Genomic DNA, 54925 nt, shown 5'->3' on the forward strand with positions numbered 1-54925 from the left:
GCGTGCCACCGGCCAGCCCGCCAGCCTGCCGACGGCCCTGCAAGGCGCCCTGGTAGCCCTGCAAGGCTGAAACCCGGCGCGGTCAGTCGTTGATGCGGATGATGCCTTCGCGCACCGCAAACAGCACCAGGCCCGGTATGTCGTGTATCTGCAGGCGGTGCATGATCTGCGAGCGGTGCGCCTCCACCGTCTTCACGCTCAGGCCCAGGCCATCGGCAATCGAGCGGGTCGACTCGCCTCGTGCAATCAGGCGCAGGATCTCCAGCTGGCGGGTGGTCAGTTGCATGGTGCTGCTGCCGGCATGGCGCTTGCGGCTGTGCTTGACCGCCTGCCCGATCACCAGCGGCAACACCGCCGACGACAGGTACTGGCCGCCGTTCTTCAACGCCTGCAACGCCAGCTCCAGTTCCAGCACGGTGGCAGTCTTGAGCAGAAAGCCGTGGGCACCCTGCTGCAGGCACTTCATCACGAACTCCAGCTCCGAGCGCGCCGACAGCATCAGCACCATGCTTGCCGGCACGCGCAGGCACAGCTCGCGCAGGATCTCTTCGCTCTCCAGTGCATCCAGCGCCATGTCCAGCATGATGATGTCGGGCTTGAGCTGTTCGGCGAGCTCGACGGCGCTCACGCCGTCACCGGTTTCACCCACCACTGCGTAATCTTGTTTTTGTTCGAGCAGCGCGCGCAGCCCCGCTCTGAACAGGGGCGACTCGTCTGCAAGGAGTATTCGGCAAAGCATAGGTAGGCCTGTGTCGCAAGGTAAGGGGCGGTGTATGGCTCAGCTGGCACGTGGGTTGTCGCTGAACTGGGCGATCAGCGCCGGCAACCGTGTCAGCGGTTCCACCGCCTGGGCCGCACCCAGCCGTATGGCTTCCTTGGGCATGCCGAACACGATGCAACTGGCCTCGTCCTGTGCCACGGTGGCGGCGCCTTGCTCACGCATGCTCAGCAGGCCTCGGGCACCGTCATCGCCCATCCCGGTCATGATGATGCCAAGGGCATTGCCCCCGGCATGCCGGGCGGCGGAGCGAAACAGGACATCGACCGAGGGTTTGTGCCGATTGACGGCGGGACCGTCGAGCACCTCCACCAGGTAGTGCGCACCACTGCGTTTGAGCTGCATGTGCAGGCCCCCCGGGGCCAGCAGTGCCAGGCCGCTGTGGACACGGTCCAGATGCCTGGCCTCGCGCACCTCGATCTGACAGAGGCTGTTCAGGCGCCTGGCGAAGTCGGCAGTGAACCTGGCCGGCATGTGCTGCACGATCACGATGCCCGGGCAATCGCGCGGCAGCTGACGCAGGATGAACTCCAGCGCCTGGGTGCCGCCGGTCGAGCAGCCAAGTGTAACGATTCGCTCGGTGGTTTTGCTTGGGGTTGCAGGCAGTGCACTGGTTTTTTCTTTCGCCTGCGACAGAGGTAACAATACCGGGCGGGTGCGGGCCGCTTCCTCGATGCTGCGGATCAGCCCGCTGGCGAGGTTTTCCAGGCTCTGGCGCAGGCCCAGCCGGGCCTTGGTGAACACGCCGACCGCCCCGGCGGCCAGGGCCTGGAGATTGAGGTCGGTGCCGGCTTCGGTGAGGGTCGAGCAGATGATGGTCGGCGTGGGGCGCTCGGCCATGATCTGGCGCAGAAAGGTCAGGCCGTCCATGCGCGGCATCTCGATGTCCAGCACCAGCACATCGGGCCAGTCCCGGCGCATCTTCTCGATGGCATACAGCGGGTCGGCGGCCATGCCGATCACGCGGATGCGCGGGTGGTCGTTCAGGCACTGGTTGAGCACCTGGCGCACCAGCGCCGAGTCGTCGACGATGAACACCCGCACCGGCGCCGCCGCACGCTCGGTCATACGCGCTCGAACACCGAGGGGTGCACCAGCCTGAGCGGCAGCTCGAAGCCGTGGATGCTTTCGGCGTGCCCGATGAACAGCAGCCCGCCGGGGCGCAGCTGGTTGACCAGGCGCTGCACGATCAGCTGTTTCTGCGGGGTGTCGAAGTAGATCAGGATGTTGCGCAGGAATATCACGTCGAACGGCCCCAGGCCTTCGGGCAGCGGCTGCACCAGGTTGATCTCGCGCAGGCTCACCCGCGCTCGCAGGTGCGCCTGCACGCGCAGGCGCCCGTGCATGTCGCCGACCCCGCACAAGCAGTGGCGCTGCATCCAGCTATCGGGAAAGTAGCGCGCCTGGGCGATGTCGTAGATGCCTTGCTCGGCCAGCGTCAGCATGCTCTGGCTGAGGTCGCTGGCCAGGATCGACCAATCGCTGCCGGTGGCGTGCTCGGCCACGGTCATGGCCAGGCTGTAGGGCTCCTCGCCCGACGAGCAGGCCGCGCTCCACAGCCGCAGCGGCCCCTTGCGCCGGCCCAGCCACTGGCCAAGGAATTCGAAGTGCGGGAACTCGCGAAAGAAGTAGGTCTCGTTGGTGGTCAGCAGGTCGATCACCAGGCGCCGCTCGCGGCTGTGGGTCGGGCGCTCGATCAGGTGCAGGTAGTCGCGGTAGTTGTCCAGGTGGTAGTGACGCAGGCGTTTCATCAGGCGCCCGGCCACCAGCGAGCGCTTGTTGCTGGCCAGGTGGATGCCCGAGGCGCTGCTCATCAGCGTCTGCAGGCGGCTGAACTCCTGTTCGCCCAGCACCGGCAGTTTGAAGGTCGAGGGCATTCAGGAGCCCTTCGCCGCCTGGCTGAGGTAGCGGATATCTTCCAGCGACAGCACCTGGGGCATGTTCAGGATGATCAAAAAGCCCTGCTCCTGCTGGGCCATGCCGGCAATGAAGTCGGCACGGATGCCGGTGCCGAACGGTGGCGCCGGCACCACCCCGTGCGGGTCGATGTCGAGTACCGCGTCCACCGCATCCACAACCAGGCCGATGCGCTGCACACCGTCCTCGAGGGGCAGGGCGATGATCACGATGCAGGTGCGCTTGCCGGCCTCGGTCAGTTCCATGCCGAAGCGTGCTGCCAGGTCCAGTACCGGCACCACGTTGCCGCGCAGGTTGAGCACGCCGTGAATGTAGGCGGGCATCATCGGCACGCGGGTGATCTCGGCGTACTCGATGATCTCGCGCACCAGTTCGATGGGCAGTGCATAGCCGGCCTCGCGCACGCGAAAGGTCAGGTGCTGGACACTGGTGGGCAGGTGCGGCGCGGGCGCCGCAGACTCTAGGGTGTGCATGGGTACGCCTCGGTCAAGTGAAGCTGACGAACTGGCCTTCATCGATCAGCGCCTTGTGGGTGGGCTTGTAGGCGCCGACTTGCGGTTCGCCCACCCGGGGCAGGGCACGCGCAGTGCTGCCGGCCTCGAAGCGGAAGAAGCCGATCAGCTCCTGCAACTGGCCGGCCTGGGCGTTCATCTCTTCGGCGGTGGCGGCCAGCTCTTCGGAAGCCGAGGCGTTCTGCTGGGTGATCTGGTTCATCTGGCCCATGGCGATGTTGATCTGCCCGGCGGCGCTGCTCTGCTCCTGCGAGGCGGCGGTGATTTCCTGCACCAGGTCCGAGGTCTTCTGGATGTTGGGCACGATCTCGCTGAGCAGGCTGCCGGCCTGTTCGGCCAGTTGCACGCTGCTGGAGGCCACCTGGCCGATTTCCTGCGCCGCCACCTGGCTGCGTTCGGCCAGCTTGCGCACCTCGGCGGCCACCACGGCAAAGCCCTTGCCGTGATCGCCGGCACGGGCGGCCTCGATGGCGGCGTTGAGCGCCAGCAGGTTGGTCTGGTAGGCAATGTCGTCGATGATGCCGATCTTCTCGGCGATCTGCTTCATCGCCAGCACCGTGTCGCCCACTGCGCCGCCGCCCTGCACCGCGTCGTTGGCCGCCTTGCCGGCGATGCCGTCGGTGACCTTGGCGCTTTCGGTGTTCTGCGCGATCGAGGCCGACATCTGCTCGACCGAAGCGCTGGTCTGCTCGACGCTGGCGGCTTGCTCGTTGGCCGCCTGGCTCAGCGATTGCGAGGTCGAACTGACCTGTTCGGAGGCCGACGACAGCGCATCGGCGGCGCTGCGTACATCGCCCAGGATGCTGCGCAGGCGCAGGGTCATGTTCTGCATAGAGCCCAGTAACTGCCCGGTCTCGTCCTTGTGGGTCACTACCAGGTCCTGGCTCAGATCGCCGGCGGCCATGCGGTCGGCGGCCTGCACTGCGCCTGCCAGCGGCCGGGTGATGCTGCGGGTGACCAGCACGCCGATCAGCATGCCGATCAGGGTTGCGGCGGCGACCAGGGCGATCATCTGCACCCGCGAGCGTTCGTAGATGACGCTGATCTCGGCGTTCGCCTCGCCGGCGCGCGCCTGCTTGGCAGCGCTGGCCTCACCCAGCAACTGGTCGACCACGTTGGCCGCCGCGACGTTCTGCGGCATCAGCGCCAGCGCTTCGGAAGCAATCTGCAGGTCGCCCGACTGCTGGTGCACCCCCAGCAACTGGTTGGCCACGCTGATGTAGGCCTGCAGCGGCGCGTCGATTCTTTCCACCTGGGCGCGGCCTTCCTTGGTGATGAAGTGCTCGCGCGCCTTGATCAGCAGTTCGCGGGTCTTTTCCATCGCCGCACGGGCGGTGGCGGCCGACTGGTCGCGCTCCTGGGCGGTGGTGGAGAGCAGGCTCTGGCGCACGGCGCGGTTGGCCATCAGCAGCTGGATGTTGGCTTGCTGCAAGGTGCTCAGGCCGGCCACGTCCAGCTCGTACATGCGGTCCGACAGGCCGTTGACCTGCTCCAGGTTGCGCAGGCCGATGACTCCGATGAGCGCGGTCAGCGCCACCACCAGCAGAAAGCCCAGGGTCAGGCGCACGCCTATCTTCATATTGCTGATCAACTGCATGTCTATTCTCCGGAAGGGCTTGGCAACAGGTGCGGCGTCTCGCCTTCGGCGCGTTGCTGCGACTGGCGGAACAGGCTGGGGATATCGAGTATCAGCGCCACCTGGCCAGAGCCGAGGATGGTCGAGCCGCTGATGCCACTGAGGTGTTGGAACAGTTGCCCCAAGGGCTTGATCACGGTCTGCAGCTCGCCGTGCAACTGGTCGACGATCAGCCCGGCATGCTGCCGGCCCTGGCTGACCACCACGATGTTGCGGCGCACGCAGGCGCTGCGCGGCAGGCCGAAATGCGGTTGCAGGTCGATGCACGGCAGCGGCCGCCCGCGCAGGTTCAGGTGGCCCTGCTCGGCCTGGTTGGCGGGCGCCTCCATGCATTCGGTGACCATGTCCAGCGGGATCACGAAGTGCTCCTCGCCCACGCTCACCAGAAACCCGTCGATGATCGCCAGGGTCAGCGGCAGGCGGATGCGGAAGGTGCAGCCATGGCCGGCCCTGGAGTCGATCTCGATGACCCCGCGCAACTGGTCGATGGCGCTGCGCACCACGTCCATGCCCACCCCGCGTCCGGACAGGTTGGACACCTGCTCGGCGGTGGAAAAACCCGCTTCGAAGATCAGCAGGTGGATGTCCTGTTCGCTCATCGGCGAATCGCTGTCGAGCATGCCGCGGGCGATGGCCTTCTCGCGGATCTTCGCGGTGTTCAGGCCGCGCCCGTCATCCTGGATCTCGAGCACGATCATGCCCGAGTCGTGGTAGGCGTTCAGGCGCAGCTGACCCTGCTCGGGCTTGCCGGCGGCGCGGCGCTCGGCAGGGGCCTCGATGCCGTGGTCGATGGCGTTGCGCACCAGGTGCACCAGCGGGTCGGCGATGCGGTCGATCAGGGTCTTGTCCAGCTCGGTGTCGCCGCCGCTGATGGTCAGCGCAATCTGCTTGTCCAGCGCCTGACTCACATCGCGCACCACGCGGTGGAAGCGGTTGAAGGTCTCGCCCACTTCGACCATGCGCAGTTTCAGCGCCCGCTCGCGGATCTGCTCCACATGCTGCTGCACCGCCTGCACGCTTTCGATGCAGGCGGCGTGGGCACTGCGCAGGGCCTGCATCTGGGCGCCGGCGGTGGCGATGACCAGCTCGCCGACCAGGTTGATCAGCTCGTCGAGCTTTTGCGCAGCCACCTTGACCTGGCTGCTGGAGGCAGTGCGCGGCTCGCCGGCGGGCATCGATGGCAAGGGTGTGGCGGTTGCAGGCGCCAACGTTTGCGCCGGTGCGCGGGGTTCGGCCGGCAAGGCGGTATCGGTCGGCTCCTGGGCCTGCAGGCGCAGGGTGCAGAAGTCCTGCACCAGGGCGAACACGTCTTCGAGCTGCTCGCGGCTGGCGTCGCTGTGCAGGCTCACTTCGAAGCCCAGGTAGCAGGCCTCCGGGTCGAGGCTGTCGAGCTCCGGAACGGCCCAGGTGAGGGTCTGCAGGCTGAGGATGTCGCCCAGCCGCGCCAGGTAGCGGATGAACGCCGCCGGGTCGAAGCCGTTGCTCAGCAGCTCGCTGGCAAAGCGGATCGACAGGTGCCAGGTACGCAAGCGGGGCGCACCGGGCGGGGCTGCCAGCGGGTTGTCCACAGACGCGGGCAGCTCGCCCTGATGCGCCTGCAATGCCGCCAGCAGGGCGGCCTGGCGCGGCGTGTGCGCTGGCATGCTGACCTGCTGCGGGTCGATGCTGTCTAGCATCACCCCCAGTTCGTCCATGCACTGCAGCATCAACGAGGTGAGCGGAGCGTCCAGCACCCGCGCACCGTCGCGTACCCCCATCAGCAGGTTTTCCAGCTGGTGCGCCAGCGCCACCAGTGGGTCGAGGGAGAAGATCCCGGCCGAGCCCTTGAGCGTGTGCACGGCGCGAAACAGCGCGTTGATCGCCGCGTCGTCATCGGGGCGGGTTTCCAGGCGCAGCAGGCTGTCTTCGGCTTCCTTGAGCAGGTCGCGGGCCTCTTCGAGAAAGCCCTGCAGCAGCTGGCTCCATTGCTCGGCGTCGAACATGCTCACTCCTCGCACGGCACGGGGCTACCGGCCGGGCACAATGCGGGCAGGCGCAGCAGCTCCAGCAACGCCCGGGCGTTGCCCGGCAGGGCGATCACCTCGGCGTCGTGGCCATTTGCGCAGAGGGTCTTGTGCAGGCTCAGCAGCAGTTGCACGCCGGCACTGTCGAGCTCGTCCAGGCCGCCCAGGTCCAGTTGCCAGGGCACTGGCTGAGCGGGCAACAGGGCCAGCAGCTGCTCGCGTGCGGCGCGCACCTCATAGATGGTCAGGTCGCCGTCCAGGCGTAGCCGTGCGGGGGTGTCGGCGGTGGCTGCGGCGAGTGTGAACATGCGCGTCAGCCAATCAGCTTTTCGACAGCCGCCAGCAACTGCTGGGGCTGGAACGGCTTGACGATCCAGGCCCGCGCTCCGGCGGCCTGGCCCTCGGCCTTCTTGGCCTGCTCGCTTTCGGTGGTGAGCATCATGATCGGGGTGAAGCGGTATTCGTTGCGCGCCTTGAGCGCCTTGACCAGGCCGATGCCGTCCAGGTTGGGCATGTTCACGTCGCTGATCACCAGGTTGATCTTCTGCCCGGTGAGCTTGTTCAGCGCGTCGCGCCCGTCACAGGCTTCGATGACCTGGTGGCCGGCGCTGGCCAGGCTGATTTTCACGAGTTGGCGCATCGAGGCGGAGTCGTCCACGATCAGGATGGTCTTGGCCATGTTCAGGGCTTCCGGAGTTAGAAAAAGGTCACGTCGCTGCTGGATGCCGACTGGCTGTGGCCAGCCCGTTCCTCGCTGGTGGTGAAGCGCTGGCGCAATTGCTGCAGCCAGCCTTGCGGGTCGTGCAGGCGCGGGTCGTCGTGCGCCAGGGCATCGAGCAGTTGCAGCAGGTCGGCCTGCAGGTGGTCGAGCATCTGGTCGGCGCGATCCTGGAACTGCAGGCTGACCATGATCGCGTGGATATCTGCCTGGGTGGCGCGGGCATCCTGTTGCAGCGCCCGCGAGGCGCCGTCGAGGGCGTCGAGGTTACCGCCCAGGTCGCTGATCACCTCGTCGAGCACCTGCTCCAGCTCGCGCAGGTTGGCCTGCTCTTCGCTGCCCAGCGCGGTGGCGGCATCGATGCTGGACTGGATCGACTGGTTGATCTCGCCCACCTTGGCGTCCATCGACTGGCCGGTCTCGGCCGACAGGCTGGAGAGCTTGCGCACCTCGTCGGCGACCACCGAGAAGCCGCGGCCGAACTCGCCGGCGCGGGCAGCCTCGATGGCGGCATTGAGCGCCAGCAGGTTGGTCTGGCTGGCAACTTCCTGCACGCGCTTGGCCATCTGCTGGAGCTGGCCGGCGTAGCTGCCCAGATGATTGATGGTGGTCAGAAATTCATGCTGGCGCTGGCTGCTGGCGGCGAAGCTTTCGGTGACCCGGCGCAGACGCTGGTTGGCCTCGCGCAGGTTCTCGCCCACGCCGCCATTGGCCAGCACGTTGTCGGCGTCGTTGAGGCTGTGTTCCAGGCGCCGGTTGATGGCGCCGAAGCGTTCGAGCAACTGGCTGATGTTGTCGCCCAGCAGGGTTCGGCTCTGTTGGAGGCTGTCGATCCAGCTGGGCGTCACCACCGGCAGCAGGGTGTGCAGTGGCGGCTGTTCGAGCACGATGGGCGCGTCGCTGACCGCAGCCACCTGTGCCACGGGGCGCGGGCGCAGCAAGGTGCTGGCAAGCAGCACCAGCGACAGCCCGGCCAGGCCCAGGGGCAGCAGGTCGAGCAGCAGGCCGCAGGCGCCGAGGGCCGTGCCGATCCATATTCCCAGGTACATCCGCATTCCGTGCGCCCACTGCGTCGCTTAAGGTGGGGCGGATCATAGCGATTGCTATTTGACGTCAAAATCGGGACGCCCCTTAAGCCGACCCGTCAGTCACAAAACAGCCGACGCAAACAGGCCCCTGCCGATGTTGATCGGACAGTCAATATAAAAGGCTGGAAAGCTGGCCGAACAACAGGCTCGAAGGTTTTCGCGCAGGGGCCGGGGCGGGGAAAGGCTTAGGTGAATGGCTTAAGCCAATGGCGTGATGGCACATGGCTTGATTGCTACGTTTGCGGGTACAACTGCGGCGCTGCCGGCGCGGGGCCGGCAGCGTCGATGGAATTCAGCGGTGACGCCAGCGTTTGTCGTGCTTGCGATGGCCGTAGTGGTGGCCGCGATCGCGGTAGTGGCGGCGGTCGTCGTAGCCGCGGCCGCGGTTGTTGTAGCGGCGGTCTTCGTCGTCGCTCTTGTTGCCCATGTAGTTGCCCAGTGCACCGCCCGCACCGCCGCCGGCTGCGGCGCCGATCAGGCTGCCGGTGTTGCCGCCCACGCTGCGGCCCACCACGTTGCCGCCGGCCGCACCCAGTGCGCCACCGATGGCCGCCTCGCCGCGGCTGCGCTTGTCGGCACCTACCGCGCTACCGGCTGCACCGCCCAGGCCGGCGCCGATGGCCGAACCGGTGCTGCCACCGATCGACTGGCCAACCACCGAACCCAATACCCCGCCCAATGCGCCGCCGATACCGGCTTCGGTGGAGCCACCTGCCGAGGCAACGCCACTGAGCAGGCCGAGAGACAACAGCAGAATCGAGGAGTACTTCATAAGGGAGCCTCAAAGGGATGACGAGGCGATCCTGAGGCTCTGCAACACGCGCTGGCAACGCAAATCCGACGATTGGCACGACGTGTATACAATTTTATAAGTTACTGTTTTTACAGTGAAACTTAATGCGTTTTTGCGGGTCTGAGCTTACTTGGGACGAAGGCCCTGGCAGTGATGCCAGGGCCTTTTTCTTGCCTGCAGTTATGCGCTGAACGAACTGGCCTCTTCGCTGGCAAGCCAGCTCCCACAGCGTTCTGCATGCGCCGCAAGACCCTGTGGGAGCCGGCGTTGCCGGCGAAGGGGCCTAGATGATCCTGGCCGTGGCGCTGGCCGCCTCGATCCTGATCGCCACGAACTTCGACGTCGGCGTATGGCTGCCATCGCCCACGCTTTCCAGCGGCACCAGCGGGTTCACCTCGGGGTAGTAGGCTGCCGCCTGCCCCGCCGGAATGTCGAATGCCAGCAAGGTGAAGCCCTTGACCCGGCGCTCGCGGCCATCGCCCCACAACGACACGATATCGGCCTTGTCACCGGGGTTGAAACCCAGCCGGATGATATCCGCCTCGTTGGCGAACAGCACGTCGCGCTGCCCCTTTACCCCACGGTAACGGTCATCCAACCCGTAGATGGTGGTGTTGTACTGATCGTGGGAACGCATCGACTGCATGATCAGGTCCGGCACCTGGCCGCTGGCGCGCACGCTCTCGTGCAGCAGGTCGTCGGGCAACGCATTGGCCTTGAAGTTGGCCCGCCCGCTGGGTGTCTTCCACTGGCGCTGGCCGGCGCTGTTGCCCAGGTAGAAGCCACCGGGGTGCTGCAGGCGCTGGTTGAACCCCTCGAACCCTGGAATGGTGTCGGCGATCAGTTCGCGAATGCGCCCATAGTCGGCCACCAGCCAATGCCAGTCCACCGGTTTGCTGCCCAGGGTGGCGGCAGCGATTCCGGCGATCACCGCCGGCTCCGAGCGCATCTGGCGCGACAGCGGTTTGAGCTGGCCGTTGGAGGCATGCACCATGCTGAACGAGTCCTCCACCGTCACTGCCTGCGGGCCTTCGCCCTGCAGGTCGATATCGGTACGTCCCAGGCACGGCAGAATCAGTGCCTGCTGCCCGTGGATCAGGTGGCTGCGGTTGAGCTTGGTGCTGATCTGCACCGTCAGCTCGCAGTTGCGCAGCGCCTGCGCAGTGCGCTCGGTGTCGGGGGTGGCCTGGGCGAAGTTGCCGCCCAGCCCGATGAACACCCGCGCCTTGCCATCGAGCATGGCGCGAATCGCCTCCACCGTGTTGTGGCCGTTGTGGCGCGGCACGGCAAAGCCGAAGCGGCGCTCCAGTGCATCCAGCAGCGCCACCGGCGGGCGTTCGTTGATGCCCATGGTACGGTCGCCCTGCACGTTGCTGTGGCCGCGCACGGGGCATAGCCCGGCCCCTGGCACCCCAAGGTTGCCGCGCAGCAGCATCAGGTTGGCGATTTCCTGGATGGTCGGCACCGAGTGACGGTGTTGGGTGATGCCCATGGCCCAGCACATGATGACTTTTTCGGCCCGCGCATACATGCGTGCGGCCTGCTCGATATCGGCCAGGCCCAGGCCCGACTGTTGCACGATCTGCTCCCAGCTGCTGGCCTCGACCACTTCAAGGTAGGCCTCCACGGCCGCAGTGTGCTCGGCGATGAAGGCATGGTCGAACACCGCTGGCGCACCTGTTGCCTGCGCCTCGCGCTCCCACTGCAGGAGGAACTTGGCCATGCCGCGCAGCAGCGCCATGTCGCCGCCCAGGGCGGGGCGAAAATAGGCGGTGTTGGTCGGACGATCACCGTTGGTGAGCATCTCCAGCGGGTGCTGCGGGTGCTGGAAGCGCTCCAGGCCGCGCTCCTTGAGCGGGTTCACGCACACCACCTGGGCACCGCGCTTGACCGCTTCGCGCAGCGGTTCAAGCATGCGCGGGTGGTTGGTACCAGGGTTCTGGCCCCACACGAAGATCGCGTCGGCGTGCTCGAAATCGTCGAAGGTCACCGTACCCTTGCCGACCCCGACGCTCTGGCCCAGGGCCACGCCGCTGGCCTCGTGGCACATGTTCGAGCAGTCCGGGAAGTTGTTGGTGCCGTAGGCGCGCACGAACAGCTGGTACAGGTAGGCCGCCTCGTTGCTGGCCCGGCCCGAGGTATAGAACTCCGCCTGGTCGGGGCTGGTCAGGCCGTTGAGGTGGCGCGCGATCAGGGCGAAGGCGTTGTCCCAGCTGATCGGCTGGTAACGGTCGTTGGAGGGGTTGTACACCATCGGCTCGGTGAGCCGGCCCTGGTACTCCAGCCAGTAGTCGCTCTGGCCCAGCAGCGAGGTGACGCTGTGGCGGGCGAAGAAGGCCGCATCGACCCGGCGCTTGGTGGCCTCCCAGTTGACCGCCTTGGCGCCGTTCTCGCAGAACTTGACCATGCCGCTTTCCGGCGAGTCGCCCCAGGCGCAGCCCGGGCAGTCGAAGCCGCCGTTCTGGTTGGTCTTGAGCAGGGTGCGGATGTTCTTCAGCGCGTTGTCGCTGCCGATCCAGGCCTGCGCCACACTGCGCAGCGCGCCCCAGCCGCCGGCGGCGCCGTGGTAGGGCTTGTAGCGGGGGACCGGCTTCTGGTCGGCTTGATGATGCAGGCTCACGGGCGACTCTCCTGCGCCGGGCTGTAGACCCTTGGCGCACTGTGGTGCGGCAGGTGGATAAGGTTGAGCTGGTGGCGGCGCGCCCATTGCAGCGCCAGGCCGGTGGGCGCAGACAGGCTCACCAGGGTCTGGATGCCGGCGCGCAGCACCTTCTGGATCAGCTCCAGGCTGCAGCGGCTGGTGACTACCGCCAGGCCGCCGTCGAGGGCGATGTGCTGACGCACCAGGGCGCCGATCAGCTTGTCCAGGGCGTTGTGCCGGCCGATGTCTTCGCGGCCCAGCAGCAGTTCGCCCTGATCGTTCATGAACAGTGCCGCGTGCACCGCGCCGCAGTGCTGGCCCAGTGGCTGGAAGGCGCTGATGCGCTGGCGCAGGCCGTCCAGCCAGTGCGGCGGCGGCAGGGGCGCGCCGGGCAGCACCTGCAGATCGGGCAGCGCCTGCTCCACCGCCTCGACGCCACACAGGCCGCAGCCGCTGGTACCGGCCAGTTGGCGGCGCTGGTTCTTGAGGTTCCAGAAGGCGCGGCTGGCTATCTGCACCTCGGCATGGATGGCCGAGCCGCTGGCCGTGAAGCTCACGTCATAGATGTCGTCGGGGGAGGCGATGATGCCGCTGCCGATGCTGAAACCGACGATGAAGTCGTGCAGATCGGTAGGGCTCACCAGCATCACCGCCTGGCTGATGCCGTTGTAGGCGATCGCCAGGGCCACCTCTTCGGCGAGGTCGGCGCCACCCTGGCTGTTGTCGTCAAGCTGGCGGTAGTCGTAGCGGTTGCTGGCAGCGGGCGCGGCCAGGGGCGTGGACGCCCCGCAGGCCGGGGGTTTGATGGTCATCGGCAGGTACCGGCAGGCAGGTCAGCCTTAAGCCTAGGCCTGCACTCGGGTATCGTCTAATCGCTACTGCCGATGCATTGATAGAGCGCGTCGATCACGCCGGGTCGAGCGACAGGCGGTACTCGGCGATGCAGGCCTCGGCCAGGGCCGAGCGCGGCGCGCTGCGGCGCATGATCAGCCCCAGGGGCGCCAGCGTGGTGGCCTGGTCTATCGGTTGCAGGCGCAGGTGCCCGGTGAGTGCTTCGAGCCCGGCGTTCAGCGGCATCACCGCGCAGCACAGGCCACCCTCCACCGCTTGCACCAGCTGATGAACGGCGTCGGTCTGCAACAGCAACTGCGGGGCCAGGCCGCGGGTATGGAAGGCGTGGTCGATGGACTGGCGAAAGTGCATGCCGGCGGTCAGCAGGCCCAGCGGCAGCTCGGCCACGGCCTCCCAGCTCAACGGCTGTTCGGCGAATGCGAAGTGACGTGGGTCGAACAGCAGGCCCATGCGTGTGTCGCCCAGGGGCAGGGCCTCGAAGCGCTCGCTGTCGAGACGCTCCAGGTACGACACGCCCAGGTCCAGGCGGTTGCTCGCCAGCTGGTCGAGAATCTGTTCGGAGCTCAACGCGCTCAGCTCGAAACGCAGCTCGGGGTGCTGGCGGTGCAGGCGCTGCAGTAGCGGCAGCGGGTCGAAGCTCGACAGCGGTACCACCCCCAGGCGCAACGTGCCGGCCAGGTGCCCGCGACAGGCGGCGGCCTCGGCGTACAGGCCGTCGTAGGCCGAGAGTACCGAGCGCGCCCAGGCCAGCACGCGCTCGCCCTGGGCGGTGAAGCCCTCGAAACGCTGGCCGCGGTTGACCAGCGGCAGGCCCAGTTCGCGCTCCAGGTTGCGCAGGCGCATCGACAGCGTGGGCTGGGTCACGTGGCAGCGCGCGGCGGCCTGGCCGAAGTGGCGGGTTTCATCCAGGGCGATGAGGAATTTGAGTTGTTTGATATCCATCGTCGTTCCGGGGCATTGGCAGGCGAAGCATTCTATCTTGTCCTAGACTGCCTGCTCCGGTCATTGATACCTAAGGAGCACAGGATGAGCATTTTTAGTTTCGTGAAAGAAGCGGGTGAAAAACTGATCGACCTGCTCACCCCCGGCAACGCCAAGGCTGACGACCAGTTGAAGGAGCACGTGCAGAAGGTCGGCCTGGGCAACCCGAACATCCAGACCACCGTCGACGGCGACAAGGTCACGGTCAAGGGCGAGGTAGGCAGCCAGGAAGAGAAGGAGAAGATCCTGCTGGCGCTGGGCAACATTGCCGGCGTGGCGTCGGTGGACGACCAGCTCACCGTGACCGGCCCGGTCGTGGCGGCGGCGCGTTTCGTGGTGGTGAAGAAGGGCGACACGCTGAGTGCGATTTCGTTGGCGGTGTATGGCAATGCCAACCAGTACAACAAGATCTTCGAGGCCAACAAGCCGTTGCTGAGCCATCCCGACAAGATCTACCCGGGGCAGACGCTGCGTATTCCGGAATAAGGCTCCAGCTTGGTGGTGCGGTCTTCGCCGGCAACGCCGGCTCCTACAGGTAAGGTGCCTTGTGTAGGAGCCGGCGTTGCCGGCGAAGCGGCCTACAGCCCCTGCAACAAGTCCCGATAATCTTCCTGCGCGGCAAACTCCGCCGTATCCCGCGGCCCCTTGCGGCTGTCCGGCTGGCGCACTGCCAGCAGGTGCGCCACGCCAAAGTCGCGCGCGCTGCGCAGTATCGCCAGGGTGTCGTCGATGAACAGGCTGCGTGCCGGGTCGAACCCGGTATCCGCGTGCAATGCGCTCCAGAACTGCTGGTCTTCCTTGGGGAAGCCATAGTCATGGGAGCTGATCAGCCGCTCGAAATAGGGCGCCAGCGCCACCCGCTCCAGCTTCAACGACAACGAATCGCGATGGGCATTGGTGATCAGGATCACCCGTTTGCCGGCCTGGCGGATCGCCTGCAGAAAGGTGTCGGCGTCCGGGCGCAGCGCGATCAGGTCGGCCGTTTCCAGTTTCAGCTCGCGCACCGGCAGCTTCAGCTCGGCACTCCAGAAATCCAGGCAGTACCAGTTCAGCGAGCCGGCGTGGCGTTCGAACAGCGGCTGCATTTCCAGCTCGGCCATCGCACGGCTGATGCCATGCAGCTCGGCGTAGCGTTGGGGCAGGTGCTCCAACCAGAAGTGGTTGTCGTAGTGCAGGTCCAGCAGGGTGCCGTCCATATCCAGCAATACGGTATCGATGTCGTGCCAGGCCAGGGAGGGCATGTGAAATATTCTCGTTCGATCCAGACTCGGTGGACGGTATAGTACCCCGTTACCGCCAAGGAGCCGCCCCCTCATGCGCCAGAAACCCACTGTCCTCAGTCGCGAAATTGTTGCAAGCAGCCGCCTGTTCCGTGTCGAAGCGGTCGAGCTGCGCTTCAGCAACGGCACCGAACGTACCTATGAACGCCTGGTCGGGCGCGGCAACGGCTATGGCGCGGTGATGATCGTGGCGATGCTCGATGCCGAGCACGCGGTGCTGGTGGAGGAATACTGCGGCGGCACCGACGAGTACGAGCTGTCGCTGCCCAAGGGCCTGATCGAGCCCGGTGAAGACGTGCTGGCGGCGGCCAACCGTGAACTCAAGGAAGAGGCCGGCTTCGGCGCCCGGCAGCTGGAACACCTGACCGAGCTGTCGCTGTCGCCCGGCTACATGAGCCAGAAGATCCAGGTGGTGCTGGCCACCGACCTGTTCGAAGAGCGCCTGGAGGGCGACGAGCCCGAGCCGATGCGTGTCGACAAGGTCAACCTGCGCGAGCTCTCGGCCCTGGCCCAGCATCCGCAGTTCTCCGAAGGGCGGGCGCTGGCGGCGCTGTACCTGGTGCGTGACCTGCTGACCCAGCGCGGCGTGTTCGGCGCATGAACGACCGCGAACTGATGCAGCAGGTGGTGCAGCTGACCCGGCAGGCGGGCGCTGCCATCCTGCCGTTCTGGCGTGCGGACGTGGCCGTGCAGACCAAGCTCGATGCCTCGCCGGTGACCGCAGCCGATATCGCCGCCCACGACGTGATCGCCGCTGGCCTGCAGCGGCTGGCGCCCCATATCCCGGTGCTGTCCGAGGAAGACTGCGACATCGGCCTGGCCGAGCGCCAACAGTGGCAGCGCTGGTGGCTGGTGGACCCGCTGGACGGCACCAAGGAGTTCATCGCCGGCAGTGAAGAGTTCACCGTCAACATCGCCCTGGTCGAACAGGGTCGGGTGGTATTCGGCGTGGTCGGGGTGCCCACCACGGGGCGTTGCTACTACGGTGGCCACGGCCTGGGCGCCTGGCACGAAGACCCGCACGCGCCGGCAGCGCCGATCAGCGTGCGTGCGGCGCCGCCTGCCGGCACCCCGTTCACCGTGGTCGCCAGCCGCCGCCACAGCAGCCCCGAGCAGGAGCGCCTGCTGGCCGGCCTGAGTGCGGCGGTGGGTGAGCTGGAGCTGACCTCCGTGGGCAGCTCGCTCAAGTTCTGTCTGCTCGCCGAAGGCGCCGCCGACTGCTACCCGCGCCTGGCGCCGACCTCGCAGTGGGACACCGCCGCCGCCCAGGGCGTGCTCGAAGGCGCCGGCGGCGAAGTGCTGGGCCTGGACGGCCAGCCATTCGCCTACCCATCCCGCGAAAGCCTGCTCAATCCTTTCTTCCTTGCCCTGCCAGCCGCAGCGCCGTGGCGCGCCAGCCTGCTGGCGCTCGCCTCAGCGGTGTAGCACGTACTGCCCGCCGAACTGCACGGCGGGCGTTTCACTGCCTTCGTTGAACACCTGGGTGTGCAGGGTCAGGCGCGCGCGGCCGTAGCGCTGGTAGGTGGCCACGAAGCGCTCCCAGACCTTGGCCTCGGGCGCCGCGCACACCGCCACGCCGGCGCCGGTGACCGGCAGCGGGTAGCTGATCTGGCCTTCCTGGATGACGATATGCCCGTCGCCGATGCCCGCCTCGCGCAGGCGCAGGTGCAGCCAGCCCCAGCCTGCCAGCACGGCCGCGCAATACAGGCTGCCGCCGAACATGGTGCTCTTGTGGTTGACGTTGGCCGCCAGCGGCAATTGCAGGCGCAGCCGCTGGTGCTGCCAGTCGAGCACCTGCAGGCCCATCTCGCGGGTCAGCGGGATGTCGGCGTGCAGCACGTCCTGCAGGTAATGGCTCGGGTTCATCAGCGGTTGTCCTCGGTGTCGTCGGTGCCACTGGCATTGCTGTCGGCAAAGCTCAGGCCGTGTTTGCGCAGCTTGTCGTGCAGGGTCTTGCGCGGCACGCCGAGGGCTTCGGCCAGGCTGCGCATCGAGCTGTGCGGGCGGGTCAGTTCGGCGGCGATCAGCGAGCGTTCGAACTGCTCGACCTGGTCGCTGAGGTTGCCGCTGCCCGGCGCTGCCTGCGCCTGATCGACCGGGCCAGGGCTGTCGCCGTCCAGGGCCAGCTCCAGGCCCAGGGCGAAGCGCTCGGCGGCGTTCTGCAGCTCGCGCACGTTGCCCGGCCACGCATGGCGCAGCAGCGTCGCACGTTGCGCCGGTTGCAGCACGTGGGGGGGCAGGCCGTGGCGTTCGCTGGCGGCGTCGGCAAAGTGCTGGAACAGCATCAGCACATCGTCGCCGCGCTCGCGCAGGGGGGGGATGCGCAGCGGCGCGACGTTGAGGCGGTAATACAGGTCGGCGCGAAAACGCCCCTGGTCGGCAGCCTGGCGCAGGTCTTCCTTGGTGGCGGCGATGATGCGGATATCCAGCGGGATCAGCTGGTTGCCGCCCAGGCGCTCGACCACCCGCTCCTGCAGCAGGCGCAGCAGCTTGACCTGTACATCCAGGCTCATGCTCTCGATTTCATCGAGAAACAGCGTGCCGCCATTGGCGAATTCGAACTTGCCGATGCGCCGCTTCTGCGCCCCGGTAAAGGCGCCGGGCTCGTGGCCGAACAGCTCGCTCTCGACTACCGATTCGGCCAGGGCACCGGCGTTGATCGCCACGAACGGGCCGTCGCGCCGGCTCGACAGGTCGTGCAGCGCGCGCGCCACCACCTCTTTGCCGGCGCCGGTCTCGCCCAGTATCAGCACATCGGCGCGGGTGCCGGCCAGCGCGCCGATCTGCTCGCGCAGCCGGGCCATCGGGGTCGACTGGCCCACCAGGCGCGTGCTCAGTTGCTGGCGATCGCTCAGGGCCAGGCGCAGGCTGCGGTTGTCCAGCACCAGGCGGCGCAGCGCCAGGCCGCGGCGCACGCTGTCGAGCAGGGCGTCGCTGGCGAAGGGCTTTTCGAGAAAGTCGTAGGCCCCGGCGCGCATCGCCTGCACCGCCAGCGGCACGTCGCCGTGGCCGGTGATCAGCAGCACCGGCAGGTCCGGGTCCTGGGCATGCAGTTGTTCGAGCAGTTGCAGGCCGTCGATGCCGGGCATGCGGATATCGCTCACCACCACCCCGGGCCAGTCGCTTTCCAGGCGCGCGGCCAGGCCCTGAGCGTCGCTCAGGGGCAGCACGCGCAGGCCGGCGAGGTCCAGGGTCTGGCTCAGGGCCTGACGCAGGTGCGGGTCGTCATCGACCAGGACGACCTGGGTGCGGCTGTCGATCAGTGTGTCGGTCGTCATGCCGAGGAGTCCTCCGAGGTTTGAAGCGCGGCGCCGGGGGTGGCCACGCGCAGTTGCAGGGTCAGCAGCGCACCGCCTTCCGGGTGGTTGGCCAGCACCAGCTCACCGCCCAGCGCGTTGATCAGCGTATCGCAGATCGCCAGGCCCAGGCCCAGGCCCTGGGTGCGCGTCTTGGTGGTGAAGAACGGCTCGCGTGCGCGCAGCAGGGCCTGGCTGCTGAAGCCCGGGCCGTTGTCGCGAATGGTCAGGTAGACGCTGCCTTCGCGGCGTTCGGCACTTAGCCAGAGCTTGCGCGGGTTGGCCTTTTCGGTCAGCGCGTCGAGGGCGTTGGCCAGCAGGTTGCCCAGTACCTGGCGCAGGCGGGTTTCGCCGGCCTGCACCCACAGGGTGGCCTCGGGCAGGTCGCGCACCAGTTCCACCGCCATCGCCCGGCGCCGCTTGGCCAGCAGGGCCAGGGCGTCGTCCAGTGCCGGCTGCAGCGCCACGCTTTCCGGCGCATGCCGGTCACGCCGGGCGAAGGCGCGCAGGTGGGCGATGATCGAGGCCATGCGCCCGGTCAGTTCGCTGATCAGCTTGAGGTTGCTGCGCGCATCGTCGGTGCGCTGGTGGTCGAGCAGGATCTCGGCGTTCTCGGCGTAGCTGCGGATCGCCGCCAGCGGCTGGTTGAGCTCATGGCTGATGCTTGCCGACATGGTGCCCAGCACCGACAGCTTGCCGGCCTGCACCAGCTCGTCCTGGGCGCGCACCAGTTCCTGCTGGGCCTGCTCGCGCTCAAGCACTTCGGTCTTGAGGCGGCTGTTGAGGCCTTCGAGGGCGGCGGTGCGTTCGGCTACGCGCAGCTCCAGCTCCTGGCGGGCGCGGGCCTCGAAGTCGAGGCGGTCCATGTAGTTGCGCCGGCGCTGCATCACCAGCCCGAGCAGCAGCATCACCACCAGCAGGGTGGCGGCACCGATGAACAGCACCGTGCTCACCGAGCGGTCGACCAGGGTGCGCGGGGCCAGGATGCTGACCTGCCAGCCGGTCTCGGGGATGGCCTGGGTCTGGGTCAGCCAGGCATCGGGGTTGAGCCTGAGGGGCTTGGGCGTGGTGGTGGGGTAGGGCTGGATCGCCACGATCGCGTCGCGCTCGGCCTCGCTGAGCGGGCGCGTGGCGCGAAAGCGCCAGTCGGGGCGCGAGGTGAGGATCACCACGCCGTTGTGGTCGGTCACCAGCAGTTGCTCGGGGGTCTTGCCCCACAGGGTTTCGGTGTGGTCCAGGTCGATCTTGGCCACCAGTACGCCGATCACCTGGTCGCCGTCGCGCACTGCTGCGGCGAAGAAGTAGCCGCGCTTGGCCGAGGTGGTGCCCTGGCCGAAGAAACGCCCCAGCCGGCCCTGCATGGCTTCGCTGAAGTAGGGGCGGAACGAGAAGTTGCGCCCGGCAAAGTTGTCGTGCTTGTTCCAGTTGGAGGCCGCCAGGGTGTTGCCGTTGACGTCCATCAGGTACATCACCTCGGCGCCGGTCTGCGCGCAGATGTCGTCGAGCAGGCGGTTGGCGTTGGTCAGGGTCTCGAGGCGTATCGGGTCGGCCAGCACCGCGCGCAATGCCGGCAGGTCACCGAGGATCTGCGGCAGGGTCTCGTAGCGGTGCAGGGTGCCCAGCAGGTTGGCCACGTACAGGTCCAGGGTCTGGCGGTTCTGGCTGGCCAGTTCCTCCTGGTAGTAGTGCTCGGCCAGGCGTTGCAGCGGCCACAGCAGCGGCGCCAGGCACAGCGCCAGGAGGGCCAGGCTGCGCCAGCGCGGACGGCGGGGGAGGGTCGGGGTCATGGTCATCGCAAACCGGGCTTTGGTGGGGGGCCTGCGTTGCAGCCCATCGCAGGTCAAGCCCGCTCCCACAAGGCCACTGATTATCCCGTGGGAGCGGGCTTGACCCGCGATGGCGTCGCAAAGGGCGCAGAAACGTTGGGCGCATTATGCGCTACTTCAGGCACTCGATCAGCGCTTGACGCCAGTCTGGCTGCTCCACCTGCCACTGCTGGCGCAGGCGGCTGCAGTCCAGGCGCGAGTTCAGTGGGCGCTGCGCCGGGGTCGGGTACTCGCTGGACGGGATCGGCAGCAGCTGCGCGCAGGGCCTGCCCTGAGCCTTCAGATGCTCGCCGATGGCCTGGGCGAAACCGAACCAGGAGGTCTGGCCCTGCGCGGTCATGTGGTAGGTGCCCCACGCACCCGCCTGCCCGGCCTGCCAGCGCTGGATCAACGCCAGGGTGCTGGCGGCCAGGCTACCGGCCCAGGTCGGTGCACCGATCTGGTCGGCGACCACGCGCAGCTGCGGTTTTTCCTGCAGCAGACGCTGCATGGTCAGCAGAAAATTGCGCCCGTGCAACGAGTACACCCAGCTGGTGCGCAGTGTCAGGTGCGCGCCGCCCACGGCATGGATGGCCTGCTCGCCAGCCAGCTTGCTGCGTCCGTACACGCTCAGGGGGTTGGGCGCGTCGTCTTCGGTGTAGGGCGTGGCCTTGCTGCCGTCGAACACGTAGTCGGTGGAGTAGTGCAGCAGCGGTACGCCCAGCCGTGCGGCCTCCTCGGCAAGTACGCCGGGTGCAGTGGCGTTGATGGCGAAGGCCAGCGCAGGTTCGTTTTCGGCCTGGTCGACTGCGGTATAGGCGGCGGCGTTCACCAGCAGGTCGGGGCTCAGCTCGCGTACTACCTGGCGGATGCGTTCGGGCTCGGCCAGGTCGAGCTGTTCGCGGCCCAGTACATGCACCTGGCCCAACCCGGCCAGGCGCTGCTGTAGGGCCTGGGCGAGCTGGCCATTGCGCCCGGTGATGAGGATTTTCATGGGAACAGGTCGGCGTCCTTGAGCAACTGGCCGACCTGATCCTTGGCCGACAGCTGCGGCGGTGCGTCCAGTTGCCAGTCGATGGCCAGCTGCGGGTCGTCCCAGCGAATGCAGCGCTCGGCGCTCGGGTTGTAGTAGTCGGTGGTCTTGTACAGGAACTCGGCGCTGTCGCTGAGCACCCGGAAACCGTGGGCAAACCCCTGGGGGATCCACACCTGCCGGTGGTTGGCGGCCGACAGGTGTACCGCCACCCATTGCCCGAAGGTCGGCGAGCTGCGGCGGATATCCACCGCCACGTCCAGCACCTCGCCCTGGGTCACGCGCACCAGCTTGCCCTGGGGGTTGTGCACCTGATAGTGCAGGCCGCGCAGCACGCCGCGCAGCGAGCGCGAATGATTGTCCTGCACGAACTGTGCATCGATGCCGGTTGCGGCCCTGAAGGCCTGGGCGTTGAAGCTCTCGTAGAAGAACCCGCGGTCATCGCCGAACACCCTGGGTTCGAGGATCAGCACGTCCGGTAGCGCGGTGGCGATCACTTCCATTGCTGGTCTCCGGTCAGGCCGTACAGGTACTGGCCGTAGCCGGTCTTGCCGAAGGCCTTGGCCCGCTCCAGCAGACGCTCCTGGCAGATCCAGCCCTGCTGGAAGGCGATCTCTTCAAGGCAGGCGACCTTCAGGCCCTGGCGATGCTCGATGGTCTGCACGTACTGCGAGGCCTCCAGCAGGCTGTCGTGGGTGCCGGTGTCGAGCCAGGCGAAGCCACGCCCGAAGCGCTCCACGCGCAGGTCGCCACGGCGCAGGTAGGCATTGTTGACATCGGTGATCTCAAGCTCCCCACGCGGCGAAGGCTTGATGTCGCGGGCGATGCGCACCACGTCGTTGTCGTAGAAGTACAGGCCGGTGACCGCGTAGCTGGACCTGGGCTGCGCGGGCTTTTCTTCGATCGACAGGGCGTTGCCTGCCGCGTCGAACTCGATCACGCCGAAACGCTCCGGGTCCTTGACCCAGTAGCCGAACACCGTTGCGCCGCTGGAGTGGGCGGCGGCGCGCAGCAGTTGCTCGGTGAAACGCTGGCCGTGGAATACGTTGTCGCCCAGGATCAGGCACACCGAGTCGTCACCGATGAACGATTCGCCGATCAGGAACGCCTGGGCCAGGCCGTCGGGCGAGGGCTGCTCTGCATACTCGAAGTGCACCCCGAACTGGCTGCCGTCGCCCAGCAGCTGGCGAAAGTGTGGCAGGTCGTGAGGGGTGGAGATGATCAGGATCTCGCGGATGCCGGCCAGCATCAGCACCGAGATCGGGTAGTAGATCATCGGCTTGTCGTATACCGGCAGCAGCTGTTTGGAAATGCCCAGGGTGATGGGGTGCAGGCGCGTGCCGGAGCCGCCTGCCAGTACGATGCCTTTGGTCATGCAATCAGGTCCTTGAAATCGCTGTTGCCCAGGCGCTGGCCCTGGTAGCTGCCGTCCTGCACATGGCGGCACCACTCCAGGTTGTCCAGGTACCACTGCACGGTCTTGCGCAGGCCGGTGGCGAAGGTTTCTTCAGGGCGCCAGCCCAGCTCGCGCTCGATCTTGCCGGCGTCGATGGCGTAGCGCAGGTCGTGGCCGGGGCGGTCCTGCACGAAGGTGATCAGGTCGGCATAGCGCGCCACGCCCGCCGGGTGTGCGGGGGCCAGCTCTTCGAGCAGTGCGCAGATGGCGTGCACCACCTCGAGGTTGGTCTGCTCGTTGTGCCCGCCGATGTTGTAGGTCTGGCCCACCTCACCTGCGGTGACCACCTTGAGCAGGGCGCGGGCATGGTCCTCGACGAACAGCCAGTCGCGCACCTGCTGGCCATTGCCGTACACCGGCAGCGGCTTGCCCGCCAGGGCGTTGAGGATCACCAGCGGGATGAGTTTTTCCGGGAAGTGGTACGGCCCGTAGTTGTTCGAGCAGTTGGTCAGCAGCACCGGCAGCCCGTAGGTGCGCTGCCAGGCGCGCACCAGGTGGTCGGACGCGGCCTTGCTCGCCGAGTAGGGCGAACTGGGTGCGTAGGGAGTGGTTTCGGTGAACAGGTCGTCGACCCCATGCAGGTCGCCATACACCTCGTCGGTGGACACGTGATGGAAGCGAAACGCCTCGCGCTCGGCGGCCGGCAGCGTGCCCCAGTAGGCGCGAGTGGCTTCGAGCAGGCTGTAGGTGCCGACGATGTTGGTCTGGATGAACGCCGCCGGCCCGTCGATGGAGCGGTCGACATGCGACTCGGCTGCCAGGTGCATGATCGCCTGGGGCCGGAAGCGCTCCAGCACCGCGCTCACCGTGGCCTGGTCGACGATATCGGCCTGCACGAACTCGTAGCGGGTGTTGCTGGCGATGCTGTGCAGCGACTCCAGGTTGCCGGCGTAGGTCAGCTTGTCCAGGTTGAGCACGTGGTGGTCGGTGTGCTCGATCAGGTGGCGGACCAGCGCCGAACCGATGAAGCCGGCACCGCCGGTGATGAGTATGCGCATGTCGAATGGCCTTTGGTGCAGCGGGTGGTGTTCAGGTGGCTCGTAGCTTGTCGCCAGGCGCCAGCCGGTGCAAGGGCAACGCAGCGCTGGCCGACGTCAGGCTATCGGCCGGATGCCCGCGTAGTTAATAGTGGCTGATCCTGCCGCCGATCTGCGCGCCGAGGGGCAGGTTGTCGGAAAAGTACGCGGTGAACCCGGCGTCGCTCATCGCCTGCTGCATGCGCGGGAGCAAGATTGGAGGATGGCAACCTGCTTCAAGCGTCTGTCCCGGGGTTGGAGGGCGAAATCGACGGCGGGTCAGAATACGTTCAATTCTTTCTCTTCGTCACTCCCCTTGCTTATCGGCAGCAGCGGTGGCGATATAAGCGACAAAAAAAATCGAGGCCTTCTCCATGTCGCTGAACACCCTCATTCACCGCGCCAGCCTGCCATGCCCCGATCTCGACCCGGCCCAGGCGGCGCAGCTGCTGCAGGCGCATTACGGGCTTCAAGGCACGCTGCAGCCGCTGGGCAGCCAGCAGGACCTGAACTTTCGCGTCGATACGCCCCACGGGCGCTTCGTGCTCAAGGTCTGCCATGGCGACTATGCGCAGCAGGAGCTTGAAGCCCAGCATGCGGCGCTGGAGCACCTGCACCGTCAGGGTGTGCCGGTACCGGCCGTTCGTCGTGCCAACGGTGGCGAGCCGTTGCTGGCACTGACGATCGACGGCCAGCCGGTGCGCGCCCGGGTGCTCACCTACATCGAGGGCCAGACCCTGACCCGCCTGCCGTACATGGCGCCGCGCCTGATGCACGAGCTGGGGGCGCTGTGTGCACGGGTCGACCTGGCGCTGGCGGACTTCACCCACCCCGGGCTGGAGCGCACCCTGCAATGGGACCCGCGCCATGCCCAGGCGGTGATCGCCCACCTGCTCCCGGTGCTGGCCGACGGGCCGCGCAAGGTGCGGGTGCAGGCCATTGCCGAGCAGGCCCGCGTGGCGCTAGAGCCGTTGCTGGCGCAGCTGCCGATGCAGGCGGTGCACCTGGACATTACCGATGACAACGCCGTGTGGCAGCGCGATGGCGCACGCGAGTGGCAGTTGCAGGGGGTGATCGATTTCGGCGACCTGCTGCACACCTGGCGCATCGCCGACCTGTCGGTGACCTGCGCGGCGCTGCTGCATCATGTCGACGGCGACCCGCTGCGCATCCTGCCGGCCATCGCTGCCTACCATGCGCTCAACCCGCTGCACGAGGCCGAGCTGCGAGCGCTATGGCCGATGATCGTGGCGCGCGCGGCGGTGCTGGTGCTCAGTGGCGAGCAGCAGGTGGGCGTCGACCCCGGCAACACCTACAGCCGCGACAACCTGGCCCATGAGTGGCAGATCTTCGAGGTGGCAGCCGGTGTGCCGTTTGCATTGATGGAGGCGGCGATCATGCAACTGGCCGGCCTTGCGCCCGCGCCGCTGCCGGCCACGGGCATGCTGCTGCCGGGGTTGCGCGACCAGGCTGTGGCGCGGGTCGATCTTGGCGTGCTGAGCGAGCACTTCAGCGCCGGCAACTGGCAGCAGCCCGGCATCGACCAGCACCTGCTGCGTACCCATGCGGCCCCGGCCAGCACGTTGTATGCCCAGTACCGCCTGTCGCAGACCCATATCGACAACCCGCTGGAACCGCACACCTGTGCGCTGCACGTGGAGCTGCACCTGCCCGTGGACAGTGCGCTGGTGGCGCCGTTTGCCGGCACCTGGCGCCACGGCGAGCAGGGCTGGGCGTGCCTTGAAGGTGACGCCTCCAGCCTGTGGCTGCGCGGGGTGGTGCAAAGCCCCGCATCGGGCGCGGTCATCGCCCAGGGCGAGCCGCTGGGGCACGCCACCGAGCTCGAGGTGCAGCTGTGCCGCGTGGCCGGCCTGCAACCGCCGAACTTCGTCGCGCCTTCGCGTGCGCTGGCGTGGCAGGCGCTGTGCCCTTCGCCGGCTGCGCTGCTGGGCTTTGACTGCGACGCCGCGCCACTGCCCGACCCGCATGCCCTGCTGGCGCGTCGCGACGCCAGCTTCGCGCGCTCGCAGAAGCACTACTACCAGCAGCCGCCACATATCGAGCGCGGCTGGCGCAACTACCTGATCGACATGCAGGGGCGCTCGTACCTGGACATGCTCAACAACGTCGCGGTGCTGGGCCATGGGCACCCGCGCATGGTGAGCGAGTCGGCGCGCCAGTGGTCGCTGCTCAACACCAACTCGCGCTTTCACTATGCGGCCATCGCCGAGTTTTCCGAGCGCCTGCTGGCGCTGGCGCCGCCGGGGATGGACCGGGTGTTCCTGGTCAACAGCGGCACCGAGGCCAACGACCTGGCGATCCGCCTGGCGTGGGCGGCCAGCGGCGGGCGCGACATGCTCAGCGTGCTGGAGGCGTACCACGGCTGGTCGGTGGCCACCGATGCCATCTCGACCTCCATCGCCGACAACCCGCAGGCATTGAGCACCCGGCCCGACTGGGTGCACCCGGTGACCGCACCGAACACCTACCGCGGCAAGTACCGTGGGCAGGACACCACCGCCGACTATGTGCGCGATGTCGACGAACGCCTGGCCGAGATCGGCGAGCGTCAGCTGGCGGGGTTCATCTGCGAGCCGGTGTACGGCAATGCCGGTGGCATCCCGTTGCCGGCGGGGTATCTGCAGCAGGTGTATGCCAGGGTGCGCGCGCGGGGCGGGGTATGCATCGCCGACGAGGTGCAGGTGGGCTACGGGCGGCTGGGCGAGTACTTCTGGGGCTTCGAGCAGCAGGGTGTGGTGCCGGACATCATCACCATGGCCAAGGGCATGGGCAACGGCCAGCCGCTGGGCGCGGTGATCACCCGGCGCGAGATCGCCGAGGCGCTGGAGGCCGAGGGTTACTTCTTCTCGTCGGCCGGTGGCAGCCCGGTGAGCTGCCGTATCGGCATGGCAGTGCTGGACGTGATGGAGGAGGAGGGCCTGTGGGACAACGCGCGCGAGGTGGGTGGGTACTTCAAGGCGCGTCTGCAGGCGCTTGTCGATAAGTATCCGCTGGCGGGTGCGGTGCATGGGTCGGGGTTCTACCTGGGCCTGGAGCTGGTGCGTGATGCCGCCAGCCTGGAACCGGCCACCGAAGAGACGGCGGCGCTGTGCGAGCGTCTGCGCGAGCTGGGCATCTTCATGCAGCCGACCGGTGACTACCTGAACATCCTCAAGATCAAGCCGCCCATGTGCACTACGCGAGCGAGCGTGGATTTCTTTGTGGACAGTGTGGAGCGGGTGTTGATGCAGGGGGTGTAGCGGCGGAGTCGGGAGGGCGCTGTCCTGCATTCGCTGGCTTGCCAGCGAAGCAGTCAACGAACCCTCCCTTGCGCCGATTAATATCGATTAATAATCGGACGAACCTGAGTGGTTTAATTATTTTTGGCTTTTAAAGCCGATATTTATCGGCTATAAAGTGCTCATCGTCTTCCCTTGTAACTTCCCAAGGAGGTTCCCATGAGCCGTACCGTCACCGTCGCCGCCACCCAGATGGCTTGTTCCTGGGACCGCCAGGCAAATCTCGCCACCGCCGAAAAACTGGTGCGCGAAGCCGCCGCCAAGGGCGCGCAGATCATCCTGATCCAGGAACTGTTCGAAACCCCGTACTTCTGCCAGAAGCCCAACGCCGACTACCTGCAACTGGCTACGCCCACCGAAACCAACGCCGCCATCGCGCACTTCCAGACGCTCGCCAGGGAGCTGCAGGTGGTGCTGCCCATCAGCTACTACGAGCTGGCCGGCCGCGCCCGCTTCAACAGCATCGCGATCATCGACGCCGACGGCAGCAACCTGGGCGTGTACCGCAAGAGCCACATCCCCGACGGCCCCGGCTACCACGAGAAGTACTACTTCAACCCCGGCGACACCGGCTTCAAGGTGTGGCAGACCCGCTACGCCAAGATCGGCGTGGGCATCTGCTGGGACCAGTGGTTCCCCGAGTGCGCCCGCAGCATGGCGCTGCTGGGCGCGGAGATTTTGTTCTACCCCACCGCCATCGGCAGCGAACCGCACGATGCCAATATCCTCTCCCGCGAGCACTGGCAGCGTGTGCAGCAGGGGCACGCCGGCGCCAACCTGATGCCGCTGGTGGCCAGCAACCGCATCGGCCGCGAAGAACAGGACGGCTACGCCATCACCTTCTACGGCTCGTCGTTCATCGCCAACCAGTTCGGCGAAAAGGTCGAGGAACTGGACCAGACCGAAGAGGGCGTGCTGGTGCACAGCTTCGACCTGGACAAACTGGAACACGTGCGCAGCGCCTGGGGCACCTTCCGTGACCGCCGTCCGAACCTGTATGGTGCGATCAAAACCCTCGACGGTTCACTGGAATCCTGACCATGAAGACCCTGAACACTACCCCGCGCGCCGACGGCTTCCACATGCCTGCCGAGTGGGCACCGCAAACCCAGGTATGGATGCTGTGGCCCGAGCGCCCGGACAACTGGCGCCTGGGCGGCAAGCCGGCCCAGGCCGCCCACGTGGCGGTGGCCAAGGCCATCGCGCGTTTCGAGCCGGTCACCGTGGGTGTGTCGGCCGGCCAGTACGAAAACGCCAGTGCGCAACTGGACATGCCCAACATCCGTGTGGTGGAAATCAGCAACGACGACGCCTGGGTGCGTGACACCGGCCCGACCTTCGTGATCAACGACAGCGGCGAAGTGCGCGGCGTGCACTGGGGCTTCAACAGCTGGGGCGGCTTCGAGGGCGGCCTGTACGCGCCGTGGAACCGCGACGAACAGGTGGCGGCCAAGGTGCTGGAAATGGAGCGCTGCCAGCGTTACCGCACCGAGGGCTTCGTGCTCGAAGGCGGCTCGATTCACGTGGATGGGGAAGGCACCCTGATCACCACCGAGGAGTGTCTGCTCAACCACAACCGCAACCCGCACCTGAATCGCGAGCAGATCGAGGCGATCCTGCGCGATCAACTGGCGGTGGACACCATCGTGTGGCTGCCCGAGGGCCTGTACAACGACGAAACCGACGGGCATGTGGACAACTTCTGTTGTTACGTTCGCCCGGGCGAAGTGTTACTGGCCTGGACCGATGATTCGCAAGACCCCAACTACGCACGCTGCCGCGCCGCCCTGGCGGTGCTGCAAAGCCAGCGCGATGCCAAGGGCCGTGAATTCGTGGTGCACAAGATGCCGATCCCGGGCCCGTTGTACGCTACCGAAGAGGAGTGCGCCGGGGTCGATCTGGTGGCCGGCAGCCAGGAGCGCAACCCGTCGGTACGCCTGGCCGGTTCCTACGTGAACTTCCTGATCGTCAACGGCGGGATCATCGCGCCGAGCTTCGACGACCCCGCCGATGCCGAGGCCAGAGCGGTCCTGGCACGTCTGTTCCCCGATCACGAAGTGGTCATGGTGCCGGGCCGCGAGCTGTTGCTGGGCGGTGGCAACATCCATTGCCTGACCCAGCAGCAACCCGCCCCTGCCAAGCGCTGAGAGCGGCCTGGCAAATCAAGCCCGTCATCGACGGGCTTTTTTTTGCCTGCGCGATGGCCGGCGACGCAACTGGCACACCTCTTGTATTCGTTTTGCCTTGTATTTCAAGCAAGTACGACGGCGCAGTTCTGTCACAAAGTTTGATTAAGGTAGCCGCTCACACTTCTGGGGAGTACGTGTGGAAATGAATGCGACAAGTGAACCGGTTTCGCACCCGTCGGTGGTGAACCTCGAGGCGCTTGAGGCAGTGGCGCAGTGGTTGAAACACCATGGAACCCTCCGGGTCAGGAAGACCGATCCACGACGTGCACTGGTGGAACGTTATCCACAGGGGTTGATCACCGAGGCAGAGCTCGATGCGCTGCTGGGGGTGTGCTACCGCTGAACTGGAAAGGGCGCCACCGATTGCGGTGGTGCCCTTTTTTGTGGAGGCTGTACTGGCCTCATCGCGGGTCAAGCCCGCTCCCACAGGGGGGGGCGCGGTCTTTGTGAGAGCGGGCTTGACCCGCGATGGCAGCACCGCAGTTCTAGAAGTTGTAGGTACCCGTCACCACCAGGCTGCGCGGATCACCGAACTGGATCTGCCCGGCACTGGTCGCCGAACTGTAGTAGGTCTTGTCGGCAATGTTGCTCAGCGCCGCGCGCACATCCCAATCCTGCGTGCGCCAGCCGACCAGCGCGTCCCAGCTGCCATACCCCGGCAGCACGATGGTGTTCCTGGTATCGGCATAACGCTGCCCCACCAGTGTCACACCCGTTTCGGCGTACCAGCCCATTTCCGGTTTCCAGGTGACGAACAGGCTGGCGTTGCGCCGCGCCACGTCGTTGATGCGGTTGCCGGCATTGCCTTTGGTGTCCTCGACGATGGTGGCGTCCTGCAGGCCGATGCCCCCGCGCACATACCAGTTGCCTCCCAGCTTGCCGGTGGCGGTCAGTTCGACCCCGCGCGAGCGCTGCAGGCCGGTGAGGATGTAGCGGTCGGCGTTGTCCGGGTCGCGGCTGCGGCGGTCGTACAGCTCCAGCTCGTACACCGCCAGGGTGGTGCTCAGGCGCTCGTCCAGCCACTCGCTCTTGACCCCGATCTCCTTCTGCCGTGTATGTTCAGGCCCGGTTTCGTTGGCGTTGCCCGCCGCCCCCGGGGTGATGCCGATCAGGCCGCCGCCCACCGGCGAAAAGGTCTTGCTCCACGAGGCATAGAAAGCGTGGTCCCTGAGCGGCGTCCACACCACGCCCAGGCGCGGGCTGGTGCTGTTGCTCTGCTGCTTTTCGCTCAGGCCGCTGACCTTGCTGGTGGTGTCCACCTCGAACCGGTCATGGCGCAGGCCCACGAGCAGTTGCCACTGATCGTTCAGGCGGACCTGGTCCTGCACATACAGGCCACGGCTGTGCACGTCTGTATGGTTGTTGCTGGACACCGCCAGCACGCCATTGTGTTGCTGGCCGCGGTCCGGGTTGAACAGGTCGACGCCCGGCACGCCCTTGCCGCTGCGCAGCAGCGAGTGACGGCGCTGCTCGCCCAGTTCGAGCCCCGTGAGCAGGGTGTGCTCCAGGCCGAAGGTCGACACGTTGCCTTCGATTTCCACGGTGTTGAACAGGTTGCGCGTGTTCAGGTCCTGCTGCCAGCGCTGGCGCCCGACCAGGCCGGTGCTGGCGTTGTAGCCGGTGAGGTAGGTGTTGTCGAAGTCGCTGTCGAGCTGGAACAGGCCCAGGGTATGGCGCAGTTGCCAGGCATCGTTTAGCTGGTAGTTCAGGCGCGAGCGCAGCGACTGCGCGGTGTCGTCGATGTAGTCGCGCTGCGGGTCGCCATAGGTGGTGCTGCGCCTGACATCCACCGGGCGACCGGTGCGCGGATCGCCGGGGATACCGCGGTCGGGCGTGCGGTTGTAGCGGCTGTATTCGTACTGCACCAGCCAGTTCAGGTCCGGGCTGAGCTGCCAGCTCATCGAAGGCGCGAACAGCTGGCGGCTGCCGTCGATGCCGTGGCGGAAGCTGTTGTTGTCACGGTTGCCCATGTTCAGGCGCAGGCTGAGGGTGTCGCTGGGGTCGGCACTGAGGTCGGCATACAGGCTGCGCAGGTCGTCGCTGCCGCCCTGGGCCTCGATGCTGGAGTGTCGGCCGGCTTCGGGCGCCTTGCTCACGCGGTTGATGATACCGCCCTGGCTGCCGCGGCCGTACAGCACCGCCGCCGGCCCCTTGAGCACCTCGATCCGTTCGATGTTGTACAGGTCGCGCACGTACTGACTGTCGTCGCGGATGCCGTCCAGGTAGAAGTCGTTGCTGGCGTCGAAGCCTCGGATGCGCAGGCTGTCGAAGCGGGTGTCGGCGCTGTTGCTGACGTTGGGGATGCCGCTCAGGGCCTTGCCCAGGTCATGGGTGCCGTAGTCGTGCACGCTGGCGGTCTTGATCGAATCGATGGCCTGGGGCACGTAGCGCGCCGGGGTGGAGGTGCGGGTGGCGGTGGTCACTTCCTTGACCCGGGGGTCATCCCGGTCGCTGTCGGCGGTTACCGACAGCTCGGGCAACGTGGTGCTGGCAGCACACGCCAGGCTGGAGCTGAACAGGGCGCAAAGCCCCAGAGACACAGGGGAAAGACGGCAAGGGACAGGCGTGGCACGCATCGGCAAAGTTACTTGGTGATGAAAAGGGTGCGAATGGTAATGCTTTGCATTCCCAAATGTTAGCGCTATTTACGCACCTTTGTGGTGCGGTCGTATCCAGGTATTTCCACCCGGGCGCAACCGATTGCGGGCTGCCTTGTCTGCGCCGCTGAAGACGGCGTAATGGCCATATGACTTGTCGTTTTCACGAATTTTTGACATGGCCTTGTACGCACGGCTAGGATCGGACCCAACGCCTGTAGGCCCATCGGCCAAGAGTCCCAAGAAAAGGCCCGCTGCACCCTTGTTGCAGGCGGGCTTTTTGTTTGCAGACCCGTGAGCGTCAACCCACGCAGGGGGCGTGGTTCCTGGCGTTGGTCGCAGAGCGTAAAACACTCCGAAATAAGGAAAATAACATGTTGAAAACACGGATCAGTCTGATCGCGCTGGGGCTTATGGCGGCGACTCAGGCAATGGCCAACGACCAGGCCGCGTCGAACGGTTTCCAGGAAGACAGCAAGGCCAGCGTTCTGCTGCGCAACGCGTTCATCAATCGTGACAAGAAGCATGGCAGCAGTGACCAGTCCGAGTGGGGCCAGGCCTTCATCGGCAAGTTCTCGTCGGGCTTCACCCAGGGCACCGTGGGCGTGGGCGTCGATGCCTTCGGCCTGTACGCCATCCGTCTGGACGGCGGCAAGGGTCGTAACGGCGGCGCCGGTATCGACTTCTTCAAGCCAAGCGATACCGAACCGAGCAACTCCCCGCACAACCTGGCGCGTGCCGGTGCTGCGATCAAGTTCCGCGTCTCCAATACCGTACTGGCATACGGCGACCAGATGCCGACCCTGCCAGTGCTGAACTATGACGACGGCCGCCTGCTGCCAGAGAGCTTCACTGGCACATCGATCACCTCCAAGGAGATCAAGGGCCTGGAACTGAACGCCGGTCGCTACACCCAGGAAGCGCGCAAGAGCGCCGAAGGTCGCGATAGCGGTGGTCTGAAGTCGATCAACGTGTTCGGCGGCAAGTACCAGTTCACCGAGAATTTCACCGGTGCGCTGTACACCTCCGACGTCGAAGACGTACTGAAGAAGCACTACCTGGGCCTGAACTACGTCCACGCCATCTCCGACGACCAGTCGCTGACCCTGGATTTCAACGGCTACAAGTCGGACATCGACAAGAAGTACGTCAACCGTGCAGGCCTGACCGGTGACCGCAACACCATCTGGAGCCTGGCGGCCACCTACGCCTTCGGCCCGCACTCGATCACCCTGGCGCACCAGCGCAACACCGGCGACACCGGCTACCAGTACGGCTGGTACCAGAACCGCCGCGGCGTGGGTGACGGTGGTTCGACCATCTTCCTGGCCAACTCCTACTGGTCCGACTTCAACGCCGAAGACGAGCGTTCGTGGCAGATCGGCTACGGCCTGGACTTCAGCGCCTTCGGCGTACCGGGTCTGACCTACAACTTTGCATACGTAGCGGGTGACAACATCAACACCCACGGCTTCGGCGAAGGCAAAGAGCGCGAAATCTTCAACCAGTTCAAGTACGTGGTTCAGGAAGGCCCTGCCAAGGACCTGTCCGTCAAACTGCGTAGCTCGTTCCTGCGTGGCACCAACAACCTCAACGCTATCGACTACACCGCAGACGGCAACGAAGTCCGCGTATTCGTCGAGTACCCGATCAGCATCCTCTGATCGATTCGACCTTCAAACAACCCCGGCCTAGGCCGGGGTTGTTTGTTTTCGGCGTACCGCATTCGCCGGCGCCACGGGCGCATCCTGCAATTGCGGCGCGAAGCTGTCGCTGCGGGCCATCCGCCACATCCGTGCATAGAATTCGCTGTCGATCGAGCCGCTGAGCAATTCGCCGGGCTTGAGGAACACGTGCAACTGCGAAAACAGCCGGATCTCGCTGGCGCTGACGCGGCGCACCAGGTGCTTGGGCTTGAGTTCGCTGGGGTGCTCGAGGCCGGCGGCCGCGAGCATCTCGGCCAGCGCATGCAGGGTGTTGCGATGAAAGCTGAACACCCGTTCGGCCTTGTCGGGCACCACCAGTGCACGCTGGCGCAACGGGTCCTGGGTGGCCACACCGGTGGGGCACTGGTTGGTGTGGCAGCTTTGCGACTGGATGCAGCCGATGGCGAACATGAAGCCGCGCGCCGAGTTCACCCAGTCGGCGCCCAGGGCCAGCACGCCGGCGATGTCGAACGCGCTGACGATCTTGCCGGCGGCGCCGATGCGCACCTTGTGGCGCAGGTTCAGGCCCACCAGGGTGTTGTGCACGAACATCAGGCCCTCGCGCATGGGCACGCCGATGTTGTCGCTGAATTCGCGTGGCGCAGCGCCGGTGCCCCCTTCCTTGCCGTCGACCACGATGAAGTCGGGCACGATCTGGGTGGCCAGCATGGCCTTGGCGATGCCCATGAACTCCCAGGGGTGGCCCAGGCAGAACTTGAAGCCCACCGGTTTGCCGCCGGACAGCTCGCGCAACTGCGCCACGAACTCGAGCAACCCCACCGGCGTGCTGAAGGCGCTGTGGGCGGCGGGCGAGATGCAGTCTTCGCCGGGCGCTACACCGCGCGTGGCGGCGATCTCGGCGCTCACCTTGTGCCCCGGCAGGATGCCGCCGTGGCCGGGCTTGGCGCCCTGGCTGAGCTTGATCTCGATCATCTTCACCTGCGGGTCGCGGGCCTGTTCGGCGAAGCGCTGCGGGTTGAAGCGGCCGTGGGCGTCGCGGCAGCCGAAATAGCCGCTGCCGATTTCCCAGATCAGGTCGCCGCCATGTTCGCGGTGGTAGGGGCTGATGCTGCCCTCGCCGGTGTCGTGGGCAAAACGGCCTAGGCTGGCGCCCTTGTTCAGCGCGCCGATGGCGTTGGCGCTGAGGGCGCCGAAGCTCATGGCCGAAATGTTGAAGATCGATGCCGAGTAAGGCTGGCGGCATTGCGGGCCGCCGATGGCGATGCGAAACGAGGCCGGGTCGGGGGTGTTGACCGGCAGCATCGAATGGCTGATGAACTCGAAGCCTGGGCGGTACACGTCATTGAGCGTGCCGAAGGCTTTCTCGGCGCTTTCGTTCTTGGCCCGTGCATACACCAGCGAGCGCTGCGCGCGGGAGAAGGGCAGCTTGTCGTCGTCGCCTTCGAGCAGGTACTGGCGGATCTCGGGTCGGATGGTCTCGATCAGGTAGCGCAGGTTGCCCAGGATCGGGTAGTTGCGCCGCACTGCGTGCTGGCGCTGGCGCAGGTCGTTCAGGCCCACCAGCGAGAGCAGCGTGCCGATCAGGGTCAATGGCCAGAGCCAGGCGTGAGTGGCAAGAAACGGCAGGCTGGCCAGGCTGAACGTGAGGCACGCCGCCAGGCAGGCATAACGGCTGGGAAACGAGAGGCGCATGAATCTTCCGCTGATGGTGTTTGTCGCGCCTAGGATAGGCAAAGCACTGCGGCGGAAAACCCGTGGTTTCGGTAAAACAGTTTTATCCGCGCCGTGCTTGCCAGGCGCTGGGGCTCATGGGCCCGGCTGGTTGATGATCGCCAGGAACGCCTCGGCCGCCCGCGAACGGCCGTGCCGGCGGCTGATGGCATGCAGCGCGATGTGTGCATCGACATCGCTCAGCGGGCGGTAGCACACGCCCTTGCGTTCCAGCGCGCTGGTGCAGGCCGGCACCACCGCCACGCCCTGGCCGGCGGCGACCAGGGCGATGATGGTGGTGGTCTGCTGGCCGCTGGGGCCGCGGTGCAACGGCAGGCCGGCGTTGGCGAACAGGGTCTCGATGGCCAGGTTGAGCCCGGTGCCGTGCTGCTCGGGGTAGAGGATCACCGGGCGCTGCTGCAACTGCGCCAGGCTGACCTGTGCCTGTTCACTGAGCGGGTCGCTGACCGGCAGCGCCAGCAGCAGGGGTTCGTGCTCCAGGGTGTCGGTGTGCAGGTTGTGCTCGGCGGGGGGCGGCAGGCGGCTCAGGCCGATGTCCAGGGTGCCGTCGCGCAGCTGCGCCCACTGGTTCATCGACGCCTGTTCGATCAGGTTCAACTGCACCTCGGGGAAGGCCTGGGCGAAGCGCTGGATGGCCTGGGTAAAGCGGTCGCTCAGGGCTACGGAGCTGGCATAGCCCAGGCTCAGGTGGCCGGCCATGCCGCTGGCGAGCCTGGCGGCCATGGTTTCGGCCAGCGCCAGTTGCTCGATCACGTTGCGTGCATAGGGTACGAAGGCCTGGCCCTGCACGGTGAGGCTGACGTTGCGGCTGCTGCGCTCGAACAGGCTGAACCCCAGCTGGGCTTCCAGCGCCGAGATCTGCCGGGTCAGCGCGGGCTGGGCCAGGTGCAGGGCCTGGGCGGCGCGGCCGAAATGCAGGGCCTGGGCCACGGCCAGGAAATAGCGCAGTTTGCGGAGGTCGAGCATGGTGCACCTTGAGGTATCGATCGGTCCGAAATCGGTATTGGCCCGGGGCGAGTGGGGCGCCGTATAAAGGGCGCCACACACTTTAACGAGTTTTGCCATGCAGGCGCCTTCTTCGGCTGCGCGGGTCGCGATGTTGTTGTGCGGCTGCGCGGCGTTCCTCCCCTTGTACGCCACCCAGGGCATCCTCGCGCAACTGGCCCGGCAGTTTGCCGTGGACATTGGCCAGGTGAGCTGGAGCCTGACCATCACCACTCTGATGGTGGCGTTGACTGCGCCCTGGGTCGGCTGGCTGGCGCGGCGCTGGTCGCCGGTGACGCTGATCGTGATGGCGGCGTTGCTGCTGGCCACCCCGGTGCTGCTGATGGCCACGGTGGGCAGCTTTGCCGAGCTGCTGCTGTGGCGGGCGGTGCAGGGCTTGCTGATACCGGTGATCTTCGCCTGCAGCGTGGCGCTGATTGGTGAGCGATGGCAGGGCGCGAGCGTGACCGAGGTCACCAGCCTGTACGTGACCGGCACTATCCTGGGCGGCTTTGCCGGGCGCTTCGTGGTGGCGTGGGTGACCGAGTACTGGGGCTGGCGCGAAGCGTTCGAGGTGCTGGCGCTGGTGGTGCTGCTGATGGGGCTGGGGATTCGCTGGCTGCTGGTGCTCGAACCGATGCCGGCGAGCACGCGCAGGGCCAGTGCGCCACCACGGTTTGGCTGGCCATTGTGGTCGGCGTGCGCGGTGGGGTTCTGCGTGCTGTTTTCACAGGTGGCGTCGTTCACCTATGTGGGGCTGCACCTGAGCCGGGCGCCGTTCGGGCTGGGGGCGGCGGCGCTGGGGTCGATCTATGCGGTGTTTCTGCTGGCGCTGGTGGTCACGCCGATTGCCGGCCGCCTGGCCAGGGCTCGCCCGCCGTTGCACCTGCTGATGGTGGCGGGCGTTGTCGGCGCGGTGGGCATCGGCCTGACGCTTGTGCCCACGCTGTGGGTTATCGTGCTGGGGCTGGCGTTGAGTTCGACCGGGGTGTTCCTGGCGCAGGCGGCGGCCAACACCTTCATTGCGACCACGGCCGGCGCGAACAAGGCCGGGGCGATCGGGCGCTACCTGACCTGCTATTACCTGGGCGGGAGTGCCGGCGCGCTGTTGCCGGCGGTGCTGTGGCAGCAGTGGGGTTGGACCGGGTGCGTGGTGCTGATTCTGGGGTTTCAGGCGGTGTTCATGTTGATCGGGCGGGTGGGCTGGCGCTGAACCCTTCGGCCCCTTCGCGGGTCAAGCCCGCTCCCACAAGGACAGCGGGGATCCTTGTGGGAGCGGGCTTGACCCGCGATGCGTTAGTCCGGTCGGCACAGATCCCAACTCCGGTACATCCACAACTGCCACCGCCAATCCCCATGCTAAAACAGCCATACCCATCGGCGGACCCACCATGACAAAAACAACCACCCCGCATTTCGGCCTGCTGTGCCTGGCCAGCTACCTGCTGTCGCTGTCCTACGGCTCGACCTTTCTGCTCTCGCTGCTGGTCACTTCCCGAGGTGGCAACGAACAGGACGCCGGCAGCATCATCGCCATCGCCATGCTCAGCACCGTGATCGCCGTGCTCGGCAGCGGCCATCTCGCCGACTGGCTCGGCACCGCCCGCGCCATCGCGCAGTCGGCGCTGTGCCTGATCGGCGCCTGCCTGGGCTTTGCCCTGGTACCTGGCGTCGACTTCAGCCTGTGGCTGTGCGGCCTGCTGCTGGGCCTGGGCTGGGGTGCGTTCTACACCCTGGGCCCGATCCTGGTTGCCGCGCTGGTCGAGCCGGCCCGACGCACCCACTGCTTCGCGCTGCTGTCAGGCAGCATGATGAGTGGCATCGGCTCCGGCCCGCTGGCCGGCAAGCTCGCCTCGCTGCTGCACCTGCCACTGGAAACCGCGTTCTACACCGCCGCCCTGGCCGCCGCTGTGGGGATGCTGGTCTTCGCCTGGCTGGCCCGCCAGCACCCGGCACAGGCGGCCAGCGCCCGCATCAGCCGCCACGCCGGCATCCAGGTGCTGCGCTCGTCGGCGCGCTGGCCGATCCTGATGGTGGGCCTGGGCGGCGCGGTGTTCGGCGGGCTGGGCAGCTTCCAGACCACCTACGCGGCCAGTCGCGGGCTGGACTATTCGCTGTTCTTCGTCGGCTTCATGCTCGCCGCCATCGGCTGCCGGCTGCTGATCGCCGGCTGGGTGGTGCGGCATGACGCCTACCGCACCTCGTGCCTGCTGACCGGGCTGATGGTGCTGGCCGTCATCGCACTGGGCTGGTGGGTGCAGGACGCCCTCAGCTACCTGCTGGCGGCGGCGTTGCTGGGGGTGGGTTACGGGCTCAACTATTCGGTGATCAACGGCCTGGCGGCCAACGAAGCGCCCACCGGCTATACGCCGCAGGCACTGCTGCTGTTCAGCCTGGGGTACTTCATCGGCGTGTTCGGCTTCCCGCTGCTGGCCGGCACCCTGATCGTGCAGGGCGGCCCGCATGCACTGCTGCTCAGCGTGCTGTGCGTGGCGCTGCTCAACTGGCTGGTGAGCGTGGGCCGGCTGCTCGGGCGCTGGCGGGCCCGAGCGTTGCCACAGGGTTACTGATCCGGGGCGATGGCGAACATCAGCTGGTTCTCCTGCACATACACCAGCGCTTCGCGGCCATTGATGTCCACCGGGCGGGCCGACACCGCCTCGTGCTCGGGCACGATCTTGGACAGCACCTTGTTCACCAGGTCGACCCGCCAGACGCAGGCCATGCCGCCACTGTTGTCGAAGTACAGCACCGGGCGGTGTTCGCTCCAGATCGGGTTGACCAGGCTCCAGCCACTGGAGTCGGGCGCCATCACGCTCTCGTAGCCGCGCGAGTTGCCGTCGCTTTCGTAGGCCAGGCGCAACTGGTCGTTGGCCACGTTGAGGTCTTCGAGCACACGCGCCTTGGCAAAGCGCACGGTGTTGGAGCCGGCGTGATAGCCCTGGGTGGTCGGTTGCGGCGGCTGCTGGCTGCCCACGGCATACACCATCGACTGCTCCAGCTCGCCGTTGCTGCGCTGGCGGTAGTAGAACGCGCCGTCCTGCACCCCGGCGTAGCGCTCGCGCTGGTCGTTGAAGCCGCTGTGGGACCAGCCGGCAAAGCGCACGTTGCGCGCGATCACATGCCAGCCGGGGTGATCGTCGGCGTATTCGAGCAGGGTACCGGAGGTGGCCAGCGTCAGGTGTTTGTCCTGCACGTAGGTGGGCCCGTCAGGGTCGCCGGAGACGTACACGAACGCGTGCAGCACGCCGTCCTTGACGGTCACATCGATCAGTTGCGCCACCGAGTCCTCGCTCATGCCGATGAACGGGGCCAGGGCAAAGCGCTGCCACGGCGCGTCCTCGACCTTTGCGTACACCTCGCCCTTGGGCAGCGGTGCGAGGCTGTCGGAGGCAACCGGCGCCGGTGCCGGCACGGCGGTCAGCCGGCGGATCTGGCGGTCGTAGGCGCTCTCCAGGCACTCGGGGGTCTTGCACTGGTTGCGCACGTTCTTCAGCCAGTCGGTTTCCAGCTCGCGGAATATCTTCTGCGCCTTGAGCGGGGTGTACAGCGCATTCAGCTGGTCGTCCTTGGCCGACAGCGAGGGCGTGTTGCAAATCGCGGTTTCCAGAATCGTGTTGGCCCTGCTGCAATCGAAACCGGCGGCCGAGGCCACCGGCGCGTGCAGGGCCAGGGCCAGCAAGGCGGGCAGGGTGAGCAGGCGGGTCACGGTATGCATGGGGGTGTCCTTACAGGTCGGGCGACAGGGCGAACATCAACTGGTCGTGTTCGACGTACACGATCGCTTCACGGCCGTCGAGCTCCACCGCCAGCGGTTGCCCGGCCGTGTGTTCGGGCACGATCTTGGACAGCACCTTGCCGCTCAGGTCGACCCGCCAGATGCAGGCCATGGCGCCGCTGTTCTCGAAGTACAGCACCTGGCGGCGCTCGCTCCAGGCCAGGTTGGACAGGCTCCAGCCGCCGCTCTCGGGGTCGAGCACGGTTTCGCTGGCGGGGCGCGGCAGGGCGTGTTCGTAGTTCAGGCGCAGGTCGCTGTTCTCGTCGTTCATGTTGCCCAGCACCCTTGCCTTGGCAAAGCGCAGCGTGCGCGACTGGGCGTGGAACACCGTGGTGGTGGCCTGCGGCGGCTGGCGGCTGCCCAGGGTGTAGACCATGGCCTGCTGCAGCTCGCCCTCGGTGCGCTGGCGGTAGTAGAACGCGCCGTCCTGGATGCCGGCATAGCGTTCACCCTGGTCCATCAGCTCGCTGATGCGCCAGCCGGCAAAGCGCACGTCGCGGTCGATCACATGCAGGCCGGGGCGGTTGTCGGCGTATTCGAGCAGCACGCCCGAAGACGGCTGCACCGACCAGTTGTCCTGGTTGTAGCCGGGGCCGTCGGACGAATTTGCCACGTAGAGCAGCGCGTACAGCACGCCGTCCTTGATGCCCACATCGATCAGCTGGGCCAGCGAATCGGGGTACATGTCCGGGATAGCCGCCAGCGCAAAGCGCGGCCACGGCTCGTCCTGCAGGGTACGGTAGGCGCTGCCCTGGGGCAGCGGCACCGCGTCGCGCAGGCCGGGCACGGGCGGTGGCGGCAGCGCGGTCAGTTTGCGGATCTGCAGGTCGTAGGCGCGCTCAAGGCAGGTGGCGGTCTGGCAGCGGTCGCGCACCTCGTTTACCCAACGGGTTTCCAGTTCGCGATAGATGCGCCGGGTCATCAGTGGCTTGTACAGCGCGTTGAGCTGGTCGTCCTTGGCCGACAGCGTTGGCGTGTCGCACACCGACTTTTCAATGAGGGTGCGTGCCTTGCTGCAATCGAAGCCGGCGGCGACGGCGGCCGGAGTGTGCAGGGCAAGGGCAAGCAGGGTGCTGGAAGCCAGCAGGGTGAACAGGCGGGCGGCGGGGGTCATCGGACGTCCATGTGGGCCGGGGCAGGGGGCGGATGATACGTGAGCGCCACGGGCGACGGAAAGGCACCTGCGTGTCGATCTCGACGCTTCTGCACAAATCCGGTCGCGCAAGTAGACTGCCGTGTTTCAGGCCTTGCAGGAGCTTGCCATGACAGTCCGATTTCGCTGGTGGAGGTACACCGCTTTGCCCGCGCTGTTGCTGCTGCAAGGCTGCATGCCGCGCTCGGTGATCGTGCACGACGGGCTCGACACCACGGTCGTCGATCAGCACACCCGGCAGCCACTGGCCGGGGTGAGCATTATTGATGCAGGGGTGGTGGTGGCCCGCAGCGACGCGCAGGGGAGGGTACAACTGGCGCCCAGGCGCACCCTCAAGCTGGAGCCGCTGATGGGCGAGGCGAACGTGATGCTCCACCTGCTGGCCTGCAAGGACGGCTATGCGCCGCAGCCGGTGGCCGAACGCCGTGGCTGGAATGCCGACTACGGGCCCAGCCAGGTGCATCGCGAGGTCATCGGCCTGCAGCGGGGGCAAACCGGTTACCAGTGCCCGCAGTAGAGGCCGCGCCGGCAAGGGCCGGTCTTGTGGGGGCACCGGTTTCGGGCGTCGGCGAGGCTACCCGCGCAGCGCCTTCACTTCGCCCTTCTTGCCGTCCGTTTCGCGCAGGTACTCCTCCAGCGAGTCGTCCATCGCCTTCAGCCACCGCGTATGGTGCGGCACCGCTGCCGTGCCGGTGATCACCGAACGGTACGACTTGTCGCGATAGCCCATGATGTCGCTCTTCTTGTCGCTCTTCCACTTGAGGAAGATGCGGTTCACGGCATCGATATCGAAGCTGGGGTAGTCGGTCTGCGCGATCAGGTGCTTGATGTAGCGGCCCTGGAATTCGTACATCGAGGCGGTGGTGTCCAGGGCCTCTTCATCGGCGCGCCAGCGGGCACTGTCGGCCTGCATGTCGGCCTTGGCCGGCAACTTGATGCGCCCCAGCATGTAGTCGCGGGCGAACCAGGCCTGGGCGTCGAACAGGTTGAAGCTGTACCACAGGTCCTGCATACCCAGGTAGATCAGCTGCGGGTTCTGCTCCCACACCACGCCCTGGTACAGGCCGGTTGGCCACAGGCGGTTGTTGGTCTTGAGGGTCAGTTCGTCGGGCAGGAACGGGAAGTGATGCTGGTAGCCGGTGCACAGGATGATCGCATCCACGCGCTTGTTCGAGCCGTCGGCGAAGAACGCCAGGTTGCCCTCGACACGCACCAGCTGCGGGCGCTCCTCCCAGCCCTTGGGCCATTTGTAGCCCATCGGCTGGGTGCGGTAGGCCGTGGTGATCGAGCGCGCGCCGTACTTGTAGCACTGCGAGCCGATGTCTTCGGCCGAGTAGCTGCTGCCGACGATGAGCAGGTCCTGGCCCTTGAACTCCATCGCCTCGCGAAAGTCGTGGGCGTGCAGGATGCGCCCGGCGAAGCGCTCGAACCCTTCGAATTCCGGCACGTGCGGCGTAGAGAAGTGCCCGCTGGCGACCACCACGTAATCGAACACCTGCTCGATGCCCTGCCCGGCGCTGTAGTCGTAGGCGCTGACGGTGAACTCGCGGGTGGTTTCATCGAAGCTGACGTTCTTGACCGCGGTGTTGAAGCGGATGTAGTCGCGCACCCCGGCCTTTTTCACGCGGCCCTGGATGTAGTCCCACAGCACTTCGCGCGGCGGGTACGAGGAGATCGGCCGGCCGAAGTGTTCGTCGAAGCTGTAGTCGGCGAATTCAAGGCATTCCTTGGGGCCGTTGGACCACAGGTAGCGGTACATGCTGCCGTGCACCGGTTCGCCGTGCTGGTCGAGGCCGGTGCGCCAGGTGTAGTTCCACATGCCGCCCCAGTCGGCCTGCTTTTCGAAGCAGACGATTTCGGGCATGGGGGCGCCCTGGGCATGGGCGGATTGGAAGGCACGCAGTTGCGCAAGGCCGGACGGGCCGGCACCGATGATGGCTACACGAAGAGTCATAGAGATTCCTGAACAGTTGAACGCTGAAAAAAATGCAAAGGCTCCCCAACCCCGAGCGGCAAAAGCCGAGGGTGGTGGAATTCAGGCGCTACGGTGCAGGTGGAGGGACGGGGCGCTTGCGCATCTGGGCCAGCAGGATGTTGCCTGGCGGAATCGACAGTGCGTGGAACAGGGTCGAGAGCGGGGAAGGGGTGACTGTGTTCGGCCCGTAGCCATCAGCGCAGGGCGCAAAATGGGGGCCTGAAGGGCGAAAGATGCGTGTGATCTCGTTCATGGGGGGCTGGAATGGCCTCTTTTCGTTATGGTTTCCTTTTTATCTATAACGGATGGGGGTGGGGATATCAAGGTCGGCGACCCCACCACCCGCCAGCGCGCAAACTCAATCAAGGCGCCCGAGCAGGGGTTTGCACCAGCGCGAGGGGGTGATGCCGTAGGCGTTCTTGAAGTGCCTGGACATATGGCTCTGGTCGAAGAAACCGGCCTCTACGGCTGCGTCCGCCAGGCACTGACCGGCGAACACCGAGGCCTTGAAACGGTCGAGGCGGCGCAGGGTCAGGTAGCGGTGGGGGCTGGTGCCGAAGTAGGCGCGAAAGTCCTTGGACAGGCTCCAGCGGTCGCGGTTGGCGCAGGCGGCCAGGTCATCCAGGGTGATGGGCTGCTCCAGGCTGTCATCCATGTACTCGCGGGCACGCCGGGCGGCGGCGTAGTCGTGGGCCTGCCTTGATGCCGGGCGCCCGCACACGGCCTGCAGCGCGCTTACCAGGCCCAGCAGCGCGTCGTCCTCTTCGAGCGGGTCTAGCCTGTCGTCCATGCTCGCGAGCATCGCGTGGGTGGCGGCCGCCAGGCGCGGGTCGCGGGAGATCCCGCCCTTGAGAAACGGCAACGGCTGGCCCCCGAGCACCTCCTGCACCAGCGCCGGGGTGAGGTAGAGCATGCGATAGCGAAACCCCGACGCCGAGCCCGCATGCCCGTCGTGCACCTCGTCCGGGTGCAGCACCAGGATCTCCCCCGGCAGGCTGTGCCGGCTGGCGCCGCGGTAGCTGAAGCTCTGCACCCCGGCCAGGGTGCGGCCGATGGCATAGGTATCGTGGCGGTGCGGGTCGAAACCGTGGGCGCTGAAGAAGGCCTCCAGGCGTTCGACCCTGGGGGACGGTGGGGCGTGTTTCACCCAGTCTTGCGGTGACGGTAGATCGAGCATTCTGCTCACCTTTCGAGCGATAGAGTCAGGCCGGCGACAACACAGGTTACAGCGTGCCGGCGTTTGCCTGAATGTGAATGTAGAAATCGTGGAACATGAAGGCGGCGCACACGGCCAGGGCGATGCCCATCAGGCGGTTGAACAGGTTGAAGTACACCTCTTTGCTGATGCGCTTGCCCAGCACGGCGCCCAGCAAGGCGTAGAGGCCCGGCGCGCCGGCAGCGCCCAGGGCGATCAGCGCCGACACCGCGGCGATGCTGGCGCCGCTGAGGTGCGCGGCGGGGAACATCACGCTGGTGATCGGCAGCACCACCATCATGCCTTTGGGGTTGAGGGCCTGGATCAGAAAGCCGTTCCAGAAGGTCAGCGCCTTGGCGGGGGCATCGGACGATTGGGTGAGCTGGACCCTGGCGGTGTAGACCTTGAAGGCCAGGTAGCTGGTGTAGAGCCCGCCGGCCAGGGCGAGGTAGGGCAGCGCGGCCTTGGAGATGATGGCTTCGCCGGTGTAGCCGAACAGGATGAACAGCACGAACATTGCGCCGCCCACGCCGACGAAGAAGCCTGCGGTGCGGCGAAACTGGCCTGTAAGGCCGGCGTTCAGGCCCATCACGTTCACCGGGCCGGGGCTGTACATCACGCTGAAGGCGTAGAGAAAGATTTCCATTGTGTCCCCTGCGAGTGTGGGTAGGTGGTGTGCAGGTGACGTTAAACGGCCAGCCTTTGGCTGGCTTGTACGTTTGTGGGTGCCACCCTGCAGGAGCCGGCATTGCCGGCGAAGAGGCCGTCCACTGCGGCGTAGGGCTGCGTTTACACACGTTTGGCCAGACACGTCTGAAGGACTGTAATATGCGGACAGATTTTGCGTGGGCGGTGCGCCTTGCTGGGGTTCAGGCAGGCCGTTAGGCTCCTGCGGTCGCTGAGCATCAGCGATCGGGTTTGGTCGCCCGTTGACAAAAAATCACGCTTCGGCGCCGCCTATGGCGGTTGTACGCGGGAGGCCTCGTGCCTGCCGGGTTTTGATCTTTTTGTCCCGGTCGACCAACTCGCGTACAGCTGCCACCCAACTTGCTTGGTCGCGAGCAGTGGCAGCTTCACTCTACAAAAAGTGATCGCCATGAAAAAAATCGTTCCTGATCCGCCGGCTGCTCTGATGTGTGAGCCCAGCATTGATCCTTGTATCGGCCACTCGCCATTCTTCCTGGTACGCGCAGACATACCCGAAGAAGACGCCCTGATGCATGCCTCGCTGTTGCTCAGAGGCATCTTCGACACCCTCCAGAAAGCCTGTTTGCACCCCGAGGACTCCACCAGCAAAGTTTTGCTGTGGGTCTCGTTGCATTCGACGGAATTAGCCAAGGTGCTGGTGGATGCGGTGCTCGACGGCATGGGCAATCGCAAGGCCACTGCGTAGAGGAAGCGACAGGGGCCGACCTGTTCAGCCCCTGTTGTGACAGACTTTCCGATCATGCACGGAGCACGATGCCGATGACCCAATTTGAAACCCAATCCACCTCACCCGACGGCCGCTATCGCATCGAGGCTGCGCCGTGGGAAGCCGGCAACTCGCACTGGGTGTATCCGCCGCGGATTATCGATGCCGTGTCGGGTGCCTGCCTGTTCGAGTTCCAGGACCCGCGCTGGTCCCTGGACCGCGCGGCATGGTTGAGTGATACGCAGGTCGAGCTGATGTTGCGCAAGTATCCAGGGCAACTTACAGGGCAAGGGATAATGGTGTGGTTTGATTGCGCGGAGCGTGTCGCGAGGTGCGGTGAGGGTGCAGGTGTTGAGCTGGCTGACCTTGAGCGTGCGCTCGAGGGCCGTGCTTGTGGGTAACTGAAAAACCATCGGCTACCAGCGATTCGAAGTGCAGGGCCCGGTCAAGCCAAGGCCGGACGTTGGGTCTTGCTGGATGACGACCGGGATTTCATTGTTCGGGCGAATACCCGGCGTGGGTGCGCCTGGGTATTCGTTTCATGTCAGGGCTGTACACGGCTGTCGAACGGTTCGAAGTCTCGCTCGGTGAACGCTTCGGTCAGCACATTCGAACTGCACAGCCATTCGATCGCTTCCACCAGCCCGTTACCCGCGACGAGGGCGGCTTCACTGTGGCGTGGCAGCACATAGATGCGCTCCGGGTCGCTGGGGTGAATGATGAGTTCGTCGCCGTCGTAGGTGTCGCCAATGATGATGCACTGCAGGGCCTTTTCCTTGGGCATCAGCTCCTTGTCGTCGTCCCAGAACCAGTACTGGTTGATGCGCTCAACCCACTGGGCCTGGCTGTTTTCGCCGTGCAGCAGTTGATGGGGCGGGTAGATGCGCACGTACACGCCGCCAAGAATGCCTTCGCCGAACTGCGTGACGTACTCGCGGTAGCCTGTGGGGAAGCGGGTACCCAACACAGCTTGTGCCTGGTCCACTTCGGCGTCTGTGGACAGCACCAGCGGGCTGCCGGTAACAGTGATGTTTTCAAACATTGGGCCTGTCCTTTTGCGTGGTATCCAAGGGTGCAGGTTTTTAGCGTAACGGGGGCTTGGGGGCAAGACTGTCACGTTCGCTGGATCAGGTTATCCTGCTCCCGTTTTTCAAGTGGCGGCACAGGCCGCAAGTGCTCTGGCTTGAGCATTTCAGTGAACCAGGCGATGGAACGATTTACCTATGACCGAACAGATCATCTACGGTGTTGAAGGCGAAAGCGACGAGTTCAAGGCCGCCGTGGCCAGTGCTCAGGCGACGTTCAAGTATTTCTGGCGAGAGCTGTCGTGGGAGGCGCGCAGGATCGTGAAGGGCCTGGACATGGCGGCTGTGAAAATGTCCTTCCCCATCGAGAGCGACGACCCCGAGGTACCCAGCGTCGAGAACATGTGGGTGAGCGAGATCGAGTTCGATGGGCAGTCCATCACCGGCGTGCTGATGAATGAACCAAGCTGGGCCACCTCGTTCAAGGCGTGGGAGCCTGTGACGCTGCCGTTGGCCTTGCTGAACGACTGGATGTATGTGCGCCAGGGCCATGTGTACGGCGGCTTCACCGTCGATGCGATACGCGCGGCCATGCACGAAGACGAGCGCCTGGAGCACGATGAGGCCTGGGGTATGGATTTCGGTGAGCCGGGTTTGGTCGAAGTCGTCCCGGCTGCAGAAGGTCAGCAGCCTTGGCTGCTCTCCCGTACGTTGAGCCGTGCTGAAGACCAGCAGACGCTGGCGGTGCTGGAATGCACCGAGCACCCGATGGCCTTGAACATGCGCGACAAGATCGAGGAGGGCGTGAGCGCACAGCCGCAGGTGGCCCGAGACCCGGATGACGAGGGATGGCTGATGCTGCACCGCGAGGTGCTGGCGGGCAATTACACGGTGGTGGATGCGCTGTTGCGTCATGGCGCTGACCCGTTGCTGCCCAACGGCAACGGCCAGACTTCGCTGGCGTTGGCAGGCATTGCCGGTTGGCCGCGGATTCTGGCGTTGCTTGAAGGGCAGAGCGCCCACTAGCGTGGGGTGCCATTCGCCAGCAAGGCTGGCTCCAACCGACGGCGTGGTCCTTTGTAGGAGCCGGCCTTGCCGGCGAAGAGGCCCGCCAACTCGCGTACAGCTGCCACCCCATGAGCGATACGTAGGTCGAGCTGATGTTGGGCAAGTATCCAGGGCATCTGACAGGGGAAGGGTTACGGGTGAGGGTTGATTGCGCGGGGCGTGTCGCGAGGTGCGGCGAGGGACAGGTGTTGAGTTGGCTGACCTTGAGCGTGCGCTCGAGCGCCATGCTTGTGGATAACTGAAAAACCATCGGCGTAGGCTTTTTCAGTATCACGCGATAGACGCAAAGCGCTCGATCACAGGTTGCTCTCGATGCTCGGCCTGCCACAGATCCCAGTCAGCCTGAATGGCCAGCCAGGTTCGAGCCTTGCCGATGCCGGCTCGTTCAAGCCGGACGGCGAGGTCCGGGCTGACAGGTGCATGGCCGTGAAGGATTCAAGACAGTGTTTCTCTGGCGTAACCGAGCCGACGTGCAAACTCGGCCACCTTTATATCCAGGGCGGGCAACACATCTTCGCGCAAGGTTTCGCCTGGGTGCGGGGGGTTGAACATGGCCATTTGGGGAACTCCTCAGTGGTAGTCGAGGTAATCAATGTAGTGGTCTAATGATTCCGGACACCCATTTAGGCGAGAATGCTTGCCATAGAGAGGTGTCTGATGACCAAGCAACGTCGTACCTTTACGCCCGAGTTCAAGCGCGAAGCTGCCAGCCTGGTGCTCGACCAAGGCTACAGCCACATCGAAGCAGCCTGTTCGCTCGGCTTGGTGGAGTCGGCCCTGCGTCGATGGGTCAATCAGCTCCAGCAAGAGCGAGGCGGTGTCACTCCGACCAGCAAGGCGCTGACGCCCGAGCAGCAAAAAATCCAGGAATTAGAAGCCCGAATCAATCGGCTGGAACGGGAAAAATCGATCCTAAAAAAGGCCACCGCGCTCTTGATGGCCGAGGAACACGAGCGTTCGCGTTAATCGATTAGCTCCGCTCTGAAGAGCCTGTTGATCTGTTGTGCTCGGTATTTGAAGTCACCCGATCTTGCTACTACGCGCACTGCCGAAAACGTCGAATTCCCGACGTTGAGCGGCTGGTTTTACGCAGCCGAGTGAACGAACTGTTCACCCAAAGCCGCAGCGCGGCGGGCAGCCGAAGCATCATGTTCATGATGCGGGAGGAAGGCATAGAAATTGGGCGCTTCAAGGTGCGTAAGCTGATGAGCGAAATGAAGCTAATCAGTAAGCAACCCGGTTCACATGCCTACAAAAAAGCGACGGTCGAGCGACCAGATATCCCGAACGTGCTGGATCGAGCGTTCACCGTATCGGCACCAAACGAAGTTTGGTGCGGTGACATCACTTATGTCTGGGCTCAAGGTTGCTGGCACTATTTGGCTGCCGTCATCGATCTATTCGCCCGCCGCGTGGTGGGCTGGGCATTTTCAGCGAAGCCCGATGCCGACCTGGTGATCAAGGCATTGGACATGGCCTATGAACAGCGTGGTCGGCCACAGAGCGTGCTGTTTCACAGCGACCAAGGCAGCCAATACGGCAGCCGAAGCTTCCGTCAGCGGCTGTGGCGTTATCGGTTCAAACAGAGCATGAGTCGACGGGGAAACTGCCACGACAACGCGCCGATGGAGCGGTTGTTTCGCAGTTTGAAAACAGAATGGGTGCCAACAGTGGGATACATGAGTGCTTCCCTGGCACAGCAGGATATTGGTCGGTTTTTGATGCAGCGCTACAACTGGCAACGGCCACACCAATTCAACGGCGGACTAGCGCCCGCCGTGGTTGAAGAAAAACTTAACGCAGTGTCCGGTATTAGTTGACCACTACAGTCACGGTGTACATCGACCAGAACGAACGTCGTGCCGGTGTTGGTCGCAGGTTTTACGCAGCGCTGTTGCCCATCTTGGCTCAGCAAGGCTTTCGCTCCGTCTATGCCGGCATCTCACTGCCGAATGCCGGGAGCGTGGAGCTACATGAAAGTCTAGGATTCAATCACGTTGGCACATTCCCCGAGGTTGGCTACACGCTTGGCAAATGGCATGAGGTTGGTTATTGGCTCTTCGAGCTGTCAGGGGACTCGAAGCCCCCAAGCAAACACGCCGATTTTCAGAGCTCGCCGAATGACGTTCGCGGCGGCCCAGATCGGTTTTCGCAATGCGCTTTATGTTGATAGTGGCCGTCGATGGATGTCTGCTTCTGGCCGTTCTGTTCCGGTCGCGAGAGGCAGAAAAACGACCCTAAGCTGACGGTGGCGACAAGCAAAAATCGGCCCCAAGCAGTCGATTAGCCCCAAGTGGCTCTCGTTCAAAACTAATCGCTCGAATGCTTTTAGGGAATTAGACTCTATTCAATCGATCTAGTATAGGATGATAGAAGCCGGTAGAGCAAAGAACTGACAGAAGTAGCTTCGCCATCCCAACCGGCTAACTTTCTGTTCCCGTGGTAAAAAACTTGAGCGGAGGGTTTAACCCTTCCGCTCAATAAACAATGCATGCAGTGCTTCCTTTTTTGTTTGTACGTTTCTGCAAGCTAACCACGTAATTGGTGTCATAAGTCGGACGGGAGTCTTAAGTTATGCCTCGCCTTGACTCACTATCGAGTTATTCGACAATTTCTTCGCGCACAAAACGAGCATTGTATTCAAAAACATACTCGCCAACAGGGAGGAGTTCGTTTTGGTTGTCAGATTTAATATGAATATTAAAGTCGTAGTTTGTCCCTGTTCCTGCCCTAATACTACAGTTTGGCAATTCGGTCGGTGCCGAAATCAATGCTACGCTTACTTCTGGGGGGCCATCCATTACAGGGTCAAAATGACCGCTGCTAGTGAAGTTTTTTACTGGCCTTCTAAGATGGACAATCAGCTCTCCGCTATGATGATCTTCTGAATAGGAAATTACATCCTGTGACAAGACTTCTACAGCATGTTCCTTTTCGGATCTCAAATTATCTACAGCTCTAATTTCCTCAACGGCATCAGTGTCAACAGTTTGCCCCTTACGTTGTGATGAAAACTCTAAGAATCTGTCTGTTTGATAGATGAGTACGCGCTGCCCCGTATACTCACTGGCCTCTCTTAACAATTCAATCCTAGGTCCCGTAGTTTTTCCGGAGAGCTTTTCCCACCAATCCTCTTTGCGTTCAGATGTAACAAGCAAGATTGGTTTTGAATTATTTTTGGAGTAGTCAAGAATTTGTCTCCAGAGGAAAAAATCACCGTAGGGCCTGTCGCCATCCTTACCATCATCCAAATAGCCGGGAGGGATTTTGTTGGTCTTTCTCTCCTCTGCTTCAGCGGTGATTTTTGCTAAATCTGCATCTGGGAATTTATCCCCGATCGCACCTTCAAAAAGAGCAGCGACCTTTTCGAGCACGTCGTCTTCGTTAAGGAAGTTCGGGTGGGTTCTTTTTGCTTCTTCAATTCTTTCTTGCGCGTTATGTATGCTGGGTGAAATCTCTTCCAACATTTTGTCTGCTACATCCGCAGGTATTATTCGATTACCTTTAAGCTGGCTGACTGTCGATTCGATTGAGTTGCGTAGTTTTTCGATTTCATCCTTGGCTTCTTTGAAAGTTTTGCTAGAGGAAACAATTACTTTATTCCTATTGCGAAAAAATTCCTCTGAAGCTTGCCTGGACAGCCACAGCTCACCCTCAAAATTCTGCATGCTTTCGAGCAAACTATTTCTTGTTCTCTCGTGGTATCTATACAGGTCGAGCAAAACATTTGCGTCAACTGTCAATATTCCATCTTTCCAGATCCGCTCAATCTCGTCAGCATCAGGCTTGAAATACCACTTAAATTCACTTTTCATTGTTTTCCTTAACATTGTTGGTAATGTTATTTATTTGCAATTCTTTCATGGGGTTTCTATTTGTAAAGGAGAAATCGGTCGGTCATTCCAAAATTCTCTGTCTGACTGGAGGCAGACATCTTCGCCAGTTTTAAGCCTTTTTAATAGACCTCTCTGCCGCTGAATGTGGCTTTGTGCCTTCAACAAGTTCGGCTGAGAGCTGGGTGCCTGAACGCCCGTTTTGTCAACCTCTGTCCCCCACCACAGGCAGCAATTGGCCGTTTTCTGCCGGTGGTGACCGGTTGAATCCACAACCCATTGTAGAGGTTCGCGACAGACCTCTTCTCGCCGATGGCTGTCACTCTGGAGCCATCATCACTGCAATCGTCAGCTTGATGAACTCTTCATTTTTGTCGATGGCTTCTAGTGCGCCACGTACGTTTTCGGCAACCTCAGCCGAGCCCCGCTGCTCGACCCAGTTTGAAAGCTCCAAGATGGCAGCTTCGAGGGCGAGTTGGTTTTCGTTGATTTTGAAGAGTAAGGACGGGAGTAGGTCTGAGTTCAACATTGTGTTTCCTCCGTGGAGAGGAAAGCGTAGCAGTGTGGTGTATCACCTGAGTGAGCAAATCGCCCCTGCGATTTCTTCCGCGCGCGTATTGGTTAAGAAAGTCCAAGTGTCTGGGTTTTCCATCCCTTTGGCCCTAATGTGGAGAGGCGTTAGATAGCGCGCGGCGAAACTCTTTGCAGCGGGCTCGTCAGATCGTTCAACGCGAAAGACAGATAGATAGAGCGCTGTTCATCCAATCCAACTGGAATCGTAGTTTCGCGACCGGTACGCGCGTGTAGTGCGACCTTCGCGGCTCTGAAGGCCGAAAACGACTGGTGGATATCGCTGAAGATTTACCGAAAACGTAACCCCGGCGTAACCCCGAATCAAAAACGAAAAAGGCCCGCATCGCTGCGAGCCTTATTCTATATGGTGCCGGCACCAGGAGTCGAACCCGGGACCTACTGATTACAAGTCAGTTGCTCTACCAACTGAGCTATACCGGCATAGGGGCGCTATTATAGCGATCGGTTTGGTTCTGTAAACTACTTCCGTTCAATCTGGCCGCAGGCTGCGTTTCACGTGGCCTGCAGCCCTTCTACTACCACCCGCGATGCAGGCTTTCGGCCGTCGGTTCGGCCTTGGCCGGGTCGAACAGCATCGGCTTCTGTTCATGGCAGCCACGCTTGCCGCATTTCACGTAGCGATGCGGCTGCGCCGGCAGGCCGTTGTCGCCCAGCACCTGCATCTGCGGCATGTCCCAGCCCGCAAGGCTGTCGCCGCGGCTGGCGTGCCCACCGGCACAGCCACCCAGCAGCAGGGCAAAGGCCACCAGGGCGATGGTGTTGAAGGTGTTCATGGTCATGTGTGTTTTCCCGATTGCATCATGCGGCCCGCAAGCCGTCAGTCCTTGTTCAATATCCGGTGAATCGTGCCGCCACAACCCTGGTAGCACTGGTCGTACTCGCGCCCGCAATCACTCGACAGGCCCGCGCTGTAGGGGTAGCTCGGGTAGTAGCAACTGCGCCGCGCATCCTTCTTGCTCTTGCCCTGCTGGCAGTACTGGTAACTGCGCATCTCGGACTGGTACAGGGCCTGGTTGGCGTTGTCCTGCATGCGTGCCAGTTGCCCGCAGTAGTTGCGCTGCTGCGAGCACGCGCTGATGCACTGCATGCCGTGCTGGCTCGGCGGTGGCGAATAGCGATAGGTGTAGCTCGGCCCACAGCCGCCCAGCAGGCCGGCGGCCAGCAGCAGCGCTGCGCGCCAGTGAAAGGTGATGCTCACGAGAGGGTGTTCCTTGTTCAGTCCTCGTTGAATTCCAGCAGGTCTCCCGGCTGGCACTTCAGCGCGCGACACAGCTTCTCCAGGGTCTCGATCTTGAAACCCTTGATCTTGCCGTTCTTCAGCAACGATAAGTTAGCTTCGGTAATGCCAATAATCTCGGCCAGGTCCTTGGAACGGATCTTGTTCCGGGCCATCACGACGTCGAGCCTGATGATTATCGGCATGGGGCTAGGCTAGACATAACAGTTGTGTTCATCGCTGATGGTCTTGGCGTCACGCATGAGGAGGGAGAAGGCACACAGCAATATGCCCTTCATGATCTCGTAAACCGCCGCGGATGATACACCGATCCCCACGCTGAAGCTCCTTTCGCCTGGCGGCAGGTCGATGCAGAAGGCCAGGCCCTGCAAGGTGGCGATCACCGGCCACAGCAACGGCAGGCCGATGCACAGCAGGCCCACCCACCACAGCAGCTTGATGTTGGAGGCCGTCCACGTCTGGCCGCGTGACAGGCGGATGAAGAACAGGCCGGTGAGGTACAGGGCCAGTACCGACAGGCTGGCCGGGATCATGTCCAGGGTGATGACCAGTGCCTGGGCCAGGGCACTGGGCTGGAAGCCCGGCGCCACCAGCAGGGGCATCTGGTCGGCGAAGCTTTGCAGGTAGGCGGCCAGCACGTCGTGCCGGTCGAAAAGCCAGAACCAGGCATTGCAGCCAAATTCGGCCAGCGCCGTACCCCACGCCAGCAACGCCGCAAAGGCACCGATTGCACGCAGACGCGAGCGTGCGTAGGCCACTGTTTTGCTGTTCATGGTTTTTCCTTGGTCTGGTTTGAACGGGGCGGATTATTGAGCAAAAATTATTGCAGTACAATAATTAATTGATGTGATATGAGGTGGTGTGGCGATTTGACTCGCAGGGGGGGCGGGGTCAGCGTTGCGGCCTTCGCGGGTCAGGCCCGCTCCCACAGGGGTCGCCGCCAACCTTGTGGGAGCGGGCTTGACCCGCGATTGGGCCTTACAGGCTACGCCGGATTTGGTAATTATAATTTACGCGCCTTGCAGCCACCTTTCAGGGGCTTTCACCAAATAACGAATGATCCGCAGCAAAATTCATTAGGCATTCTCTATCGATTTGACTTATACAATGCCCTCAGCTAATTTGTTGTGCATTATGTTGAACACTCAAGCGTTGCCGCTCCTCACCTCCCGCCTGGTTTCCCGTGAACGTCACTGGACCGGCGACCTCTAGCGCCACCCTCCCAAACCCCGGCTTTTTCGCTGACGCCCCCGTCAGCCCCTCGCGTTTTTCGTAATGCCCATGGGAGGGCACCATGCGTTCCTGGATCTATCTGTTCATCGCCATCGTGGCCGAAGTGATCGGCACCACGTCGATGAAATTCGCCGCCGATCATTCGCCG

General features: G+C 64.6%; 53 protein-coding genes, 1 tRNA gene and 2 pseudogenes (2 of these 56 only partly in view). 18 read left to right on the top strand and 38 right to left on the bottom strand.

Going from position 1 to position 54925, the window contains the following annotated elements; genetic code table 11:
* On the top strand, positions 1-70 hold the 3' portion of the coding sequence (locus tag FW760_RS13815) for an acyl-CoA thioesterase (protein WP_088514113.1). The gene continues 359 nt to the left of window position 1, outside the view; the window shows 70 of its 429 coding nt (coding positions 360-429); its start codon lies beyond the left edge, outside the window; it ends in the stop codon at positions 68-70.
* A 12-nt stretch (positions 71-82) separates the two neighbouring features.
* On the opposite strand, the gene FW760_RS13820 is transcribed toward FW760_RS13815, so the two are convergent.
* The 13 genes from FW760_RS13820 to FW760_RS13880 all read right to left on the bottom strand — a co-directional run bounded on the left by FW760_RS13820 (position 83) and on the right by FW760_RS13880 (position 13880).
* The gene (locus FW760_RS13820; RefSeq protein ID WP_043861630.1) at positions 83-739 is read right to left on the bottom strand and encodes a response regulator; all 657 of its coding nucleotides are present in this window, start codon (positions 737-739) and stop codon (positions 83-85) included.
* 39 nt (positions 740-778) lie between these two features.
* On the bottom strand, positions 779-1846 hold the full coding sequence (locus FW760_RS13825) for a protein-glutamate methylesterase/protein-glutamine glutaminase (RefSeq protein ID WP_054915916.1): 1068 nt from the start codon (positions 1844-1846) through the stop codon (positions 779-781).
* Positions 1843-2655 (bottom strand): CheR family methyltransferase, encoded by an 813-nt coding sequence (locus FW760_RS13830; protein ID WP_116052487.1) that lies wholly within the window; start codon positions 2653-2655, stop codon positions 1843-1845. Before FW760_RS13830 ends, FW760_RS13825 begins: the two co-directional genes overlap by 4 nt.
* On the bottom strand, positions 2656-3168 hold the full coding sequence (locus FW760_RS13835) for a chemotaxis protein CheW (RefSeq protein WP_043861633.1): 513 nt from the start codon (positions 3166-3168) through the stop codon (positions 2656-2658).
* A 13-nt stretch (positions 3169-3181) separates the two neighbouring features.
* Positions 3182-4804: a methyl-accepting chemotaxis protein gene (locus FW760_RS13840; RefSeq protein ID WP_043861634.1), complete on the bottom strand. Its 1623-nt coding sequence runs from the start codon at positions 4802-4804 to the stop codon at positions 3182-3184.
* 2 nt (positions 4805-4806) lie between these two features.
* Positions 4807-6825: a chemotaxis protein CheA gene (locus tag FW760_RS13845; RefSeq protein WP_116052488.1), complete on the bottom strand. Its 2019-nt coding sequence runs from the start codon at positions 6823-6825 to the stop codon at positions 4807-4809.
* A gap of 2 nt (positions 6826-6827) precedes the next feature.
* Positions 6828-7154, bottom strand: a complete 327-nt coding sequence (locus FW760_RS13850; protein WP_043861636.1) for an STAS domain-containing protein — start codon at positions 7152-7154, stop codon at positions 6828-6830.
* Positions 7155-7159: 5 nt separating this feature from the next.
* Positions 7160-7525, bottom strand: coding sequence for a response regulator (locus FW760_RS13855; protein ID WP_043861637.1), 366 nt, complete (start codon positions 7523-7525; stop codon positions 7160-7162).
* 17 nt (positions 7526-7542) lie between these two features.
* The gene (locus tag FW760_RS13860) at positions 7543-8619 is read right to left on the bottom strand and encodes a methyl-accepting chemotaxis protein (RefSeq protein ID WP_116052489.1); all 1077 of its coding nucleotides are present in this window, start codon (positions 8617-8619) and stop codon (positions 7543-7545) included.
* A gap of 325 nt (positions 8620-8944) precedes the next feature.
* Positions 8945-9424: a glycine zipper domain-containing protein gene (locus FW760_RS13865; protein WP_043861639.1), complete on the bottom strand. Its 480-nt coding sequence runs from the start codon at positions 9422-9424 to the stop codon at positions 8945-8947.
* A gap of 304 nt (positions 9425-9728) precedes the next feature.
* Positions 9729-12065: an FdhF/YdeP family oxidoreductase gene (locus FW760_RS13870; protein WP_116052490.1), complete on the bottom strand. Its 2337-nt coding sequence runs from the start codon at positions 12063-12065 to the stop codon at positions 9729-9731.
* Positions 12062-12898 (bottom strand): formate dehydrogenase accessory sulfurtransferase FdhD, encoded by an 837-nt coding sequence (gene fdhD, locus FW760_RS13875; protein WP_054915920.1) that lies wholly within the window; start codon positions 12896-12898, stop codon positions 12062-12064. Before fdhD ends, FW760_RS13870 begins: the two co-directional genes overlap by 4 nt.
* Positions 12899-12992: 94 nt before the next feature.
* Positions 12993-13880, bottom strand: coding sequence for a LysR family transcriptional regulator (locus tag FW760_RS13880; RefSeq protein ID WP_054915921.1), 888 nt, complete (start codon positions 13878-13880; stop codon positions 12993-12995).
* Positions 13881-13964: 84 nt separating this feature from the next.
* Between FW760_RS13880 and lysM the strand changes: the two genes are divergently transcribed.
* Positions 13965-14405, top strand: a complete 441-nt coding sequence (lysM, locus tag FW760_RS13885) for a peptidoglycan-binding protein LysM (RefSeq protein WP_058541679.1) — start codon at positions 13965-13967, stop codon at positions 14403-14405.
* Positions 14406-14497: 92 nt separating this feature from the next.
* Here lysM and yrfG read toward each other — a convergent pair whose 3' ends face one another.
* Positions 14498-15160 carry a GMP/IMP nucleotidase gene (yrfG, locus tag FW760_RS13890; RefSeq protein ID WP_043861644.1) on the bottom strand — a complete coding sequence of 221 codons (663 nt, stop codon included), beginning with the start codon at positions 15158-15160 and terminating at the stop codon, positions 14498-14500.
* 73 nt (positions 15161-15233) lie between these two features.
* On the opposite strand from yrfG, the gene nudE reads away from it, so the two are divergent.
* Both nudE and cysQ read left to right on the top strand, forming a co-directional pair.
* Positions 15234-15800, top strand: a complete 567-nt coding sequence (gene nudE / locus FW760_RS13895) for an ADP compounds hydrolase NudE (protein ID WP_043861645.1) — start codon at positions 15234-15236, stop codon at positions 15798-15800.
* The gene (gene cysQ / locus FW760_RS13900; protein ID WP_446443825.1) at positions 15797-16624 is read left to right on the top strand and encodes a 3'(2'),5'-bisphosphate nucleotidase CysQ; all 828 of its coding nucleotides are present in this window, start codon (positions 15797-15799) and stop codon (positions 16622-16624) included. Before nudE ends, cysQ begins: the two co-directional genes overlap by 4 nt.
* On the opposite strand, the gene FW760_RS13905 is transcribed toward cysQ, so the two are convergent.
* The 7 genes from FW760_RS13905 to rfbB form a co-directional block, all read right to left on the bottom strand.
* On the bottom strand, positions 16613-17065 hold the full coding sequence (locus FW760_RS13905; protein ID WP_043861647.1) for a YiiD C-terminal domain-containing protein: 453 nt from the start codon (positions 17063-17065) through the stop codon (positions 16613-16615). The two genes, cysQ and FW760_RS13905, sit on opposite strands and share 12 nt — an antisense overlap.
* Positions 17065-18477 carry a sigma-54-dependent transcriptional regulator gene (locus FW760_RS13910; RefSeq protein WP_043861648.1) on the bottom strand — a complete coding sequence of 471 codons (1413 nt, stop codon included), beginning with the start codon at positions 18475-18477 and terminating at the stop codon, positions 17065-17067. Before FW760_RS13910 ends, FW760_RS13905 begins: the two co-directional genes overlap by 1 nt.
* The gene (locus tag FW760_RS13915) at positions 18474-20288 is read right to left on the bottom strand and encodes a sensor histidine kinase (RefSeq protein ID WP_081315192.1); all 1815 of its coding nucleotides are present in this window, start codon (positions 20286-20288) and stop codon (positions 18474-18476) included. The genes FW760_RS13910 and FW760_RS13915 overlap by 4 nt, the downstream gene beginning before the upstream one ends.
* Before the next feature lie 145 nt (positions 20289-20433).
* Positions 20434-21294 (bottom strand): dTDP-4-dehydrorhamnose reductase, encoded by an 861-nt coding sequence (gene rfbD / locus FW760_RS13920; RefSeq protein WP_054915923.1) that lies wholly within the window; start codon positions 21292-21294, stop codon positions 20434-20436.
* Positions 21291-21836: a dTDP-4-dehydrorhamnose 3,5-epimerase gene (gene rfbC / locus FW760_RS13925; RefSeq protein ID WP_043861650.1), complete on the bottom strand. Its 546-nt coding sequence runs from the start codon at positions 21834-21836 to the stop codon at positions 21291-21293. The genes rfbD and rfbC overlap by 4 nt, the downstream gene beginning before the upstream one ends.
* Positions 21827-22708: a glucose-1-phosphate thymidylyltransferase RfbA gene (gene rfbA / locus FW760_RS13930; protein WP_054915924.1), complete on the bottom strand. Its 882-nt coding sequence runs from the start codon at positions 22706-22708 to the stop codon at positions 21827-21829. The genes rfbC and rfbA overlap by 10 nt, the downstream gene beginning before the upstream one ends.
* Positions 22705-23787, bottom strand: a complete 1083-nt coding sequence (gene rfbB / locus FW760_RS13935) for a dTDP-glucose 4,6-dehydratase (RefSeq protein ID WP_043861652.1) — start codon at positions 23785-23787, stop codon at positions 22705-22707. The genes rfbA and rfbB overlap by 4 nt, the downstream gene beginning before the upstream one ends.
* A 392-nt stretch (positions 23788-24179) precedes the next feature.
* Between rfbB and FW760_RS13940 the strand changes: the two genes are divergently transcribed.
* The 4 genes from FW760_RS13940 (at position 24180) to FW760_RS13955 (ending at position 29636) form a co-directional block, all read left to right on the top strand.
* Positions 24180-27065, top strand: a complete 2886-nt coding sequence (locus FW760_RS13940) for an aminotransferase (protein ID WP_446443826.1) — start codon at positions 24180-24182, stop codon at positions 27063-27065.
* A gap of 198 nt (positions 27066-27263) precedes the next feature.
* A complete protein-coding gene (gene aguB / locus FW760_RS13945) occupies positions 27264-28142 on the top strand; it encodes an N-carbamoylputrescine amidase (protein ID WP_043861659.1) in 879 nt (292 codons plus the stop codon).
* Between the two features lie 2 nt (positions 28143-28144).
* Positions 28145-29251 (top strand): agmatine deiminase, encoded by a 1107-nt coding sequence (gene aguA, locus FW760_RS13950; RefSeq protein WP_054915931.1) that lies wholly within the window; start codon positions 28145-28147, stop codon positions 29249-29251.
* Positions 29252-29435: 184 nt separating this feature from the next.
* The gene (locus tag FW760_RS13955; RefSeq protein WP_078481589.1) at positions 29436-29636 is read left to right on the top strand and encodes a hypothetical protein; all 201 of its coding nucleotides are present in this window, start codon (positions 29436-29438) and stop codon (positions 29634-29636) included.
* Between the two features lie 142 nt (positions 29637-29778).
* Here the strand turns inward: FW760_RS13955 and FW760_RS13960 are convergent, their stop codons facing one another.
* Entirely contained in the window at positions 29779-31869 is a 2091-nt protein-coding gene (locus FW760_RS13960) for a TonB-dependent receptor (protein ID WP_446443827.1), read from the bottom strand.
* Between the two features lie 395 nt (positions 31870-32264).
* Between FW760_RS13960 and FW760_RS13965 the strand changes: the two genes are divergently transcribed.
* The gene (locus FW760_RS13965) at positions 32265-33554 is read left to right on the top strand and encodes an OprD family porin (RefSeq protein ID WP_043861662.1); all 1290 of its coding nucleotides are present in this window, start codon (positions 32265-32267) and stop codon (positions 33552-33554) included.
* A 27-nt stretch (positions 33555-33581) separates the two neighbouring features.
* Here the strand turns inward: FW760_RS13965 and FW760_RS13970 are convergent, their stop codons facing one another.
* Complete coding sequence (locus tag FW760_RS13970) at positions 33582-35249, bottom strand: FMN-binding glutamate synthase family protein (protein WP_043861663.1); 1668 nt, start codon at positions 35247-35249, stop codon at positions 33582-33584.
* A gap of 114 nt (positions 35250-35363) precedes the next feature.
* Positions 35364-36254, bottom strand: coding sequence for a LysR family transcriptional regulator (locus tag FW760_RS13975; RefSeq protein WP_446443828.1), 891 nt, complete (start codon positions 36252-36254; stop codon positions 35364-35366).
* Positions 36255-36351: 97 nt separating this feature from the next.
* On the opposite strand from FW760_RS13975, the gene FW760_RS13980 reads away from it, so the two are divergent.
* Together FW760_RS13980 and FW760_RS13985 are read left to right on the top strand one after the other, a co-directional pair.
* A complete protein-coding gene (locus FW760_RS13980) occupies positions 36352-37485 on the top strand; it encodes an MFS transporter (RefSeq protein ID WP_282361663.1) in 1134 nt (377 codons plus the stop codon).
* 178 nt (positions 37486-37663) lie between these two features.
* The gene (locus FW760_RS13985) at positions 37664-38842 is read left to right on the top strand and encodes an MFS transporter (protein ID WP_043861666.1); all 1179 of its coding nucleotides are present in this window, start codon (positions 37664-37666) and stop codon (positions 38840-38842) included.
* Here the strand turns inward: FW760_RS13985 and FW760_RS13990 are convergent.
* Together FW760_RS13990 and FW760_RS13995 are read right to left on the bottom strand one after the other, a co-directional pair.
* Entirely contained in the window at positions 38836-39990 is a 1155-nt protein-coding gene (locus FW760_RS13990) for a lysozyme inhibitor LprI family protein (protein WP_446443829.1), read from the bottom strand. The two genes, FW760_RS13985 and FW760_RS13990, sit on opposite strands and share 7 nt — an antisense overlap.
* Positions 39991-40000: 10 nt before the next feature.
* Positions 40001-41164: a lysozyme inhibitor LprI family protein gene (locus FW760_RS13995; RefSeq protein ID WP_446443830.1), complete on the bottom strand. Its 1164-nt coding sequence runs from the start codon at positions 41162-41164 to the stop codon at positions 40001-40003.
* Positions 41165-41312: 148 nt separating this feature from the next.
* On the opposite strand from FW760_RS13995, the gene FW760_RS14000 reads away from it, so the two are divergent.
* Entirely contained in the window at positions 41313-41720 is a 408-nt protein-coding gene (locus tag FW760_RS14000; protein ID WP_147303849.1) for a hypothetical protein, read from the top strand.
* 57 nt (positions 41721-41777) lie between these two features.
* On the opposite strand, the gene FW760_RS14005 is transcribed toward FW760_RS14000, so the two are convergent.
* The 3 genes from FW760_RS14005 to FW760_RS14015 all read right to left on the bottom strand — a co-directional run bounded on the left by FW760_RS14005 (position 41778) and on the right by FW760_RS14015 (position 45019).
* The gene (locus FW760_RS14005) at positions 41778-43157 is read right to left on the bottom strand and encodes an NAD(P)-binding domain-containing protein (protein ID WP_078479816.1); all 1380 of its coding nucleotides are present in this window, start codon (positions 43155-43157) and stop codon (positions 41778-41780) included.
* 379 nt (positions 43158-43536) lie between these two features.
* The gene (locus FW760_RS14010; protein ID WP_054915940.1) at positions 43537-44355 is read right to left on the bottom strand and encodes an AraC family transcriptional regulator; all 819 of its coding nucleotides are present in this window, start codon (positions 44353-44355) and stop codon (positions 43537-43539) included.
* A gap of 46 nt (positions 44356-44401) precedes the next feature.
* Positions 44402-45019: a LysE family translocator gene (locus FW760_RS14015; RefSeq protein WP_043859804.1), complete on the bottom strand. Its 618-nt coding sequence runs from the start codon at positions 45017-45019 to the stop codon at positions 44402-44404.
* Positions 45020-45469: 450 nt separating this feature from the next.
* Between FW760_RS14015 and FW760_RS14020 the strand changes: the two genes are divergently transcribed.
* Positions 45470-45766, top strand: coding sequence for a DUF3077 domain-containing protein (locus tag FW760_RS14020; RefSeq protein ID WP_446443831.1), 297 nt, complete (start codon positions 45470-45472; stop codon positions 45764-45766).
* A 74-nt stretch (positions 45767-45840) separates the two neighbouring features.
* Entirely contained in the window at positions 45841-46188 is a 348-nt protein-coding gene (locus FW760_RS14025; protein ID WP_446443832.1) for a hypothetical protein, read from the top strand.
* Positions 46189-46331: 143 nt separating this feature from the next.
* On the opposite strand, the gene FW760_RS14030 is transcribed toward FW760_RS14025, so the two are convergent.
* Positions 46332-46829 (bottom strand): SMI1/KNR4 family protein, encoded by a 498-nt coding sequence (locus FW760_RS14030; RefSeq protein ID WP_043859806.1) that lies wholly within the window; start codon positions 46827-46829, stop codon positions 46332-46334.
* 181 nt (positions 46830-47010) lie between these two features.
* On the opposite strand from FW760_RS14030, the gene FW760_RS14035 reads away from it, so the two are divergent.
* Positions 47011-47838, top strand: coding sequence for a DUF2314 domain-containing protein (locus tag FW760_RS14035; RefSeq protein ID WP_446443833.1), 828 nt, complete (start codon positions 47011-47013; stop codon positions 47836-47838).
* Between the two features lie 312 nt (positions 47839-48150).
* Here FW760_RS14035 and FW760_RS14040 read toward each other — a convergent pair.
* Positions 48151-48438, bottom strand: a pseudogene (locus FW760_RS14040) (HigA family addiction module antitoxin).
* A 99-nt stretch (positions 48439-48537) separates the two neighbouring features.
* Here FW760_RS14040 and FW760_RS14045 point away from each other — a divergent pair.
* Positions 48538-49700, top strand: a pseudogene (locus FW760_RS14045) (IS3 family transposase).
* 14 nt (positions 49701-49714) lie between these two features.
* Complete coding sequence (locus FW760_RS14050) at positions 49715-50050, top strand: N-acetyltransferase family protein (protein WP_446443848.1); 336 nt, start codon at positions 49715-49717, stop codon at positions 50048-50050.
* A gap of 430 nt (positions 50051-50480) precedes the next feature.
* Here FW760_RS14050 and FW760_RS14055 read toward each other — a convergent pair whose 3' ends face one another.
* From FW760_RS14055 to FW760_RS14085, 7 genes are all read right to left on the bottom strand, one after another.
* On the bottom strand, positions 50481-51695 hold the full coding sequence (locus tag FW760_RS14055; protein WP_147303850.1) for a PIN-like domain-containing protein: 1215 nt from the start codon (positions 51693-51695) through the stop codon (positions 50481-50483).
* 337 nt (positions 51696-52032) lie between these two features.
* Positions 52033-52242, bottom strand: coding sequence for a hypothetical protein (locus FW760_RS14060; RefSeq protein WP_116052502.1), 210 nt, complete (start codon positions 52240-52242; stop codon positions 52033-52035).
* A 409-nt stretch (positions 52243-52651) separates the two neighbouring features.
* Positions 52652-52727, bottom strand: a tRNA-Thr gene (locus FW760_RS14065).
* 95 nt (positions 52728-52822) lie between these two features.
* A complete protein-coding gene (locus FW760_RS14070) occupies positions 52823-53086 on the bottom strand; it encodes a hypothetical protein (RefSeq protein WP_054915796.1) in 264 nt (87 codons plus the stop codon).
* A 38-nt stretch (positions 53087-53124) separates the two neighbouring features.
* Positions 53125-53505, bottom strand: a complete 381-nt coding sequence (locus tag FW760_RS14075) for a hypothetical protein (RefSeq protein ID WP_043862226.1) — start codon at positions 53503-53505, stop codon at positions 53125-53127.
* 17 nt (positions 53506-53522) lie between these two features.
* Positions 53523-53729, bottom strand: coding sequence for a helix-turn-helix domain-containing protein (locus FW760_RS14080; protein ID WP_116052503.1), 207 nt, complete (start codon positions 53727-53729; stop codon positions 53523-53525).
* Between the two features lie 9 nt (positions 53730-53738).
* Positions 53739-54317: a hypothetical protein gene (locus FW760_RS14085; RefSeq protein ID WP_054915794.1), complete on the bottom strand. Its 579-nt coding sequence runs from the start codon at positions 54315-54317 to the stop codon at positions 53739-53741.
* A gap of 521 nt (positions 54318-54838) precedes the next feature.
* Here FW760_RS14085 and FW760_RS14090 point away from each other — a divergent pair.
* Positions 54839-54925, top strand: partial view of a multidrug/spermidine efflux SMR transporter subunit MdtJ gene (locus FW760_RS14090; RefSeq protein ID WP_043862223.1) — the beginning only. It continues 273 nt past the right edge of the window; 87 of the gene's 360 nt are visible here — the first part of the coding sequence; it begins with the start codon at positions 54839-54841; its stop codon lies off the right edge, out of view.

The sequence above is a fragment of the Pseudomonas sp. 1176_21 genome, from assembly GCF_052850635.1.

Excerpts from the sequence above, each read along its gene's own strand:
- FW760_RS13820 (WP_043861630.1), bottom strand. The coding sequence starts at position 739 with ATGCTTTGCCGAATACTCCTTGCAGACGAGTCGCCCCTGTTCAGAGCG.
- FW760_RS13825 (WP_054915916.1), bottom strand. The coding sequence starts at position 1,846 with ATGACCGAGCGTGCGGCGGCGCCGGTGCGGGTGTTCATCGTCGACGAC.
- FW760_RS13830 (WP_116052487.1), bottom strand. The coding sequence starts at position 2,655 with ATGCCCTCGACCTTCAAACTGCCGGTGCTGGGCGAACAGGAGTTCAGC.
- FW760_RS13835 (WP_043861633.1), bottom strand. The coding sequence starts at position 3,168 with ATGCACACCCTAGAGTCTGCGGCGCCCGCGCCGCACCTGCCCACCAGT.
- FW760_RS13840 (WP_043861634.1), bottom strand. The coding sequence starts at position 4,804 with ATGCAGTTGATCAGCAATATGAAGATAGGCGTGCGCCTGACCCTGGGC.
- FW760_RS13845 (WP_116052488.1), bottom strand. The coding sequence starts at position 6,825 with ATGTTCGACGCCGAGCAATGGAGCCAGCTGCTGCAGGGCTTTCTCGAA.
- FW760_RS13850 (WP_043861636.1), bottom strand. The coding sequence starts at position 7,154 with ATGTTCACACTCGCCGCAGCCACCGCCGACACCCCCGCACGGCTACGC.
- FW760_RS13855 (WP_043861637.1), bottom strand. The coding sequence starts at position 7,525 with ATGGCCAAGACCATCCTGATCGTGGACGACTCCGCCTCGATGCGCCAA.
- FW760_RS13860 (WP_116052489.1), bottom strand. The coding sequence starts at position 8,619 with ATGCGGATGTACCTGGGAATATGGATCGGCACGGCCCTCGGCGCCTGC.
- FW760_RS13865 (WP_043861639.1), bottom strand. The coding sequence starts at position 9,424 with ATGAAGTACTCCTCGATTCTGCTGTTGTCTCTCGGCCTGCTCAGTGGC.
- fdhD (WP_054915920.1), bottom strand. The coding sequence starts at position 12,898 with ATGACCATCAAACCCCCGGCCTGCGGGGCGTCCACGCCCCTGGCCGCG.
- FW760_RS13880 (WP_054915921.1), bottom strand. The coding sequence starts at position 13,880 with ATGGATATCAAACAACTCAAATTCCTCATCGCCCTGGATGAAACCCGC.
- lysM (WP_058541679.1), top strand. The coding sequence starts at position 13,965 with ATGAGCATTTTTAGTTTCGTGAAAGAAGCGGGTGAAAAACTGATCGAC.
- yrfG (WP_043861644.1), bottom strand. The coding sequence starts at position 15,160 with ATGCCCTCCCTGGCCTGGCACGACATCGATACCGTATTGCTGGATATG.
- nudE (WP_043861645.1), top strand. The coding sequence starts at position 15,234 with ATGCGCCAGAAACCCACTGTCCTCAGTCGCGAAATTGTTGCAAGCAGC.
- cysQ (WP_446443825.1), top strand. The coding sequence starts at position 15,797 with ATGAACGACCGCGAACTGATGCAGCAGGTGGTGCAGCTGACCCGGCAG.
- FW760_RS13905 (WP_043861647.1), bottom strand. The coding sequence starts at position 17,065 with ATGAACCCGAGCCATTACCTGCAGGACGTGCTGCACGCCGACATCCCG.
- FW760_RS13910 (WP_043861648.1), bottom strand. The coding sequence starts at position 18,477 with ATGACGACCGACACACTGATCGACAGCCGCACCCAGGTCGTCCTGGTC.
- FW760_RS13915 (WP_081315192.1), bottom strand. The coding sequence starts at position 20,288 with ATGACCATGACCCCGACCCTCCCCCGCCGTCCGCGCTGGCGCAGCCTG.
- rfbD (WP_054915923.1), bottom strand. The coding sequence starts at position 21,294 with ATGAAAATCCTCATCACCGGGCGCAATGGCCAGCTCGCCCAGGCCCTA.
- rfbC (WP_043861650.1), bottom strand. The coding sequence starts at position 21,836 with ATGGAAGTGATCGCCACCGCGCTACCGGACGTGCTGATCCTCGAACCC.
- rfbA (WP_054915924.1), bottom strand. The coding sequence starts at position 22,708 with ATGACCAAAGGCATCGTACTGGCAGGCGGCTCCGGCACGCGCCTGCAC.
- rfbB (WP_043861652.1), bottom strand. The coding sequence starts at position 23,787 with ATGCGCATACTCATCACCGGCGGTGCCGGCTTCATCGGTTCGGCGCTG.
- FW760_RS13940 (WP_446443826.1), top strand. The coding sequence starts at position 24,180 with ATGTCGCTGAACACCCTCATTCACCGCGCCAGCCTGCCATGCCCCGAT.
- aguB (WP_043861659.1), top strand. The coding sequence starts at position 27,264 with ATGAGCCGTACCGTCACCGTCGCCGCCACCCAGATGGCTTGTTCCTGG.
- aguA (WP_054915931.1), top strand. The coding sequence starts at position 28,145 with ATGAAGACCCTGAACACTACCCCGCGCGCCGACGGCTTCCACATGCCT.
- FW760_RS13955 (WP_078481589.1), top strand. The coding sequence starts at position 29,436 with ATGAATGCGACAAGTGAACCGGTTTCGCACCCGTCGGTGGTGAACCTC.
- FW760_RS13960 (WP_446443827.1), bottom strand. The coding sequence starts at position 31,869 with ATGCGTGCCACGCCTGTCCCTTGCCGTCTTTCCCCTGTGTCTCTGGGG.
- FW760_RS13965 (WP_043861662.1), top strand. The coding sequence starts at position 32,265 with ATGTTGAAAACACGGATCAGTCTGATCGCGCTGGGGCTTATGGCGGCG.
- FW760_RS13970 (WP_043861663.1), bottom strand. The coding sequence starts at position 35,249 with ATGCGCCTCTCGTTTCCCAGCCGTTATGCCTGCCTGGCGGCGTGCCTC.
- FW760_RS13975 (WP_446443828.1), bottom strand. The coding sequence starts at position 36,254 with ATGCTCGACCTCCGCAAACTGCGCTATTTCCTGGCCGTGGCCCAGGCC.
- FW760_RS13980 (WP_282361663.1), top strand. The coding sequence starts at position 36,352 with ATGCAGGCGCCTTCTTCGGCTGCGCGGGTCGCGATGTTGTTGTGCGGC.
- FW760_RS13985 (WP_043861666.1), top strand. The coding sequence starts at position 37,664 with ATGACAAAAACAACCACCCCGCATTTCGGCCTGCTGTGCCTGGCCAGC.
- FW760_RS13990 (WP_446443829.1), bottom strand. The coding sequence starts at position 39,990 with ATGCATACCGTGACCCGCCTGCTCACCCTGCCCGCCTTGCTGGCCCTG.
- FW760_RS13995 (WP_446443830.1), bottom strand. The coding sequence starts at position 41,164 with ATGACCCCCGCCGCCCGCCTGTTCACCCTGCTGGCTTCCAGCACCCTG.
- FW760_RS14000 (WP_147303849.1), top strand. The coding sequence starts at position 41,313 with ATGACAGTCCGATTTCGCTGGTGGAGGTACACCGCTTTGCCCGCGCTG.
- FW760_RS14005 (WP_078479816.1), bottom strand. The coding sequence starts at position 43,157 with ATGACTCTTCGTGTAGCCATCATCGGTGCCGGCCCGTCCGGCCTTGCG.
- FW760_RS14010 (WP_054915940.1), bottom strand. The coding sequence starts at position 44,355 with ATGCTCGATCTACCGTCACCGCAAGACTGGGTGAAACACGCCCCACCG.
- FW760_RS14015 (WP_043859804.1), bottom strand. The coding sequence starts at position 45,019 with ATGGAAATCTTTCTCTACGCCTTCAGCGTGATGTACAGCCCCGGCCCG.
- FW760_RS14020 (WP_446443831.1), top strand. The coding sequence starts at position 45,470 with ATGAAAAAAATCGTTCCTGATCCGCCGGCTGCTCTGATGTGTGAGCCC.
- FW760_RS14025 (WP_446443832.1), top strand. The coding sequence starts at position 45,841 with ATGACCCAATTTGAAACCCAATCCACCTCACCCGACGGCCGCTATCGC.
- FW760_RS14030 (WP_043859806.1), bottom strand. The coding sequence starts at position 46,829 with ATGTTTGAAAACATCACTGTTACCGGCAGCCCGCTGGTGCTGTCCACA.
- FW760_RS14035 (WP_446443833.1), top strand. The coding sequence starts at position 47,011 with ATGACCGAACAGATCATCTACGGTGTTGAAGGCGAAAGCGACGAGTTC.
- FW760_RS14055 (WP_147303850.1), bottom strand. The coding sequence starts at position 51,695 with ATGAAAAGTGAATTTAAGTGGTATTTCAAGCCTGATGCTGACGAGATT.
- FW760_RS14060 (WP_116052502.1), bottom strand. The coding sequence starts at position 52,242 with ATGTTGAACTCAGACCTACTCCCGTCCTTACTCTTCAAAATCAACGAA.
- FW760_RS14070 (WP_054915796.1), bottom strand. The coding sequence starts at position 53,086 with ATGACCATGAACACCTTCAACACCATCGCCCTGGTGGCCTTTGCCCTG.
- FW760_RS14080 (WP_116052503.1), bottom strand. The coding sequence starts at position 53,729 with ATGCCGATAATCATCAGGCTCGACGTCGTGATGGCCCGGAACAAGATC.
- FW760_RS14085 (WP_054915794.1), bottom strand. The coding sequence starts at position 54,317 with ATGAACAGCAAAACAGTGGCCTACGCACGCTCGCGTCTGCGTGCAATC.